Raw genomic sequence first — 57,671 nt, 5'->3', positions numbered from 1 at the left:
CAGGATCAGGTTGGAGGTGGCGGGTTGATTGGCGAGCAGGTTGCTCAACAGCATGCGTTCGGCGAAGAAGGCATCGGCCTTGCCTTCGGCGACCAGCTTGAGGCCCGCGGCGGTGTCCGGCACGGTGACCAGGTTGGACACCACGCCCAGCAGTTGCATCTGTTGGCGGATCCAGGCTTCGCTGATGCCGCCAGCGGTGGTGGCGTAGGTCTGGTTGGACAGCCCATGATTGACGGTCGCCCGCCAGGTCGGGCCGGTACGGGCGACCTTGCCATTGAGTACATTGAGCAGCGACTCGGCGGCATCCTGGCGCACCACGGCCGAAAGACCGGCGGTGTAGATCGGGATCGAATAGCTCACCCGTTGTCGGCGCTTCAGGGTGGGCGGGGTCGGCGTACAGAGGATGTCGACCTTGCCCGAGCTGACGGCCAACATCTCATCGTCGATGGTCATCGGTTGGTAACGCACCTGCAACGTCGGCAAACCTAGCTCGCTCTTGAGCTTGTCGGCGACTTTCAGGCAGAGGTCGATTGCATATCCCTGGGCGCTGTCGCCGGCCTGGACACTGAAGGGCGCCAGGTTGGCCAGATACCCCAGGGTCAACGTATTGCTCGCCCGCACGCGCTCAAGGGTACTGGCGCTGGCGATAACCGGCGCCATCGCCAGCAGGCAGGCGAAGAGCAGGTGGGTGGCTCTGGTGCGTTGTGGCTTCATCGTCGGGCGCCCCGCAGTCGGCTGTCTGTGCGATCTGGAAATCAGTGCTAGGGATTGGTTCCGGTCCCGGTCCCGGTGCCGACCTCGGCGGGTGCAGGGATGTCGACAAACCGCTTGGAGAGAAAGCCGTAGAGCAGGTAGCCGAATGCCAGGACCATCAGGCCGCCGAACACCGCATCCTTGCCGCAGGCGTACAGGGCGTACAACGAATAGGCCACGGCGATCAGCAACAGCACGGTGTTGCGCGTGTAGATCGCCGCGCTGACGCGGGCTTTGTACATCATCACCAGCAGCCCGGTGGCGGCTGTCACGTAGGGGATCAGGTTGGTCACCGCCGCCAGGCTGACCAGCTTGGCGAACTGGGCGCTGGCGTTGGGGGAGATGGTCGACAGCGCCATCAAGGTCTGCAACACGCCGCACACCAGCATGCCGATGATGGGGGCATCCTGGGCACTGACCTTGCTGAAAAATTTCGGGAACATCCCTTGGTCAGCGGTCATCTTTGCCGTTTGCGCCAGGGTGAACTGCCACCCCAGCAGCGAACCGACACAGGCCATCACGGCCAGCGCCATGACGATGTTGCCCACCACGGGGTTGAACATATGGGCATAGACCAGCGCGAAGGGCGCGGTCGAGTTGGCCAGTTCAGCGTTGGGGATCATCCCCTGGATCACCGTCGTCGACAGCACATAGACCACGGCCGCACCGAGGGTACCGAACAGGCAGGCCAGGGGCACGTTGCGCTTGGGATTCTCCACCGCATCGCTGGCCTGGGCCGCCGACTCCATGCCCAGAAACGCCCACAGGGTCAGGGGAATGGCTTTGCTGATGGCATCGGAGATCGGCAGGTTATTGGGGTTCCAGGCGGCAATCAGCACTTCGGGTTTGAACCAGAACCAGCCAATGATGCTCAACCCCGCCACCGGGACAATCACCCCCCACACGGTCAGCGCACCGATCTTGCCGGTGATGCGCGGGCCCCCGAAGTTGGCCACCGTGGTCAACCAGAGCAGGCCGACCGTACCGACGAACAGGGGAATGGCACCACTGCCCAGCCAAGGCACGAACGAGGTCATGTAGCCCACCGCAGAGATGGCGACGGCCACGTTGGCGATGCCCAGGGAGAGAAAGTACAGGTACGAACAGAGGAAGAAACCCGATTTGGCGTGGGCTTCCTCGGTGTAGGCGGACAACCCGCCGGAACGCATGCAATAGATGCCGCACTGGGAAAAACAGTAGGCGATAGCCATGGAACCGATGGCCGTGACGATCCATGACAGCAACGAGACGGCCCCCAGTTGGGCCATGCTCGTGGGCAGCAGGATGATGCCCGACCCCATCATGTTCACCGTCACCAGTGTGGTGAGCCCGGTGAGGCTCATTTTTTTGCTTGAGTCGGCCATCACCATTCCTCGATTTACCCAACACACAGCGCCGGCAGGTGAGATCAGCGTAGCAGTGGGATCGAGATCGAGCCTGGTTCGACAGCAAGCATTTATTGGGTAAACGCGGTTTTTTAGTCCTGGCGCTGGGCAATCAACAGCAGTGACTGCGGCACCGGGCTCTGTGGGTGCTGCGGTTCCTGCAGGCCGCTCAGCCGGAAGCCGGCCATGTCCAAGGCGTTGAACCAGCTGGACAAGGTGCGCATGTACCACGGCATCGGTTGCCAGTCGCCCTTGAACCCGGCGAAGGTCTCTTGGCGCCAGCCGTCCTGGTACTCGCCCGCTGCCGCCGTCCAGGGGTGCAACGTCTGGATCAGCAGGGCGCCGTCGGGGGCGAGCAGGGCGTGCAGGGCGCTGAGCAGGGGGATGATGTCCTGGTGCAGCAGGGCGAAGTTGGCGCAGATCAGCGGGTACTGATTGCCGATATCGACCCGGGCCTCGACCAGCGCCTCATAACTGGCCAGGTGTACGGGCGCCGAGCCTGCTGCCCGCGCCGCCTCCACCAGGGATTGCGTACCGTCCACGCCGACCGCCTCGATCCCGCGTTTTGTCAGCTCACGCAACAGCCAGCCTTCACCGCAACCCAGATCGAGCACGCGTTCGGGCTGGCGCCCGAGCACTGCCAGCAGTATCGCCTGGTCAGTGACCTGCCGGCGGCTTTCAATGCTGGCGCTGCGCACCGCCTCGATCCAGGAAGAGGCGTTGTGGTGCCAGCTTTGCAGCAGGGCGGATTCGGCATCGGACATCTGGACCTCCAGGCCTTTGGCAGGCAGCGCGAAGAATTTTTCACACTACACTGAAACTGGATCGGGCCCCAGGGGCTGACGTTACCCGTGTTCTGGCCAATCAATTTTGCGCAACGCACAGCAGATCGATTCAACAGTGATAAGGATCAGTGCATGGCCAACACAGACGACGCAAAGTGCGCGCGGGTCCTGGACCCCGTCGAGCGAGTCACCGAAGTGATCTTCGGTCTGCTCATGGCAATGACCTTCACCGGCACCATCAGCGTCGCGACCGGCGGCCAGGAGGAAGAGCGCACGATGATGATCGCCGCGTTGGGCTGCAACCTGGCCTGGGGCCTGGCCGATGCGGTGATGTATCTGCTGCGCAGCCTGATCGAACACAGCCGCAAGCGCACGTTGCTCGCCAGTCTGCGGGGCGGGTCGGATCCGGCCGCCGGGCGGGCGCTGATCGCGCAGGCGTTACCCGGGCGCCTGGTGGCTGCGGCCGGTACCGAGGAGCTGGAGGCATTGCGGCAACGGTTGATCCGCCACGCTGCGACGGTGGTGCAACCGCGCCTGGGCTGGGATGACTTCAAGGGCGCTGTCGGGGTTTTCCTGCTGGTGGTGTTGTCGACATTTCCCCTCGTGGTGCCGTTCCTGCTGCTCGATCAGACGGCGCTGGCGGTTCGTCTGTCCAACCTGATTGGATTGCTGGTGCTGTTCATTGCCGGTTGGGTGCTGGCCAAGTATGCCGGTGGCAAACCCTGGCAAGGCGCGTTGACCACGGCCACCACCGGCGCTGCGCTGATCGCCGCGATTATCGCCCTCGGCGGCTGAGCGCCGCGCGGCGCGCCTGGGTACCTGCGTGATAGCCAATCTTGTTCCCTGTTGATTTTTCCATTCGCTCTACAGTAGAAGGCCCCCGCCCATGAGCCAGACGGATCCCTTGCCTCCCGCCCCGGAACCTGGGCGTATCGCCCATCGCCAGTCCAGCGACAGCCAGCCCGGCTGGGCCCGCTGGCTGCCTGGCCTGCAAACGCTGCGGCATTACCAGCTCGCCTGGTTGCGCCACGACATCGTCGCCGGGCTGGTGCTGACCACCATGCTGGTGCCCGTGGGCATCGCCTATGCGGTGGCGTCCGGCGTGCCCGGTATCTATGGACTCTACGCGACCATCATTCCGCTGCTGGCCTATGCCTTGTTCGGCCCCAGCCGGATCCTGGTGCTGGGGCCGGACTCCTCCCTGGCGGCGGTGATCCTCGCGGTGGTGCTGCCACTGTCCGGTGGCGATCCGCAACGGGCCATCGCCCTGGCGGGAATGATGGCGCTCGTCTCGGGAACCGTGTGCATCCTGGCGGGCATCGCGCGCCTGGGGTTCATCACCGAGCTGCTGTCCAAACCGATTCGGTATGGCTACATGAACGGGATCGCGGTGACCGTACTGATCAGCCAGTTGCCCAAGCTGTTCGGGTTTTCCATCGACTCCGATGGCCCACTGCGCAACCTGTGGTCGATCACCAGCGGGGTGCTGGACGGCAGGAGCAACTGGACCACCTTCGCCGTGGGCGCTGCCACCCTGGCCGTGATTCTGCTGCTCAAGGGCAACAAACGTGTGCCGGGCATCCTGATCGCGGTGGCCGGTGCGACGATCGCCGTGGGGCTGCTGGACCTTGGTGCGCGGGCCGGGGTGGCGGTACTGGGCTCGTTGCCGCAAGGGTTGCCGGCATTCGCGCTGCCGTGGATCACCCGTGACGATATCGTCCCGGTGCTGATCGGCGGTTGTGCCGTGGCCCTGGTGTCATTCGCCGACACCAGCGTGCTGTCACGGGTCTATGCGGCGCGGACCCGCACCTATGTCGACCCGAACCAGGAAATGGCGGGGCTGGGTTTCGCCAACCTGGCCGCCGGGTTTTTCCAGGGCTTTCCCATCAGTAGCAGCTCTTCGCGGACCCCGGTGGCCGAAGCCGCTGGAGCCAAGACCCAACTCACCGGGGTGGTCGGTGCGCTGGCGGTGGCGGGGCTGCTGATGGTGGCGCCGAACCTGTTGCAAGACCTGCCCAGCAGCGCCCTGGCCGCCGTGGTGATTGCGTCCGCCATCGGCCTGATCGAGGTCAGCGACCTGCGCCGGATCTACCGAATCCAGCGCTGGGAGTTCTGGTTGTCGATCGTCTGCACCATCGGCGTTGCCGTACTGGGGGCGATCGAAGGCATTGGCCTGGCGATCGTGATCGCCATTATCGAATTCCTCTGGGATGCCTGGCGGCCTTATTCCGCGGTGCTCGGGCAGGCTGCCGGGGTCAAGGGTTACCACGACATCCAGCGTTACCCTGACGCGAGCCTGATCCCGGGGCTGGTGTTGTTTCGCTGGGATGCGCCGTTGTTTTTTGCCAATGGCGAACTGTTCAACGACCGCGTGCTGGAAGCCGTGGCCGCCTCCCCAACGCCGGTGCGCTGGCTGGTGGTGGCGGCGGAGCCGGTGACCAGTGTCGATGTGACCTCCGCCGACATGCTGGCCGAACTGCACGAAACCCTGCAGGCGGCGGGGATCACGTTGTGCATGGCCGAGATGAAGGACCCGGTCAAGGACAAGCTCAAGCGTTTCGGTCTGTTCGACCGGCTCGGTGAAACGGCGTTTTTTGCAACCATCGACGATGCCGTCGACAGCTACCTGGCGCTCGCGCCGTTGGATCAACGCTGAGCACTTGGCTGGCGCTCATGGCTACATGCGGTGCATGCGAGGCTGGATCTGTTGGCGGGGCACAATCGCGGAACCCGATCGATTGTTGCCCCCCTCCTGGGCGGCCGGGTTCTGTGCGGCGGCGGGGTCGGTGCTGCTCTGGTCGTGGCAGGACGCGCCGCTGAGACAGATGGCGGCAGCGAGCAGGACAATCGGGCTCAAGGACTTGAACATGGTCATCTCCGACGTTTGGCGGCCAGGCAAGGGGAGCCGGCGCCCCGTTCCTTGAGCGTAGCCGATTGCATCGCAGGTCAGCCCCGGGTCGACCAAGGGCCGGGGCAGCGCTAGGGCTTTGCCCGTGTCTGCAGTTACCATTGGCTTTTTTCAACGCAGCAGACACCGGCCTGGTGCAGCTATTCGAGTGGATCGAACGTGATGGAGCGACGGCAGTTCAGCGGTGGCATGAAGGGCAAGAACCTTCGCTACCTGAAGGAAACCCCCAATGCCACGCCGCCCACGGTGCGTACCGGGTTTGTCCTGCTCGAACACTTCTCCTTGCCGGCATTCACCCAGGCGCTGGATACCCTGATCACGGCCAACCTGCTGCGCCCCGGGTTGTTCACGACCCGCACGTTCGGCCTGGGTGAGGCTGAGGTCATCAGTGACCTGGGGCTGGTCATTCGCCCGGATGCCCGTCTCGATGCGGGCGCGATCAACGACCTGGACCTGCTGGTGGTTTGTGGCGGCTACCGTACCGAGCTCAAGGTCAGCGATGAGTTCATCGGCCTGCTCAAGACCGCCGCCGAGCGGGGCGCCCACCTCGCCGGTCTGTGGAATGGTGCATGGTTCCTGGGCAAGGCGGGCCTGCTGGATGGCTATCGTTGCGCGATTCACCCCGAACACCGTCCCGCCCTCACGGAAATTGCCCGGGCCACCCACGTCAGCAGTGAGCCCTACGTGATCGATCGCGACCGGCTCACTGCGTCCAGCCCTTCGGGGGCCTTCCACATGGCACTGGACTGGATCAAGGGCCTGCACGACAAAGCCCTGGTCGAGGGTATCGAGGACATCCTGGCGTTCGAGGAGTCGCGCTACCGGCGCATCAAGCCGACGGAAAACGTCTGCCTCAGCGCGCCCTTGCGCGAGGTGGTGAAACTGATGGATGCCAACCTCGAAGAGCCGCTGGAGCTCGAGCAACTGGCGGTCTATGCCGGGCGTTCGCGGCGCCAGCTCGAACGCTTGTTCAAGGAGCAATTGGGCACCACGCCGCAGCGTTACTACCTGGAACTGCGCATTACCGAAGCCCGTCGTCTGCTGCAGCACACCGAACTGTCCCAGGTGGACGTGCTGGTGGCCTGCGGGTTTGTCTCGCCGAGCCATTTCAGCAAGTGCTACAGCGCCTACTTCGGGTATCGTCCGTCCAAGGAAAAGCGCCTGGTCAAGTAAGGTGCAAAGTTTGAGCGGCAGTTAAAACACGATGCCCAGTTTTGCCCCGTATTCATTCCTGATCTGCTTGTCGTACTGACTGAAGTCAAACTGACCCTCAGGGTCATAGTTGAAACGGTTGTAATACAGGCTGGCGACAATCGGTAAACTGCCTTGCGAGTTGAACAGCACACTTAATTCGACATAAGGGTCGGTGCTGCTCTGCAAGTTCAGGGTCTGATTGGAAATACCCTGGACATCCAGTTGCGCATCGCCCTCCAGGGATCTTCGCGCGCCGGCTTCAAGGCGCAGGGCGGCAGTATCGAACTGATGGTTATAGCCAATCGCAACTTTGGCGAAGGGGGTGCGGTTGGTCAGTTCAATATCGTATTTGTTGTAGCCCGGATCAAAACGATTCCATTTGTAGCCAGCGCCCACCAGCATGTCGAGAAAGTTGCTGGCATCCAGTGCCAGCCGCCAGCCCAGATCCAGGTCCGCTTGCAGGTCTTTGACCCGCTGCCCCTGATTTTCCGAGTACTGGCCACTGATCTCGGCCTGAAACACCAGGCCGGCATGGCCGGTCAACTTGTTGCCGTAGTTGAGGAACACTCCGCCTTCGGGCATGCGCTCGATGTCGTTGCTCGGCCCTTTGAATTCCAGTTCGCTGTAGCTACCCAGCAGGCCCACTGCAATCACCGGCTCGGTATTGACGGCGGCCGTTGAAGTAGGCGCCGAAGTTACTGAGACAAGTGCGCAGGCAACAGCCAGTAAATTTATTGTTTTCATAAGAACTCCAGCAGCGCGCCGCAGGTCCGTTATGGATTGCTCTTATGACGAATGTAGTTGTTTTGCAGATGGCCATTTATGGTGGGGGAGAGGCGGGCGACGAATGGAGGGTTATAGATGGATCCAAGTTGGTGAAGTGTGCGTATTCATTGGGTTTGGTAGTTTTAATTATTTTTCATGACGCTGAATTGTTGGGCGTGTTGTTGCGGATGATTGTCGTTAGTTGAACTTTAAATTGGCGTCAAAAGTTAAAATGGCATGTTTTCAAGTAACGTTTTTGAACACTTTGTTTATCAGGTCGAATACATTGCTTTTTACTGCACTGTTCAACTCGACCCAGGCCAGTCCGGTGGTGGCACGGTAATCGCCCAATTCCAGGGGGCGGGACAGCACATTGGCCGGCAGCGCGCGGCCGGCATTGGTGGGTAACAGGCCGACGCCGAGTCCGGCGGAAACCAGGGCCAGCATGGTGGTGAACTCGCCCAGCTCGGCGCGGATCTGCAACCGGATGCCGTGGCTGGCCAGGGCTTGCATCAGGCCATCGTAAAAACCGGGGGCGTAGCGTCTGGCAAGGATGTACACCGGCACCTCGGCCAGCGATGCCGGCGTCAGGCTGGCGCATGCGGCCAGGGGGTGGTCGCTGGGGAAGGCCAGCATCATGTTCTCGCGCACCACTTCCAGGGTCTGGATGCCGGGAGTGACCGCGGGCAAGCGCATCAGGCCAAAGTCCAGTTGGCCGCTTTTCAGGGCCATGGCTTGCTCCGGTCCCGACATGTCCTTGAGCTCCAGTTCGATCCGCGGGAATTGCTCATGCAGCGAGCGCACCAGGGTGGGCAGCAGTTGCGGCAGTACCGAGGAAACGAAACCCAGGCGCACACGACCGATTTCCCCACGCCCCGAAGCCTTCGCCACATCCACGGCGTGGGCCGCTTGATGCAGGGTCGCCAGCGCTTCCGGAAGGAAGATCGCGCCGACCTCGGTCAGCGCCACCGAATGCCGGTTGCGCTCGAACAGGCGCACCCCGAGTTCATCCTCGAGCAATTTGATCTGCATGCTCAAGGCCGGCTGCACGATGGACAGGCGTTGCGCGGCGCGGCCGAAATGCAGCTCCTGGGCCAGGGTCACGAATGAGCGCAACAGCTTGATTTCCATGCAGGGACTCCGGGGCAGCGGGGGCAAGAGCCGTCGATCATAGAATTTGATCACCAGATCAGCAATCACCATTGGACGCTGTGAGTGGGCTGCGGTGAACTGCCGCCAAGGCCATTCAACAACAAAGGGCCATTGACGGAGAACTGTATGGGATTCACCAGTGATAGCTTTCGACTGGACGGGCGCAGGGCGCTGATCACCGGTTCGGGCAAGGGCATCGGCCTGGAATTGGCCCGGGGTCTGGGCGCCGCGGGCGCCAGGGTGGTGATCAATGATCGCAATGCTGACAAGGCGCGCAGGGTGGCCAGCCAACTGCAAGAGGAGGGCATCGACGCCGATTTTGCCGTGTTTGACGTCACCGACCGCGCTCAACTACTGGAGGCGATCAACCACCTCGAAGCAACCCGTGGGGCCATCGATATTCTGGTCAACAACGCCGGGATCCAGCGCCGTGCCCCCCTGGAGGATTTCGACCCCAACGACTGGCACGCACTGATGCGGGTCAACCTGGACGGGGTGTTCCATGTCTCCCAGGCCGTCGCCCGGCACATGATTGCCCGTGGTCGCGGCAAGATCATCAACATCTGCTCGGTGCAGAGCGAGCTGGCGCGGCCGACCATCGCGCCCTACGCCGCCTCCAAGGGCGCGGTGAAAATGCTCACCAAGGGCATGTGCGCCGAGTGGGCACGCCACGGCATCCAGGCCAATGGCCTGGCCCCTGGGTATTTCGCCACCGAGATGAACCGCGCGCTGGTGGACAACCAGGAGTTCTCCCAGTGGCTGTGCAAACGCACACCGGCCGGGCGTTGGGGCCGGGTCGAGGAGTTGTGTGGCGCGGCGGTCTTCCTCGCCTCGCCGGCTTCGGACTTCATCAATGGCCAGACGCTGTTCGTCGATGGCGGCTTGACCAGCGTGGTCTGAACCGAACACCCGTCGTTATAAAAACAACAACAGGGGACACCCATGAGTGCACTCAAAGAGTCGTTACTGCCGCTGACCGATGACAACCGTCGGCAGACCAAGGTCCAGGGCTTTGCCAGCAAACGCTGGTGGTACCTGATTCCGCTGATTTTCATCACCTACAGCCTGGCCTACCTGGACCGCGCCAACTATGGCTTTGCCAGTGCGGCCGGGATCGAGCAGGACCTGGGGATTACCAAGAGCACCTCGTCCTTGATCGGTGCCTTGTTCTTTCTCGGCTACTTTTTCTTCCAGGTGCCGGGGGCGATCTACGCGCAGAAGTACAGCGTGCGCAAACTGGTGTTCTGGAGCCTGACCCTCTGGGGCTTCTGCGCCATGGCCACGGGGCTGGTGACCAATATCCCGATGCTGATGGTCATCCGGGTCTCGCTGGGCATCGTCGAAGCGGCAGTGATGCCGGCGATGCTGATCTTCATCAGCAACTGGTTCACCCGCAAGGAGCGCTCGCGGGCCAACACCTTCCTGGTGCTGGGCAACCCGGTGACGGTGCTGTGGATGTCGGTGGTCTCGGGCTACCTGATCCATGCCTGGGGCTGGCGTGAGATGTTCGTCATCGAAGGCGCGCCTGCCGTGTTGTGGGCGTTTGTCTGGTGGCGTCTGGCGCGGGACAAGCCTGAGCAGGTCGACTGGCTGAGCCGTCAGGAAAAAGACCAGTTGGCGGCGACCCTGGCCGAAGAACAGAAAGGCATGCAAGTGGTGCGCAACTACCGCCAGGCCTTCACCAGCCCCATCGTGATTCAGCTGTGCTGCGTCCATGCGCTGTGGAGCATCGGGGTCTATGGCTTCATCATGTGGCTGCCGACCATTATCAAGCAGGCGGCTGCGGCGGACATCGTCACGGTTGGCTGGTTGAGTGCGGTGCCTTACGTCGCAGCGGTCGGCACCATGCTGGCGGTGTCCTGGGCCTCGGACAAATCCCAGCAACGCAAGCATTTCGTCTGGCCGCTGCTGGCCCTGGGGGCGTTGGCGTTCTTTTGCTCCTACCTGCTGGGCTCCAGTCATTTCTGGTGGTCGTTCGCCTTGTTGACCCTCGCCGGTGCTGCACTGTACGCCCCGTACGGTCCGTTCTTCGCGCTGATCCCGGAGATCCTGCCGGCCAACGTGTTCGGTGGCGCTATCGGTCTGATCAATGCCTGCGGCGCGCTGGGGGCCTTTATCGGCTCATGGATTGTTGGCTACCTGATCGGCCTGACCGGCAACCCTGGCGCGGCCTACATTTTCATGACAGCCGGGGTGCTGTCGTCGGCCCTGTTGATGGCCTGGGTGAAGGTCAAACTGTAGTGGTCTACTAACCCCGGACACCCATTTAGGCGAGAATGCTCGGCCTGTTGAGTGGTAAGGGCGGGCGAGGCGGCCTACCGGCCGGCCTGCTTTTGCCTGGTGTATGAATTTCCCTTGTGGGAGCCGGCCTGCCGGCGATGGTCGTTAACGATATCGCGTGCATTCAGGGGGCACGCAATGTTTTTTAGGCCATCGCGAGCAGGCCGCAAGCGGGCACCCGCTCCTGAAAAAGCCCTTACACCGCGGCCGCTGCGAGGCGACCCCGGCGCAGCCAGCCGATCAGGACGGCGGCGATCAGCAGGAAGCCCAGGTAGCCGAACAGCGGATACACCTGGCCCACCAGGCTGATGAAGCCCACCAGGCTGCCGACAAAAGCCAGGACACCGGCCACGGCCGAGCCGATGCGGAATGTGCGGGTGCCGGCCGGCAGCAGGCGGGCCGAGAAGGAGTAGAGCGTGCCGACGGCGGTGTTGAGGATCATGCAAAAGATGATCAGCGCCATCAAAAGCCCCAGTACCGGGGAGATCTCGGTGGCGATCGACAGCATCGGCATCGGCAGGTCCGCCACGCTGTCCAGGCGCGACAGCAGGCCCAGGCTCATCACCAGCATCAGCAAGCCGAGCGCCGCGCCGCCCAGGATACCGCCCCAGATCGCCTGCTTTTCGGTTTTTGCCGCGCCGCCCATGATCGCCAGGATCGGCACCCCGGCCACAATGTTGTACGACACATAGAGCAATGCCCCCAACAACCAATGGCTGGCACCGGCCTGTTGCTGGCTGGCCAACTGGTCGAGCTGGGCGAATTCCAGGTCGCGGCTGGCTGCGCCATACAGGGCCACCGCCACGGCGGTGAGAATCAGAAAGGGCGTCGCCGCCCCGATCATGCCGATCACCTTATGCACGTCCAGGCACACCACCGCGACCACGATCAGGGTCACCAGGACGCTGCCGAGCACCGCCGGAATGCCGAATTGCTGCTCCAGCAACGCCCCCCCGCCTGCCAGCATGACCACGGTCACGGCAAACATGAAGAAGGTGATCATCAGATCGACAAAGGTCCCCAGGTAGCGGCCGCACAAGGCGTACACCACGTCCTTGTGGGACGTCGCCTGCAAGCGACTGCCCATGCCGGCCAGCGCCATGCCGAGGAAGGTGAACAGCGCGGCGCTGACCACCGCACCGAGCAGGCCCCAGACGCCGAAGTCGACGAACATCAGCAACAGCTCCCGGCCCGAGGCAAACCCCGCGCCGACGATGACGCCGACAAATGCACCGGCGATTTTCAGACTTTCTTTCATGACCAATTCCCTCGATCTATTGTTGTTATTGGCTGCGCAGAGCCTCTGCGGGGTATTGCACTGATGCTTGGCCGGGGTGGCTCAGTCGGTTGTGCCGACCCAGGCCTGGACTTCGATTTCCACGTCGACCCCCAGCGCCAGGCCCGCACTGACCGTGGAGCGCACCGGGAAGCCGTTGCTGAAGTGACGCTGGTAGACCTGGTTGAAACCGGCGAAATGCTGCATGTCCGAGAGCCAGACCGTGGCCTTGACCACCTGGTCGAAGCCCGCGCCGCATTCGGCCAGGGTTTCGCCGATACGGGTCATCACGGCGGCGGTTTGGGTGGCGATATCGCCGTGCACCACTTCACCTTCGGCGGTCATCGGGATCTGCCCGGAAAGGAACAGGAAGTCGCCGACCCGAATCGCCTTGGAAAAGGGGTAGGGCAGGGTGCTGGGGTAGCGCTGGAGAGTGTTGGGCATGGCATGGAACCTCGGTGGTGGGGTAAGTGTTTAACGCAAGCGCGCCGGCGCCAGGCGAAGGGGGTCGACGCCTTGCTGGTGCAGGTGCTCGGGCAAGGGGTGATCCAGCAGCAGGGCGCAGGCCAGTTGCGAGACCGCGGCGGCGGACTGGATGCCATAGCCGCCCTGGGCCGCCAGCCAGAAAAAGCCTGCGCACTGATCGTCCCAGCCGACCACCAGGTCGCCGTCGGCCACGAATGAGCGCAAGCCGGCCCAGCTGTGGCGCGGCCGACGAATCTGCAAAGAGGTGGCGGCTTCGATGTGATAGATCCCGGTGGCGATATCCAGCTCTTCGGGCATCACGTCCTGGGCGTGTACGGGGTCGGCGTTGGCCGGTGAGCCCAGCAACTGGCCGGCGTCGGGCTTGAAGTAGAAGCTCTCGTCGATGCCGATCACGGCGGGCCAGCGGGAGAAGTCGGTGCCTGCGGGGCCGTCGAAGGTAAAGGCGCTGCGCCGGCACGGCTGCAGGCCGATCGGGGCCACGTCGCACAGCTGCGCCACCTGGTCGGCCCAGGCGCCAGCGGCGTTGACCAGGGTTCGCGCCCTGAACTGACGGCCGTCGGCCAGGGTCAGGGCCCAGGCATCGCCTTCCCGGTGAGCGGTACGCAGTTCGGCATCACACATCAGCTCACCGCCGGCGCGGCGCATGGCCCGCAGAAAACCCTGGTGCAAGGCATGCACATCGAGGTCACGGGCATCAGTTTCAAGGATCGCCCCGCCGATGGCCTCGGCCCGCAGGCACGGCACCAGGGCCAGGGCTTGCTCGGCATCGATCAACGACACGTTGGCTGCGCAACGGCGCAGGCTGGCATAGGTTTGCTCGAGCAGGGGCTGTTGGTCCGGGCTGGCGATGTACAGGCAGCCCCGGGGTTCCAGCAGCGGATGTTCGGTGAACCCGGCTGGCGGTTGTTCGTAGAACGCCCGGCTGGCACGGGTCAACGCCTGGATCTGCGGGGTTCCGTAGGCTTCCATGAACATCGCGGCGGAGCGGCCGGTGGCGTGATAGCCGGGCTGCGACTCACGTTCCAGGACCAGGACGCTGGCCTGTCCCGCCAGGCGATAGGCCAGGGAGGCCCCTGCAATACCGCCGCCGATGATGACGAAATCGAAACACTCGCTGTCGTGCATGCCCAGGGACCTCCGTGGTGGGTGGGGAGAAAAGACGACGCCCGCACTGGCTGGATAAATTCTCACATAAGAGAAATGTAAGATATGAGAATTTATCAGTCAAGCCATGGCCTTGAGGTAATATCGCGCCACGCATCCGGCCCGGGTCCCCAGGGCCAGAAAATTGGTATGACAGAGAGACTGCATGAGTTCCAGCCGCCCACCGCTCGCCTCCAATGCCCAGGCCCATCCGCTGATTGACCGAGCCCAGGTTGGCGCACGTCTGCGGGCGATCCGCAAACACCAGAAGTTGACCCTCAAGCAATTGTCCGAGCGTTCAGGCGTGGCCTTGTCGACCCTGTCGAAAATGGAGTTGGCCCAAGTCTCGGTGAGCTACGAAAAACTCGCCGCCGCAGCGCGCGCCCTGAGCGTCGACATCGCCCAGTTGTTCAGCCCGGCCAAGGACCGCACGGACCTGGTGCAACCGACGGTGGTCAGCACGGCCATCGACAGTGCCGCGGGCTACAGCACCGGCAACTACGACTACCACCCGATGGCCGGCGATTTTCCCGGGCGTAGCATGACGCCGATGTACGCGCGCATCTTTGCCCGGGAGCTGACCCAGTTCGACGACTACATCCGCCACCCCGGGCAAGAGTTTGCCTTGGTGCTCAGCGGGCGGGTGCGCATTCAGTTTGAAACCGGCGAGTCCATCAGCATCGGCTGCCGCGAAACCGCCTACTTCAACAGTGCGATTGGCCATATCTACCTGGCGCAAAGCGATGACGGGGCGGATGCCGAAGTGATGGTGGTGATGTCCGAGCGCTGAGTCTGCCCTCGCGGTTACCGATTTCCCAAGTCCCGGCCTTGAAATGCCGGCGCCACAGCACTCGCAGCCACCACCGCGTCGGCGTCCTGCGGAGTGCTGATCCTGATCATTTCAGAAGCGCTCATCCATCAGGGCCGGCAGGGTAATGTCCTTAACGTAGCTGGCAGCGGACAGGCTCAGCACCATGCGCACCACCTGCACCACGTCGTGGACCGGAATCAAATGGCCCTCGCCACGCTGCTCGGCCAACTCGCGGGGTGTGCTGAGCGGGTCGTCGGTGTTCAGGTAGCCCAGGTTCAGGCAGGTGACCGCCAGGCGTTGCTGACGGTAGCCTTCACGCAGTGCATCGGCGATTCCGTGCAGGGCAAACTTGGAGGCGCCGAAGGTCACTTCCGGACGGCCGCTTTGCGCCAGGCCGGAGGTCGAGCCGGTGAGGATGATCCGCGGGTTAGGGCTTTTCAGCAGCTGCGGCAGCAGGCGCTTGATCAGCAGGATGGGCGCGGTGATGTTGCAGCTGACGATGGCTTGCAGGTGCTCGTCGTCATCGGCGAGGAAGTTGTAGCTCGGATCAAACGCGCGCTCTTCCCAGATGCCCAGGTTGTAGATCAAGGTGTCGAGGCCCTCGGCAGCCACCGCCTGCTCGATGACCCGGGCGGCCTCGGCCGGTTCGCCGAGGTTGGCTTCGAGCCAGCGCACCTGCACGCCAGCGAGGGGCTGCAGGTTTTCTGGGCGGCTACGGGAGACCCCGATCAGCGTGTCCCCAGGCTCCCCCAGGCCCTCAATCATGGCTTTGCCCAATCCTTTGCTAGCACCGACCACCAGGGTTTTCATCGATTGTCTCCTTGACCCGACTGACAGAATGGAGCGCGGATGCAAACAGAGGAGAGGGATATTGGCAAATGGCCGGGTGTTTCCAGATATGACCAGATGGTGGCCTGACCGTGGGAGATTGCCCGTCCGTAGCAGCTGTGGTGTAGGTGAGATTCAGGCTGGGCTTCTCCCCGGCATCTCAATGCCATGCTGGTGCACCCGGCGGTACAGGGTTGCCCGGGAGATGCCGAGGGCCTGGGCCGTGGCGCTGGGTTTCCAGCGGTGACGGATCAGGGCGTCGATCAGGGCCTGGCGTTGCGGGCTGGCCTCCAGTTCCCGGGGATCCTCGGGCGCCGGGCCGGGCAGGCCCTGGCTGTGCAGGGGTTCGGGCAAATGGCCGGGCTGGATCAACGGCCCTTCGCACACCGCGCAGGCGTAACGCAGCACGTGGCGCAACTGCCGGACATTGCCTGGCCAGCGGTAGCCGAGCAGGCACTCCAGGGCGGCGCTGCCCAGTTGCAGCGTGGTATCGCAGTGGCTCGACTCTTCAGCGAGGATCCGGTTGATCAAGGCCAGGCGGTCACTGCGTTCGCGCAGCGGTGGCAACTGGAAGCGCGCACCCCCCAGGCGAAAGTACAGGTCCTCGCGGAATTCGCCGGCGGCCACCAGGCTTTCCAGGTCGCGGTGGCTGGCGCAGATCACCTGCAGGTCCACTGCCTTGCGCCGTGAAGCGCCCAGGGGGGCCACTTCACCCTCGGCCAGCACCCGCAGCAGGCGGGTCTGCAGAGCCAGCGGCATGTCGCCGATCTCGTCGAGAAACAGCGTACCGCCGTCGGCCTGTTGCAGCAGGCCGGGCATGCCCTTGTGCGAGGCCCCGGTAAAGGCTCCGGCGACGTAACCGAACAGCTCACTCTCGATCAGGCTTTCCGGGATGGCCGCACAGTTGATCGCGACGAAGGGCTGCTCCCGGCGTTGGCTGGCCTGGTGCAATTGGCGGGCGAAGACTTCCTTGCCCGAGCCGGTTTCGCCCTGGATCAGCACCGGCAGGTTGCGGTCCTTGACCCGTACCGCCAGGCGCAGGCTCTCGGCCAGGCGCGGGTCCAGTTCGGCCGGGCTCAACACCAGGCGCTGGCGGCTGTGGTTGCTGCGCCGGGGCGCGCTCAGGCGCCCGTGCAAAGCCTGGGTGCCTGCGTGGTGGTGCAGCAGACACAGCGATTCGTCGCGGGCGGCCTGCAGCAGGGCTTGATCGAACACCTGGCCGACGTGTTCCGGCAGCCGGCCGAAGCTGTGCAGCAGCCACTGGCGCGCCGCCGGGTTGAGCGCTTGCAGGCGGCCGTCGTCGTCCCAGGCCAGCAGGTAATCGGGCTGGCTGTCGACGTACCCCGGGCTGCGGTGCGCGCGCAGCACCCAATAGCCCTGGACGCTGTTCATGAAGAACGCCTGTTCGATTTCCCGTGCGCTCTGCACCACCATCTGCCGGATCAGGTGCTGGGAACGACGCTCGTCCGGCGAGCGCACGGCCGAGACATCGAGCACCCCGAGCAATTCACCCTGAGGGTCGAAGACCGGTGCCGCAGAGCAGGTGAGGCCGATAAAGGCCGCCCGAAAGTGGTCGCGTTTGTGCACCGTCACCGGGGTGCGGGCGGTGAGTACCGCGGCGACGCCGCAGGTGCCTTCTTCGCCTTCCGACCAGCAGGTGCCCAGGTACAGGCCGGCCTTCTGGCAATCGTTGCGGATCGTGCTTTCGACCCGGTAGTCGATGGTCTGACCCTGGGCATCGGTGAGCAGCACGCAGTAGTCGGCATCCCGCACGCGGCCGTGGAGGCGGGCGACTTCTTCGCTGGCGATGCGCAAGAACAGCTCTGAGCGCTCGCGGCACTCCTGCAGCACGTTGTGCGAGAGGATCCGTGGCCCCTGCAGCGAGCCGGGGTCCAGATGGTGTTGCTCCATGGAGCGGCGCCAGGAGTCGAGGATCAGGTCGGGCACAGGCAACTGCGGCAAATGGGCAGCGTTCTTCAAGACCCGGCTGACGCAATCCACGTGCGCCTTCGAGTGTACGGAAAGCATTGAGGCCTCCGGTTCCAGCTTCTTGTCGTTGTGCGGCCATTAAGCGCCGATCGATGCCCGCAGACAAGCGCCAGGGGGCGCACGGCCGTGCGTGAGACGCGACGTCTCACGGTCTCGGCGCCGGCCCGTGCAACCTGACATCCGACGTCTCAACCGGGCCGGGTCCGACGCTGCGAATCGAATGGCGCAACGGCTCTGCAACGGGCTTTTGCGGCGGTTATTGGAGAACTGGCACCGGCCTTGCTCTAGCCCTGGCAAGCCTGACAACAATAATTCGAGGTGCCTTATGTCCTGCCATTGCGGCTTGCCGCCTGAGCTGTCCCGGAGCGCTCCATGAGCCGCCCGCCGCTGACCGTGGGGATCATCGCCAACCCGGCGTCCGGTCGCGACGTGCGCCGCTTGACGGCCAACGCCGGGCTGTTTTCCAGCACTGACAAGGTGTCGGTGATCCAGCGTCTGCTCGCCGCCTTTGGGGCCACCGGCGTTGAGCGGGTGCTGCTGCCCACTGACATGATCGGCATCGCCGCCGCCGTCCAGAAGAACAGCCACAGCCGTCAAGCGCGTGAGAGCCACTGGCCGGCCCTGGAATTTCTCGACATCACCTTGCGCCAGAGCGTCGCCGACACCCGCCAGGCCGCGCGCCTGATGGCCGAGCGCGGCGTGAGCCTGATCGCCGTGCTCGGTGGCGACGGCACCCACAAGGCGGTCGCCGGCGAGATCGGCGACATCCCGATGCTGACCCTGTCCACCGGCACCAACAACGCTTTCCCGGAACTGCGCGAAGCCACCAGCGCCGGCCTGGCCGGTGGCTTGTATGCCAGCGGACGGATTCCCGCGGCCATCGCCCTGCGCCGCAACAAGCGGCTGGTGGTGCGCGAGCCGAGCCGTGGCCTGTGCGAGATCGCCCTGGTGGATGTCGCGGTGTCCTCGTTGCCCTTCGTCGGTGCCCGGGCCATCAGCCGTGCCGCGGACCTGGCGCAAGTTTTCGTGACGTTCGCCGAGCCGCAATCGATCGGCCTGTCGGCCCTCTGCGGGCTGTGGTTGCCAGTGTCGCGGCAGGCGCCGGGCGGGGCCTGGATGCGCCTGGATGGCCAATCCCCCGAGGCCCTGCTGGTGCCGCTGGCGCCCGGGCTGCTGCAAGGTTGCGGCGTGCTGGCGGCCGGCAGTCTGGAACCCGGCGTCGCCCATGGCCTGGCGCTGACCAGCGGGACCCTGGCCCTGGACGGCGAGCGCGAGATCGAATTCAACGTCCACGACCGACCCACCGTCACCCTCGATGCCGGCGGCCCGCTGAGCATCGATGTGCAGGCGGCCCTGGCCTATGTCGCGCAAGAGCGCCTGCTGGCCATCGGTCGCGATCATCCGCAACACCCCGTGAACCTTCAGTCCCAAGACACTCCTGGAGAATAAAAATGTCGACACCGCTGACTGCTGAAAAATTGCTGCATGCCTACCAGGTGATGCGCACCATCCGCGCCTTTGAAGAGCGCCTGCACGTGGAGTTCGCCACTGGCGAGATTCCCGGTTTTGTCCACCTTTACGCTGGCGAGGAAGCGTCGGCCGCCGGGGTCATGGCCCATCTGGGCGATGACGATTGCATTGCCTCCAACCACCGTGGCCACGGCCACTGCATCGCCAAGGGCGTAGATGTGTACGGGATGATGGCCGAGATCTACGGCAAGAAAACCGGGGTCTGCCAGGGCAAGGGCGGCTCCATGCACATCGCCGACTTCGAGAAGGGCATGCTCGGGGCCAACGGTATTGTCGGGGCAGGCGCACCGCTGGTGGTCGGCGCGGCCCTGGCCGCCAGGCTCAAGGGCACCGACAGCGTTGCGGTGGTGTTCTTCGGCGACGGCGGCTCCAACGAAGGGGCGGTGTTCGAAGCAATGAACATGGCTTCGGTGTGGAACCTGCCGTGCCTGTTCATTGCCGAGAACAACGGCTACGCCGAGGCCACGGCCTCCAACTGGTCGGTGGCCTGCGACCACATCGCCGACCGCGCCGCCGGTTTCGGCATGCCCGGGGTCACGGTGGATGGCTTTGACTTTTTTGCCGTTCACGAAGCCGCCGGTGCCGCCGTAGAGCGGGCCCGGGCCGGGGAGGGGCCGTCGCTGATCGAGGTCAAGCTGACCCGCTACTACGGTCACTTCGAAGGCGATGCCCAGACCTATCGGGCCCCGGACGAGGTCAAGCATTTCCGTGAGCACAACGACTGCCTGATGCAGTTTCGCGAGCGCACCACCCGCGCCGGTCTGCTGGAGGCCAGCCAAATGGACCGTATCGACCAGGAGGTCGAGTCGTTGATCGAGAACGCCGTGCGCAAGGCCAAGTCCGACCCCAAGCCGAGCGCGGCCGACCTGCTCACCGACGTCTACGTCTCCTATCCCTGAACGCCCCCTATAACAAGAATCGAGACCTTCATCATGGCGAGAAAAATCAGTTATCAGCAGGCAATCAACGAAGCCCTGGCCCAGGAAATGCGCCGCGATCCCAGCGTGTTCATCATGGGTGAAGACGTCGCCGGCGGTGCCGGCGCCCCCGGTGAAAACGATGCCTGGGGCGGCGTGCTGGGTGTGACCAAGGGCCTCTATCACCAGTTTCCCGGGCGGGTGCTCGACACCCCGTTATCGGAGTTGGGGTACGTCGGCGCGGCGGTGGGGGCGGCGACCTGTGGCGTGCGCCCGGTGTGCGAATTGATGTTCGTCGACTTCGCCGGTTGCTGCCTGGACCAGATCCTCAACCAGGCCGCCAAGTTTCGCTACATGTTCGGTGGCAAGGCCGCCACGCCGCTGGTGATTCGCACCATGGTCGGCGCCGGGCTGCGCGCCGCTGCCCAGCACTCGCAAATGCTCACCTCCCTGTGGACCCACATCCCGGGCCTGAAAGTGGTCTGCCCCTCGTCCCCCTACGACGCCAAGGGCTTGCTGATCCAGGCGATCCGCGACAACGACCCGGTGATTTTCTGCGAGCACAAATTGCTCTACAGCATGCAGGGCGACGTGCCGGAAGAGCTCTACACCATCGCGTTTGGCGAGGCCAACTTTCTGCGCGAGGGCAAGGACGTGACCCTGGTGTCCTACGGACGCACCGTCAACACCGCGATGGACGCGGCCCGCAGCCTGGCTGGGCGGGGTATCGACTGCGAGGTGATCGACCTGCGCACCACCAGCCCGCTGGACGAAGACAGCATCCTTGAAAGCGTTGAGAAGACCGGGCGCCTGGTAGTGATCGACGAAGCCAACCCGCGCTGCTCGATGGCCACCGATATCTCGGCGCTGGTGGCGCAGAAGGCCTTTGGCGCACTCAAGGCACCGATTGAAATGGTCACCGCGCCGCACACCCCGGTGCCGTTCTCCGATGCCCTGGAAGACCTCTACATCCCTGACGCGGCGAAGATCGAGAACGCCGTGCTCAAGCTGATCGAGTGGAGCAAGCGTTCATGAGCCAGATCCATACCCTGACCATGCCCAAGTGGGGCCTGTCGATGACCGAAGGCCGGGTGGATGCCTGGCTCAAGGAGCCGGGGCAAGTCATCAACAAGGGCGACGAAGTGCTGGACGTGGAGACTGACAAGATCTCCAGCAGCGTCGAAGCGCCGTTCTGCGGCGTGCTGCGCCGCCAGATCGCCCGGCAGGACGAAACCCTGGCCGTCGGGGCCTTGCTCGGCATCGTGGTCGAGGGCGACGCCAGCGAAGCCGAGATCGACGCCGTGGTCGAGCAGTTCCAGGCGGCGTTCGTGCCAGGTGCCGGCGCCGAGGAAGACCTGGGGCCTAAACCGCAGAAGGTCGAGCTCGATGGCCGGGTGATCCGCTACTTCGAGCGCGGCGCAGGCGGCATCCCGCTGGTGCTGGTGCACGGCTTTGGCGGCGACCTGAACAACTGGCTGTTCAACCACCCGGTCCTGGCGGCGGAGCGCCGGGTGATCGCCCTGGACCTGCCCGGCCATGGCGAGTCGAGCAAGCCACTGCAACGTGGTGATCTGGATGAGTTGAGCGGCGTGCTGCTGGCCCTGCTGGATCACCTGGATATTGCCCAGGCGCACCTGGCGGGGCATTCCATGGGCGGCGCGGTGTCCTTGAATACGGCGCGCCTGGCGCCCCAGCGGGTGCGTTCCCTGAGCCTGATCGGCAGCGCCGGCCTGGGCCCGGAGATCAACGGCGACTACCTGCAGGGCTTCATCGACGCGGGCAACCGCAATGCCCTCAAGGCGCCGCTGGTGCAGCTGTTCTCCAACGCCGAGCTGGTCAACCGGCAGATGCTCGAAGACATGCTCAAGTACAAGCGCCTGGAAGGGGTCGACGATGCCCTGCGGCAACTGGCGGCGACGCTGTTTCCCGCGGGCCGGCAGCAGGTCGACCTGCGCGCCGTGGTGCAGGACGCCCGGCACCCGGTGCTGGTGATCTGGGGCAGCGACGACGCGATCATCCCGGCGGCCCATAGCCAAGGCCTGGCAGCCCAGGTCGAGATCCTGCCGGGCCAGGCGCACATGGTGCAGATGGAGGCGGCGGAGCAGGTCAACCGCCTGCTCCTGGACTTCGTGCAGAGCCACTGAACGCGCTCCCGGTGACCGGCGACGGTCACCGGCGGCCTTTGTTTTCAAGGAGATTTCAACATGAGCCTGATCAATACCCCGCCCCGCAGCATGCGCGCCGCCGTCTGGCATGGCCGCCACGATATCCGGGTCGAAGACGTACCGCTGCCCGTGGCACCCCCCGCCGGTTGGGTGCAGATCCGTGTCCAGTGGTGCGGTATCTGTGGTTCCGACCTGCATGAGTATGTGGCCGGGCCGGTGTTCATTCCGGTGGACGCACCGCACCCGCTGACCGGGATCAAGGGCCAGTGCATCCTCGGTCACGAGTTCTGTGGCGAGATCGTCGAAATCGGCGCCGGGGTCCAGGGCTTCAGCGTCGGCGAGCCAGTGGCCGCCGACGCCTGCCAGCACTGCGGCACCTGTTATTACTGCACCCACGGGCTGTACAACATCTGCGAGAACCTGGCCTTCACCGGCCTGATGAACAACGGTGCCTTTGCCGAGCTGGTCAACGTGCCGGCCAATCTGCTGTACAAACTGCCGGCCAATTTTCCCGCCGAAGCCGGGGCGCTGATCGAGCCCCTGGCGGTGGGCATGCACGCGGTGAAAAAGGCCGGCAGCCTGCTGGGGCAGAACGTGGTGGTGGTCGGTGCCGGGACCATTGGCTTGTGCACCATCATGTGCGCCAAGGCCGCCGGCGCGGCACAGGTGATCGCCCTGGAAATGTCCGGCGCACGCAAGGCCAAGGCGCTGGAGGTGGGCGCCAGTCATGTGCTGGACCCCAAGGAGTGTGATGCCCTGGCCGAGGTCCGGCGCCTGACCGGGGGCCTGGGGGCCGATGTCAGCTTCGAATGCATCGGCAACAAGCACACGGCCAAGCTGGCCATCGACCTGATCCGCAAGGCGGGCAAGTGTGTGTTGGTGGGCATCTTCGAGGAGCCCAGCGAGTTCAACTTTTTCGAGCTGGTGGCCACCGAGAAGCAGGTGCTTGGCGCGCTGGCCTACAACGGTGAATTCGCCGACGTGATCGCCTTCATCGCCGACGGCCGCCTGGACATCACGCCGCTGGTGACCGGGCGCATCCAGCTGGAGCAGATCGTCGGCCAGGGCTTCGAGGAACTGGTCAATAACAAGGAGCACAACGTCAAGATCATCGTGTCACCCAGCCGTATCTGAAGCTACCTGCTTCGAGCGGTGGGCCAGGCTGATTCCGCCGCAGGCCTGCCGGCTACCGTTATCAGCACCCTGGCCTGGCTCGGGGCGATAGGGGGTGTTCTGGGGGGGGGGTGGTGGGGCTGGGCGATGCATGGCTTGATCCATGCCCGGGGACGGGTGAAGCGCGGGTGAGGGTTGATGCGCCGCTGTGGGAGCTGCCGTTGGGCGGCTCCCACAAGGCTGACAATCAGTCGTGTTTGTTTTTGTGCTTGTTCTTGTTTTTGTGCTTATGGCTGTTGCCGCCGGAGCTGTGATGATCGTCGTCATCGGCCAGGTTGTTGCCGACTGCGCCGCCCGCGGCACCGCCCAGGCCGGCGCCGATGGTCGAGCCGGTGGAGCCGCCCAGTTGGTTGCCGATCACCGAACCCCCGGCTGCGCCCAGACCGCCGCCAATCGCGGCTTCATTCTTGTTGCCTTTGGGGGCGGCGATGGCGCCACCCGCAGCACCGCCAACACCCGCGCCGATCGCCGCGCCAGTGCTGCCGCCGATCTGTTGGCCGAGGACATTACCCAGCGCACCCCCCAGCCCGCCGCCGACGGCTGCAGTGCCATCTCCAGCCGCCATGGCGCCTTGGGTGATCAGAATGCCTAGAGCAAGGGTAGACAGGGTCAATCGCATGATGGGGGTCTTCCGTGTGTTCACGCTGTGGGGAAACTTGAACTGTAGAGGGCGCGGCGTCGATTAAGTTCGATCCGCGCCCATTCAGGCCTCAGTTGTCATACCCCAGGTTCGGTGCCAGCCAACGCTCACTCACGCTCAATTCCTGGCCTTTGCGGGCGGTGTAGCTCTGCACCTGATCCTTGTCGATCTTGCCAACGGCGAAGTACTGCGCCTGCGGGTGGGCGAAGTACCAGCCGCTGACCGCTGCCGCCGGGAACATCGCATAGTGCTCGGTGAGGAACACACCGCTGCGGCCAGCCTTGAGTTCCGAGGCTTGCGGGTCGAGCAGCTTGAACAGGGTCGACTTCTCGGTGTGATCCGGGCAGGCCGGGTAGCCGGGGGCCGGGCGGATGCCGCTGTACTGCTCCTTGATCAGCGCTTCGTTGTCCAGCACTTCGTCCTTGGCGTAACCCCAGTGTTCCTTGCGCACCTGTTGGTGCAGCCACTCGGCGCAGGCCTCGGCCAGGCGGTCGGCCAGGGCCTTGACCATGATCGAGTTGTAGTCGTCGCCCGCGTCCTGGTAGGCCTTGGCCACTTCCTCGGCGCCGATCCCGGCGGTGGTGATGAAGCCGCCGACGTAGTCGGTGACGCCGCTGTCCTTGGGCGCAACGAAGTCGGCCAGGGAGAAGTTCGGCTTGCCATCGGTCTTGATGATCTGCTGGCGCAGGTGGTGTAGACGGGCAATCGGCTTGCCGTCGTCGCCGTAGACTTCCAGGTCGTCATCGTGCACCTGATTGGCCGGCCAGAAGCCGAACACCGCGCGGGCACTGATCAGCTTTTCGTCGATCAGTTTGGCGAGCATTTCCTGGGCGTCGGCATACAGCGCGGTGGCGGCTTCACCCACCACTTCATCCTGCAGGATGCGCGGGAACTTGCCGGCCAGGTCCCAGGAGATGAAGAACGGCGTCCAGTCGATGTACTCGGCCAAAACCTTCAGGTCAATGTTGTCCAGGACCTTGGCACCCGTGAAGGTCGGTTTCACGGGCTCGTAGCTGCTCCAGTCGAACTGCGGCTTCTTGGCAATCGCCGCCGGGTAGCTCAGGCGCTCGGTGCGGGCGCTACGGTTGGCAGTACGCTCGCGGACCTCGATGTATTCCTCGCGGGTTTTGGCGACGAAACCGGCCTTCAATTCCTTGGACAGCAACTGCGTGGCCACGCCCACCGCACGGGAGGCATCGGTGACATAGACCACCGCGTCGTTGCTGTACTTGGGTTCGATCTTCACCGCCGTGTGGGCCTTGGAGGTGGTCGCGCCACCGATCATCAGCGGCAGGTGGAAGTCCTGGCGCTGCATCTCGCGGGCGACGTGGACCATCTCGTCCAGCGACGGGGTGATCAGGCCGGACAGGCCGATGATGTCGCACTTCTGCTCCTTGGCCACCTGCAGGATTTTCTCCGCCGGGACCATCACGCCGAGGTCGACGATGTCATAGCCGTTGCACCCCAGGACCACGCCAACGATGTTCTTGCCGATGTCGTGCACGTCGCCTTTCACGGTGGCCATGAGGATCTTGCCCTTGGCCTCCGGTTTGTCGCCTTTTTCCAGTTCGATGAACGGGATCAGGTGGGCCACGGCCTGCTTCATGACCCGGGCGGATTTCACCACCTGGGGCAGGAACATTTTGCCGGCGCCAAACAGGTCGCCGACGATGTTCATGCCGGACATCAGCGGGCCTTCGATGACCTCGATCGGCCGGGCGAAGGATTGGCGCGACTCTTCGGTGTCTTCGACGATGTGGGTGGTGATGCCCTTGACCAGTGCGTGCTCCAGGCGCTTGTTCACGGCCCAGTTGCGCCATTCTTCGGTCTCGGCTTCCTTGACGCTGCCATCGCCCTTGTACTTGTCGGCGATGGCGAGGAGGGCGTCGGTGCCGTTGGGGGTGCGGTTGAGCACCACGTCTTCCACGGCATCGCGCAGCTCGCTCGGGATCTGGTCGTAGATCTCCAGTTGGCCGGCGTTGACGATGCCCATGGTCAGGCCGTTGCGGATTGCGTAGAGCAGGAACACTGAGTGGATCGCCTCACGCACCGGGTTGTTGCCACGGAACGAGAACGACACGTTGGACACCCCGCCCGACGTCAGGGCGTAGGGCAGTTCGTCACGGATGTAGGCGCAGGCGTTGATGAAGTCGACCGCGTAGTTGTTGTGCTCCTCGATGCCAGTGGCGACGGCAAAGATGTTCGGGTCGAAGATGATGTCTTCCGGCGGGAAGTCCACTTCGTTGACCAGGATGTCGTAGGAGCGTTTGCAGATTTCTTTCTTGCGCGCCTCGGTGTCGGCCTGGCCCGCTTCGTCAAAGGCCATTACCACCACGGCGGCGCCGTAGCGCTTGCACAGTTTGGCGTGGTGGATGAACTGCTCGACGCCTTCCTTCATGCTGATGGAGTTGACGATGCCCTTGCCCTGGATGCACTTGAGGCCGGCTTCGATCACTTCCCACTTCGAGGAGTCGATCATGATCGGCACGCGGGAGATGTCCGGCTCGCCGGCAATCAGATTGAGGAAGGTGACCATGGCCTTCTTCGAATCGAGCATGCCCTCGTCCATGTTGATGTCGATCACCTGGGCGCCGGCTTCCACCTGCTGCAGGGCGACTTCGAGGGCTTCGGTGTAGTTGTCTTCGCGAATCAGGCGGGCGAACTTGGCGGAACCGGTGATGTTGGTCCGCTCGCCGACGTTGACGAACAGCGAGTTGCGATCGATGGTGAACGGTTCCAGGCCTGACAGCCGGCACGCCTTGGCAATCTCCGGAATCTGCCGTGGGGCATAGCCGGCAACGGCCTTGGCGATGGCCTCGATGTGCCCCGGCGTGGTGCCGCAGCAGCCACCGACAATATTGAGGAAGCCGCTCTGGGCGAATTCTTCGATGACCCGGGCGGTTTCCTCCGGCAGTTCGTCGTACTCGCCGAACTCGTTGGGCAGGCCGGCGTTGGGGTGGGCCGAAACGTGGGTATTGGCCTTGTTCGACAGCTCTTCGAGGTAGGGACGCAGTTCACTGGCACCCAGGGCGCAGTTCAGGCCGACGGAAATCGGCCTGGCGTGGGCAATCGAGTTCCAGAAGGCTTCGGTGGTCTGGCCCGACAGGGTACGACCGGAGGCATCGGTGATGGTCCCGGAAATCATGATCGGCAGTTCGAAACCCAGCTCCTCGAACACGCCCTGCACGGCGAAAATCGCGGCCTTGGCGTTGAGGGTGTCGAAAATGGTCTCGATCAGGATCAGGTCGGCACCGCCCTCGATCAGGCCCTTGGCGGCCTCGGTGTAGTTCTCCACCAGTTCGTCGAAGGTCACGTTGCGGTAGCCCGGGTTGTTGACGTCCGGCGACAGCGAGCAGGTGCGGCTGGTCGGCCCGATCACACCCGCGACGAAGCGCGGCTTGTCCGGGGTTTCCAGGGTTTTGGCGTCGGCCACCTTGCGTGCCAGGCGTGCACCTTCTACGTTCAGTTCGTAGGCCAGGCCCTGCATGCCGTAGTCGGCCAGGGACACCTGGGTGGCGTTGAAGGTGTTGGTTTCCAGAATGTCGGCGCCGGCATCCAGGTAGGCCTTCTCGATCGAGCCGATCACATCCGGGCGAGTCAGGACCAGCAGGTCGTTGTTGCCCTTGACGTCGCTTGGCCAGTCGGCGAAGCGTTTACCGCGGTAATCCTGTTCCTCGAGCTTGTAGCTCTGGATCATCGTGCCCATGCCGCCATCGAGAATCAGGATACGTTCTTTGAGGGCTTGCTTGAGAACGTGGAGGCGAGCACTGCGATCGGACATGGGGACTACCTGGTCAGGCGATTACGAAGGGCCGGAATCATAACAAACCTGTGCGCTATTGGGGCATGAGGAGGTTTTGCATGAATATCGCTCATGTTGAAGCCAGGGCCGGACCGGTAGAATCGCGACGTTTTTTCATGATCGGGACCAGGGACATGTCGTATCGCGTTTTCATCAGCCTTTTTGCGCTGCTCATCAGCAGCGCCGCCACCGCCCAGGGACCGGCGCCGGCGATTTCCTATACCCGCGATATTCAACCGATCTTCACCGAAAAGTGCGTGGCCTGCCACGCCTGTTATGACTCCCCCTGCCAGCTCAACCTGGGCAGCGGCGAGGGTGCTTCTCGCGGGGCGAACAAATCCCCGGTCTACGACGGTCAACGCAGTCAGGCCGAAGCGCCGACGCGGCTGTTTTATGACGCCCTCGGCAAGCGTGCCTGGCAGCAAAAAGGCTTCTATTCGGTACTCGACGCCCAGGGCAGCCAGGCCGCGCTGATGGCGCGCATGCTCGAACTGGGCCATCAAACCCCGTTGCAACCCAACGCCAAGCTGCCGGAAGAGATCGTCCTGGGCCTGAACCGGGCCAACATGTGTCCGCAACCGGGGGAGTTCGACGCCTATGCTCAGCAGCACCCCAAGGAGGGCATGCCGCTGGCGGTGACCGGACTGACCACGGCGCAGTACCAGACCCTACAGCGCTGGCTGGCGTCCGGGGCACCCATCGACGAACAGGGCCTGGCGCCCAGCGCCCGGGAAGCGCTGCAGATCGTGCAGTGGGAAAACCTGCTCAACGCCCCCGGCGCCCGGGAAAGCCTGGTGGCGCGCTGGCTGTATGAGCACCTGTTCCTGGCCCACCTGTATTTCAAGGAGGGCGAGCAGGGCCACTTCTTCCAGTGGGTGCGTTCGCGCACGCCCACCGGCCAGCCCATCGACCTGATCAACAGCCGGCGGCCCAACGATGACCCGGGAACCCAGGTGTACTACCGCCTGTGGCCGGTGCAAGGGGTGATCGTGCACAAGACCCACATCACCTATCCCTTGAGCCCGGCGAAAATGGCCCGGATCAAGAGCCTGTTCTACAGCGGCAACTGGCAGGTCGACGCCTTGCCCGGCTACGGTCCGGAGCGCCGGGCCAACCCGTTCCAGACTTTCCAGGCGATTCCTGCCCAGGCGCGCTATCAATTCATGCTCGATAACGCCGAATACTTCGTGCGCACCTTCATCCGTGGGCCGGTGTGCCGCGGACAGATCGCCACCGACGTGATCCGCGACCACTTCTGGGCCTTGTTCCAGGCGCCGGAACACGACCTGTACATCGTCGACCCGAATTACCGCGGCCAGGCCACGCCGTTGCTGGCGATGCCCGGGCAGAACGACGACGTCGGCAGTGTGCTGAGCCTGTGGCACGCCTATCGCGACAAGCGCAATGAGTACGAAACCCTGCGCCAGGACGCCTACGCCGATGCTCCGGCACCGAGTTGGTCGTCCTTGTGGGCGGGTAACGACAACGCCTTGCTGAGCATCTTTCGCCACTTCGACAGTGCCTCGGTGACCAAGGGCCTGATCGGTGACGTCCCGCAGACGGTGTGGCTGTTCGACTTCCCGTTGCTGGAGCGCACCTATTACCAGTTGGCGGTGAACTTCGACGTGTTCGGCAACGTGTCGCACCAGGCCCAGACGCGGCTGTATTTCGACCTGATCAGAAATGGCGCCGAACAGAACTTCCTGCGCTTGATGCCCGCCGACGCCCGCGACGGTTATCTCGACGACTGGTATCAGAACGGCGGCAAGTTCAAGATGTGGATGGATTACGCCAGCATCGACAACGACACGCCGACCGCGCTCAAGCTGGCGCCCAACGACCCCAAGCGCGACTTCGTCCAGCAGTTGCTGGCTCGCTATGGCGACCTCAATGCCCGGCCGGACCCGATCAACCGCTGCAGTGGCGCCTACTGCTCCCGGCCGAACATCGATCCGGCCCTGCAGAATGCCGAGCAGGCCCTCAGTCGCCTGACGTCACGCCCGGCGGCAGGGTTGAAGGTGATCGAGCAGATGCCGGAAGCGACCATGCTGCGCATCGAAACCGCCAATGGCAAACGTGAGGTCTACAGCCTGGTGCGCAACCGCGCCCACAGCAACGTGGCGTTCATGCTCGGCGAGTCGCTGCGCTATCAGCCTGGACTGGACACCATGACCCTGTACCCGGGGGTGCTCAGCAGCTATCCGAACTTCATGTTCAACATCCCGGCCGACGAAGTGCCGGAATTCGTCGAAGACATGGAGAACGCCAAGGATGCCGAGCGTTTCGAGCGAATCGTCGGGCGCTGGGGCATTCGCCGCAGTCACCCGCAGTTCTGGGTGTACTTCCACGATTTGAGCCAGTACCTCCATGAGACCGACCCGGTGGAAGAGGGCGTGCTGGACATGAACCGCTACGAGAACCTTTGACCCCTACCTGGCGTGGCGCCCGCAAACCGGCGCCACGGCAGGTGTTTTCGACAGGGCTTTATCCCGACAAAAATACTGGGACTTTGTCCGGCGCCATGATTGGCGTAAACTGCGCCCAAGCCTGCGAGGAATTTCCATGACCGCCATTACCATTACCGACGCCGCCCACGATTATCTGGCTGATCTGCTCTCCAAGCAGAACACCCCGGGGATCGGCATTCGGGTCTTTATCACCCAGCCTGGCACCCAGTACGCCGAAACCTGCATTGCCTACTGCAAGCCGGGCGAAGAAAAACCTGAAGACACTGCGCTGGGGCTCAAAAGCTTCACCGCCTACATCGATTCGTTCAGCGAGGCCTTCCTCGACGACGCCGTGGTCGACTACGCCACCGACCGCATGGGCGGGCAACTGACCATCAAGGCGCCGAACGCCAAAGTGCCAATGGTCAACGCCGACAGCCCGATCAACGAGCGCATCAACTATTACCTGCAAACCGAAATCAACCCAGGGCTGGCCAGCCACGGCGGTCAGGTCAGCCTGATCGACGTCGTGGACGACGGCATTGCCGTGTTGAAGTTCGGTGGCGGCTGCCAGGGCTGCGGCCAGGCGGACGTGACCTTGCGCGAAGGCATCGAGCGCACCCTGCTGGAGCGCGTTCCTGAGCTCAAGGGCGTGCGCGACGTGACCGACCACACGCAGAAAGAAAACGCCTACTACTAATAAGGTGTTCGCTGCGACATGAAAAAACGGCGCCCGTGAGCGCCGTTTTTTTATGGTCAGTCCTTGTGGAACCTGTAGCAGCTGCCGAGCCCTCAGGGCCGGTACAGGTGCGCATGCCCGGCCCGGTACAGTGACGACTCACTGAAGGAGTCCGCCGCCAGCACCCGGCCCACCAGGATCAGCGCCGTGCGCCGAAAACCTTTGGCCTGGACCTTGTCGACGATGTCGTCGAGGGTGCCCAGGACCCAGTCCTGATCCGGCCAACTGGCCTTGTGCACCACGGCAATCGGGCAGTCGGCGCCGTAGTGGGGCAGCAGTTCGGCGACGATTTTCGCCAGGTGGTTGACCCCCAGGTGAATCGCCATGGTCGTGCCATGCCGGGCCAGGCTGGCGAACTCCTCGCCGGCCGGCATCGTGGTTTTATCGGCGTAGCGGGTCAGGATCACGCTTTGCGCGATGTCCGGCAGGGTCAGTTCGACCCCCAGCAACGCCGCACAGGCCGCCGTGGCCGTGACGCCGGGGATGATGTCGAAGGGGATGCCCAGCGCGCGCAGATGGCGGATCTGCTCGCCGATCGCCCCATACAGACTCGGATCGCCGGAATGCACCCGTGCCACGTCTTCGCCCCGGGCGTGGGCCTGGCTGATCAACTCGATGATCTGTTCCAGGTGCAGTTCGGCACTGTTGACCACCTGGTGCGCCCGGTGGCCCTGGAGCACGGCTTCAGGCACCAATGAGCCGGCGTAGATGATCACCGGGCAGCTGTGAATCAGCCGTTGGCCCTTGACGGTGATCAGTTCCGGGTCACCGGGACCCGCGCCGATGAAGTAGACGGTCATGGCCGGCTCCTGTGAAAAAAAGGACAAGGCAAGGCTTCAGATGAACGTTGCTCATGATCGAAGGGGTGGATTATCGGGATTTTACAGCGCGCAGGCCAATGCAAAGGTGGCCTGGGCGTATTTCTGCCGGGAAATCAGCAGGGTTGCCGGGGCCTGGGCCAACTGTTCGGCCAGGGCCAGGGCAGCGCTTTCGGCCACGCCATAACAGCCGGTGCGTTCGAAGGCGATCTGCGACTGGTGGCTGAGGCGGGCTTGATACTGGGCCAATTGTTCGCTGCTGAAGTACATCAGTGGCAGCGCCAGTTGGGCGGCCAGTTCGAGCAGTCCAGGCTCCTCGCGCTTGAGGTCGATGCTGGCCAGGGCCTTGATCGAGTGCAGCTCGATCTGGTGCGCTTGCAGGGCCTGATCGAGTAACGCGCGCAGCGTGCTCGCCGGGCAGCCACGCTGGCAGCCCAGGCCGACCACCAGGGTCGGCGCTGCGCGGGGGTCACTCATGCCGGGAACTGGCCCGCGCTTTTACGGCGGAACAACCAGGCGCTGAGCACGCCCAGGGCCAGCCAGAAAGCCACGTTGGTCAGTTGCGACGCGATCTTGAACTGCGTTTCCAGCGCTTGCGGCGCCAGCATCGAATGCACGGCCGGTTGGGGGGCGCCGATCACATGGGGTACCACCAGGATGGCAACGCCCAGCAGCTTGAGCAGCCAGTTGCGGCCGAACGCGATCAGGGCAATCCCGGCGGCGGTCGAGGCTGCCGTGCCGATCCACCACATTTGCCGTTGGCCCAGGTCGGCCGCGGCGGTGCCCGGCAACTCGGGTGGCAGGCCGAGGGTCGGTGCCAGGACGAAGGTGGCATAACCGGCCAGGCCCCAGAGCAGGCCCTGGGACGTGCGGGTCGGCGCGCGCAGGGTGTAGAGGCCCGCCAGCATCAGGGCAAAGCCGACGGCCACCACCAGGTTGCCGCCCGTGGTCGACAGCACACGCTGCCAGCCGTCTTCCGGTTCCCAGGCTTCGCCGTCATGGCTGTGGGCCGCGGTACCGGCGGCGTGTTCATGGACCTCAACCGCCGCAGGTGCGGATTGTTCGTAAGTCTCGGCCTGCAGAATCAACGGGGAGACCCAGAAACTCTGCAGCAGCGTCAGCAGCAGGGCGGCAAGCAGCCCACTGAAACCTGCGGTTTGTGCAATACGCTTGATCATCTGGGCAGGTCTCAGTGGCACGGGAAGGCGGCGCTGTGGCGGGTATCGTGGGCGGCGTTGTGCACGGCCTCGATATGGGAGAACCCGGCGAAGTACACCAGGCACACACCCAGGATCGATGCGCCGATGGCGGCAACGAGGCGTTGGCCCAGTGTGGTGGTGCTGGCGGTGGCGTGGCGGGTGCTGGTGATGGTCGACATGGCGCTTGCCTCTGGTCAGTCAGGGGTGAGTCGTGCGCATGCAAACCTCCGCGAGCCGGGCACGCAGAAACTTGAACAGCGCCCGCCCACCGCGGGTTTGTTGGCTATGTGTTGCGGGCCGGTCTCCGGGCTCACGAGGGGCGGGCTATGGCCACGCCTGCAAGAATCGCCTTCCCATGCCGTACAGCTGGCACAGTGGATCTGACTCTTCGCTCGCTTACCGTTGCGGGGGCAGCACCGGACTGACATGGCTTTGCAGTAAAGCACATGATTCACCGGTTTCCCGTTTCACCCTGTGAAGGGCACCCGTAACAAGGTGTGTAGGAGAGCATGGCCGGGGGATGGGCGTCAATTGGCATGGGTTCTCAATTGGGGCCCATGCGCCTGCATCGCGGGCAAGCCCGCTCCCACCAGTACTCCTGTGGGAGCGGGCTTGCCCGCGATGGGCTCGACTAGACATTGACCCGCCCCGATGCGATGCGTAGCCTTGCGCGTTCGAGGTTCTTTGGCGCGTGCGCCGAAGCTAAGAAGGGAACGCGGTCAATGCCGCGGCTGCCCCCGCAACTGTGAACGGTGCTGTTTCTGCCAGGCCACTGCACGCTTGATCTCAAGCGGCGGGAAGGCGCAGGAGCCGCCAGTCGAAAGACCGGCCCACCGTCAGCCAGGAGACCTGCCTCGTACCAGATTCTCACTACAACCGGGCGGGGTGATCCGGTGGCGAACGCTTTCCGCACGCCAGCGCGTTGCGGCTTCTCGTCCCGTATGCCCGCCACCTTGCCAAAGGGCATCCGATGAAAACACTGGCCAAACTCCCTGTCACCATCGTTACCGGCTTCCTCGGCTCGGGCAAAACCACCTTGCTGCGGCACATGCTCGACAACGCCCAGGGTCGTCGCATTGCGGTGATCGTCAACGAGTTCGGCGAGCTGGGCATCGACGGCGACATCCTCAAGCAGTGCACCATCGGTTGCACCGAAGAAGAAGCCACTGGCCGGGTCTATGAACTGGCCAACGGTTGCCTGTGCTGCACCGTCCAGGAAGAGTTCTTCCCGGTGATGCGTGAACTGGTGGCCCGTCGCGGCGACCTCGACCACATTCTCATCGAAACCTCCGGCCTGGCCTTGCCCAAGCCGCTGGTCCAGGCCTTCCAGTGGCCGGAAATCCGCAGCGCCTGCACGGTCGACGCCGTGATCACCGTGGTCGACAGCCCGGCCGTGGCCGCTGGCACCTTCGCCGCCTTCCCGGACCAGGTCGACGCCCAGCGCAAACTCGATCCGAACCTGGACCACGAATCGCCGCTGCATGAGCTGTTCGCCGACCAACTGGCCAGCGCCGACCTGGTCATCCTCAACAAGGCCGACCTGATCAGCCCTGAAGACCTGGCCCGGGTCCGCCTGGAAGTTGCCGAGGAGCTGCCGCCGGCGGTCAAGATCATCGAAGCCAGCAGCGGGCGCTTGCCGCTCGACGTGCTGATTGGCCTGGGGGCCGGTTCCGAAGAGCACATCGACAGCCGTCACAGCCATCACGACCATCACCACGACGGCGACGACCATGACGACCATGATCACGACGCCTTCGATTCGATCTCCATCGAGCTGCCGCAAGCCGACGAAAGCCTGCTGCTCGATGCCTTGACCCAACTGGTGGTCCAGCACGGCATCCTGCGGGTCAAGGGTTTCGCCGCGATCCCGAACAAGCCGATGCGCTTGCTGATCCAGGGCGTGGGCACGCGTTTCGACAAGCATTTCGACCGTCAGTGGGGCGCGGACGAAGCACGCACCACGCGCCTGGTGCTGATCGGCCAGGCGCTGGACGCCGCTGTGCTCGAAGCGCAATTGCGCGCCGCGCTCAGCGTCTGACCCATGCACCTGCTCAGGACCCAGCCCGGCGGTTTTGTTGCCGACGACAATATTGCCGACCTCGGGCAAACCCCCGCCGACCTGGTGATCCTGTGCAGCGGCGATTCCAGCCTGGCGCTGCTGGCCGAAGTGGCCCAGCAACTGCCGGATGACTACCCCAGCCTGCGGCTGGCCAACCCGATGCAGGTGCAGAATCACGCGTCGGTCGACCTGTACGTCGACCAGGTGCTGCGCCATGCCAAAGTCATCCTGATTTCCCTGCACGGTGGCATCGGCTATTGGCGCTACGGCGTCGAGCGCCTGGTGGAACTGTCCCGGCGCGGGGTGCAACTGATCCTGGTACCGGGCGATGACCGCCCCGATCCGGAACTGAGCGACCTGAGTACGGTGGCGGTGCAGGACCGGGAGCGGCTGTGGCACTTCCTGCGCCAGGGCGGCAAGCGCAATGCCCTGGACCTGTACCGCTGCCTGGCCAGTCGCTGGCTTGGCCGCGACTACCCGTGGGCCGAACCGCAAACCCTGCCGCGTACCGCGATCTATCACCCGCGGCACAGCCAGCCCGACCTGGCCACCTGGCAAGCCGACTGGCAGGCCGGGCAACCGGTGGCGGCGGTGCTGTTCTACCGTTCCCATTTGCAGGCGGCCAACACCGCCTTCATCGATATTTTCTGCCAGCGCTTGCAGGCGGCGGGGCTCAACCCGCTGCCGATTGCCGTGGCCAGCCTGAAAGAGCCCGGCTGCCTGGCGGTGGTCGAGGACTGGCTGGATCACGTCCAGGCCTCAGTGATTCTCAACACCACCGGCTTTGCCCAATCCAGCCCGGATGCGCCGCATCTGCGGCCGTTTCGCCGCAACATCCCGGTGATCCAGGCGATCTGCGCCCAGGACAACGAGCCCGGCTGGCGCGCCAGCGAGCAGGGCCTGGGGCCGCGGGATCTGGCGATGCACATCGCCTTGCCGGAACTGGACGGGCGCATCATCAGCCGGCCCATCAGCTTCAAGGACTTGGCCTGGCGCAGCGAGCGCAGCCAGTGCGACGTAGTCTGCTACCGGGCGCAACCGGAGCGCATGGATTTTGTCGCCGAACTGGCGCGCCGCTGGAGCGAGCTGGCGCGGGTGGCCAATGGGCAAAAGCGCGTGGCGTTGATTCTCGCCAACTACCCGACCCGCGACGGCCGTATCGGCAATGGCGTTGGCCTGGACACCCCGGCCGCGGCCTTGAACATCCTGCGGGCGCTGCAGGCCGAAGGTTATCCGCTGCCGGACGAACTGCCGGACAGCGGCACCGAGCTGATTCGCCAACTGCTCGGCGGGGTCAGCAACGACCTGGACAGCATCGACCAGCGCCCCTGCCAGCAAAGTCTGGCGCTGGACGACTACCAGGCCCAGTTCGACGCCTTGCCCGCCGCCAATCGCGCGGCGGTGCTGGCGCGTTGGGGCGCGCCGCAGGAGGACCCGATGTTCCGCGGCGGGCGCCTGATGATCGCCGGGCTGCGCTTTGGCCTGACCTTCGTCGGCATCCAGCCGGCGCGGGGTTATCAGGTCGACCTGAGCGCGGTGTATCACGACCCGGACCTGGTGCCGCCCCACGGTTACCTGGCGTTCTATTTCTGGCTGCGCCAGGTCTACGGTGCCCATGCGCTGATTCACGTGGGCAAGCACGGCAACCTCGAATGGCTGCCGGGCAAGGGCGTCGGCCTGTCTGAGAGTTGCTGGCCGGATGCGCTGCTGGGGCCGCTGCCGAATATCTATCCGTTTATCGTCAATGACCCGGGAGAGGGCGCCCAGGCCAAGCGCCGGACCCAGGCGGTGATCATCGACCATTTGATGCCGCCGCTGACCCGCGCCGAAACCTACGGCCCGCTGCGCAACCTCGAGTTGCTGGCGGACGAGTACTACGAAGCCCAATTGCTCGACCCACGGCGCGCCCGTGAACTGCAGCGGGAGATTCTCGAACTGGTGCGCGAAACCCACATCGATCGGGAACTGCAGACTGGACGGCAAACTCGACAGCCAGACCGATGCGGCGATCTGGTTGCCGCGCCTGGACACCTACCTGTGCGACCTCAAGGAGTCGCAGATCCGCGATGGCCTGCATGTGTTCGGCGAGTCACCCAGCGGGCGCCTGCGCATCGACACCTTGCTCGCGCTGTTGCGCATCCCCCGGGGCGACGGGCGGGGCGCGCAGTCGAGCTTGCTGCGGGCCTTGGCCAAGGCGTTCGGCCTGGGTTTTGATCCGCTGGATTGTGAATTGTCGGCACCGTGGAGCGGCCCCAAGCCGGACGAGTTGCAGCGCCTCGGCGAGGACGCCTGGCGCACCGCCGGCGATACCCGCGAGCGCCTTGAGCTGTTTGCCGCGCACCTGATCGAGCAGGCAGTGAGCCCGCTTGCGGCCCAGTCGTTGCCCTGTGGGAGCGAGCCTGCGTACGAAGCGATTGCCCCCACCGACCTGCTCCCACAGGACGCATGCTGGGCTGAAGTCAGCGCGATCATCGGCCACCTGCGCGAAGTCGTCGCCCCCCGCCTGGATGCCTGTGGCCCGGCGGAAATGCGAGGCTTGCTCGACGCCCTGGCGGGTCGGTTTGTCCCGGCCGGTCCGAGCGGCGCGCCGAGCCGTGGACGTCTCGACGTGCTGCCCACTGGCCGTAACTTCTATTCGGTGGACGTGCGCAACCTGCCGACCACCACCGCCTGGCGCATTGGTTTCCAGTCGGCCAACCTGATCCTCGAACGCCACCTGCAGGACCACGGCGATCACTTGCGCCAGCTCGGCCTGTCGGTATGGGGCACGGCCACCATGCGCACCGGCGGCGACGACATCGCCCAGTCCATGGCATTGATGGGCGTGCGTCCGGTCTGGGCCACGGGCAGCCAGCGGGTCGACGACTTTGAGATCCTGCCGCTGAGCCTGCTGGACCGCCCGCGAGTGGACGTGACCTTGCGCGTATCCGGGTTCTTCCGCGATGCCTTCGCCAACCTGATTCGCCTGTTCGATGCCGCAGTGCAAGCCGTGGCCGCGCTGGACGAGCCCGATGACATGAACCCGCTGGCGGCCAAGGTCCGCGAGGAGCGGCAAGCCTTGCAGCACGCGGGGCTCGATAGCGACGCGGCGGCTCGCCAGGCCGGCTGGCGGATCTTCGGGGCCAAGCCGGGTGCCTATGGGGCGGGTGTGCAGGGCGCCATCGATGGGCGCCTGTGGCAAAGCCGCGACGATCTGGCCGAGGTCTACCTGAATTGGGGTGGCTACGCCTACGGTGGCGCCGACGAGGGCACCGCCGCGCGCAGCCAGTTCGCCCAGCGCCTGAGCCAGGTCCAGGCGGTGCTGCAGAATCAGGATAACCGCGAGCACGACTTGCTCGACTCCAACGACTATTACCAGTTCCAGGGCGGCATGCTGGCCGCCGTGGAAAGCCTCAGCGGCTCCGCGGCAGCCAGCTACCATGGCGATCACAGCCAGCCGGACCGGCCAATCATCCGCACCCTCAAGGAAGAGTTGAACCGGGTCATCCGTTCCCGCGCCGCCAACCCGAAGTGGATCGAAGGGGTCAAGCGCCATGGCTACAAAGGTGCCTTCGAACTGGCGGCGACCGTGGACAACCTGTTTGCCTTCGACGCCACCACCCAGTTGATCGACGATCACCAGTACGCTCTGCTGGCCGACGCCTACCTGCTTGACCCCTCGACCCGCGAGTTCGTGCGCCAGCATAATCCCCATGCGCTGCGCGACATGACCGAACGCCTGCTCGAAGCGCAACAGCGCGGGCTATGGCAAGCGCCTGGCGAGTACCGTGAGGCACTGGAACATTTGCTGCTGGATATCGAAGAAGATTCCTGAACCCTTGTGCATCCGCCTTCGCTGGCAAGCCAGCGAAAGCGATGTGACAGACAACCGTTGTAGCCGAGACCCGAGATGACCGACACCCCCCATTTCCCGCTGTCCGCCGTGGTCGGCGCCGACGCCCTCAAGCTGGCGCTGTGCCTGACTGCCATCGACCCGAAAATCGGCGGCGTGCTGATCGAGGGGCCGCGCGGCATGGCCAAGTCGACCCTGGCCCGTGGCCTGGCCGACCTGTTGGCCAGCGGTCAGTTCGTCACCTTGCCCCTGGGCGCAACCGAAGAACGGCTGGTCGGCACCCTGGACCTGGATGCGGCATTGAGCGAGGGCCGCGCGCAGTTTTCCCCGGGGGTCCTGGCCAAGGCCGATGGTGGGGTGCTGTACGTCGATGAAGTCAATCTGCTGCCCGATCACCTGGTGGACCTGCTGCTCGACGTGGCAGCCAGCGGCACCAACCTGATCGAGCGTGACGGCATTTCCCACCGTCATCCGGCGCGTTTTGTGCTGATCGGCACCATGAACCCGGAAGAGGGCGAACTGCGCCCGCAACTGCTGGACCGCTTTGGCTTGAATGTCGCCCTCAGCGGCCACACCGCGCCGCTGGAGCGCGGGCAGATCATCCGCCGTCGCCTGGATTTCGACAGCGACCCGCAGGCTTTCTGTGCGCAGTGGGAAACCAGCCAGTTGGCCCTGCGTGAGCGTTGCCAGCAGGGGCGCCGGCTGCTGAGTGAGATAGCCCTCGACGATCAGGCGCTGGCACAGATTACCGAACGCTGTTTCGCCGCCGGGGTCGATGGCCTGCGCGCCGACCTGGTGTGGCTGCGCGCCGCCCGTGCCCATGCGGCGTGGCGAGGGGCAACGGCGATCGAGGACAGCGATATCGAAGCGGTCGCCGAATTTGCCCTGCGCCATCGCCGTCGCCAGGCAACGCCGCCTGCCTCGGACCCACAACCGGCGCCCCCGGCGTCTGCCCCTCAATCACCGAACGCCGACGCGGGCCAGGGCCAGTGGGGTGAAATGCCGGCCCAGGCGCTGCCCACCGGTGTTCGCCGTGAAGTGCCGAGCTGGCCAAAAAAGCCCTAGGCATTCGCCCGCGCTGTGATGCGGGGGCGGATGCCAGGCCCCGGGCGGGGCGCTTGAAGAATGGTCGGCAGGGGCCGCGCCGCAACGCCGGCAGCGGATCGGTGGATTGGCCGGGGACGCTGCTCAAGGGCCGGCCACGCAGCCGCGACGCGCTGCTGTTCCATTTGCGCAGCCGAGCGCCCCACGAACTGTGGCTGGTGATAGTCGATGCCTCGGCCTCGACCCGCCGGCATCAGGCGCTGGCCGATGCCAAGGGCCTGTTGGCGCAGCTGTTCGACGACGCCTACCGGCAGCGCGCGCGCCTGGCGTTGCTTGCCGTCAGCGGGTTGGCTCCCAGTTGGCAGGTCCAGGGTTTGAAGGCTTCCGGCGGTCTGCGGGATTGGCTTGAGGGGTTGGGGGCCGGTGGCGGTACGCCGTTGCTGGCGGCCCTTGGCGAGGCGGGGCGGTGGTTGGGGCGGCGGCAAAAACGCTTTCCGGAGGAAGTTCAGCGTGTGTTGTTGGTGACTGATGGTCGTCTCAAGGCTTGGTCGAACCTGCCTGTGTTCGATTGTCCGAGTGTGTTGGTGGATATTGAGCGTGGCCCGATTCGATTGGGTCGGGCTCGGGATCTGGCTCGGGAGTTGGGGGCTGGGTATCGGCATATTGATGATCTTGGGGCGGGGTGACGGGAGGGGGATATCCGTTGCCGCGGTGAGGGCTGCTTAGGGCTCCGCCCTGACGGTGGGTCACTTGGAAGCCCCAAGTAACCAAGGGCTCTTTCCCCTGACGTACGGCCCCTCGCTTAGGCTAGGGGTACCTTCGCTACGGTATCCATCCGGGGGCATCGCCTCCGGTTTGCTTCGCTGCACCTCCTCTCGATGCATGCGGCTTCGCCGCACGACGCTACGCGCCTCCCCCGGATAGACACCTTCGCTCAGCTTGCCGATGGGCGGGTGGATCAAGATCAAGAGCCAGAGCACGGCGGCCTCCCGGCCGGCCTGGCTTTTCCTGGTGTACGAATTTCCCTTGTGGGAGAGCTATCGTTGCTTGCCCTGAGTGAGCGGCACTGATTGGCCTACGGTATCTGGCCGGCGAAGGTGCTGAAGAGCACATCGTGATCCAGGCAATAGGTGTGAGCGTTGACGGCTCTTGCGCGCAGACGGAAAACCTCCTGACGTGCTTCCACCTTTGTGAGGGCATCTCTGCCCAGCGACTGCCCCTAAAAGGAACACTTGTACGTCGGTGAGGCATCCTCTCAAGTGCTGGATGTAGGGCCGGTCTGTGGCTTGCGTAGGATCGGTCCTGATCAGCCTTGGAGGGCTGGTTTTGCTATGTGGGATGGAACTAGGGTTCGAGGTTTTAAGACAGGCTGAAAACGCCATGGAGCCCGCCTCGTGCCCACCCAAATGACCAGATTTTTCGACCACAGCCGGCACAAGCTACAGGTCGAGGGGGGCGAGGCGCCGCTTGACGTGCTCGCTTTCGAAGGCGAAGAGCAACTCAGCCAGCCGTTCAGCTACCGCATCGAATTCACCAGCAGTGCCGCTGAAATCGAGGCCGCGCAGATGCTCGGCCAGCGTGCGCAGTTGAGCCTGTACGCCTTGGCGTCGAACGTGCCGGTGTTCAGCTTCAGCGCCCCCGACGTGGTCCTGCCCCTGCGTGCTTTGCGCGGTGTGGTCACAGCTTTTCGACGCCTGTCCGGCTCGGCGGATGAAGCACGCTATGAGCTGACCCTGCAACCGCGCCTGGCGTTGCTGGCGCGGGGCAAACAGTTCCGCATCTACCAGCACCAATCAGTGCCGCAGATCGTCGAGAGCATCCTGCGCAGCCGCCACGGCTTCGAAGGCCAGGACTTCTTTTTCGACCTGCTGCGCGAGTACCCCAAGCGCGAGCAGGTGATGCAGTTCGGTGAAAGCGACCTGGCCTTTATCTCGCGGCTGCTGGCCGAGGTCGGGATCTGGTACCGCGTTACCAACGACGAGCGCCTGGGCATCGACGTGCTGGAGTTGCATGACGCCCAGCGTCACTATCAGTTCGACGTCGAACTGCCCTATCGACCGACCTCCGGCCTGAGCAGCAGCGCCCAGGACGCCGTCTGGCAACTGGAGACTCGTCACCAGGTGGTGGAGCAACACGTTCACTTTCGCGCCTACGACCCACGCCAGGCCAACGCGTGGCTCAAGGGCGACGTGGACCAGAGCCGCGGGGCGAGCAGCACCTACGGCGAGGCCTATCTGTACGCCGAACCGTATACCCAGTTGGGCGACGCCCTCGACCAGGACGAAGAGCTGCAAAGCGAAAGCGGCTTTTTCTACGCCCGCCTGCGCCACGAGCGTTACCTCAACGACCAGACGCAACTCAGCGGCATCAGCAGCAGCGCGACCCTGGCCCCGGGCCAGGTCCTGAACATTTCCGGCGGTGCACCCAAGGCCTTTGCCCCTGGCGCGCTGATCACTCAGCTGAGCCTTAGCGCCGCCCGCGACCGCAGCCTGGAGGTCCGTTTTCAGGCCATTCCCTACTCGGACAGCGTGTGCTTCCGCCCGCCGGTGCCGAGCAAACCGCAGATCGCCGGCACCGTCCCTGCGCGGGTCACCAGCAACCGGGCCAACGACCCCTACGGCCACATCGACCTCGAAGGGCGCTACAAGGTCAACCTGCTGTTCGACCGCGACAGTTGGAAACCCGGCGAAGAAAGCCTGTGGCTACGCCTGGCCCGCCCGTACGCCGGCGACACCCACGGCCTTCACCTGCCGCTGATCGCCGGCACCGAAGTGGCCATCGCCTTTGAACAAGGCGACCCGGACCGCCCTTACATCGCCCACGCCCTGCACGACAGCCAGCACCCCGACCCCGTGACCCTGCACAACTACAAACGCAACGTGCTGCGCACCCCGGCCAACAACAAATTGCGCATGGACGACAGCCGTGGCGAGGAGCACATCAAACTCAGCACCGAACACAGCGGCAAGAGCCAGTTGAACCTGGGGCATCTGGTCGACGCTCAGCGTCAGCCACGGGGTCAGGGCGCGGAGCTGCGCACCGATGGGCACGGGGTTATTCGTGCCGGCAGCGGCGTCTTCATCAGCGCTGATGCACAGCCCAAAGCCCAGGGACCGATGCTGGACATGAGCGCCGCGTTGGGCCGGTTGCAACAGGCCGGCGACCAACTGGAAAACGTGTCGGCCGATGCCCAGGCCGCCAATGCCGATCCCGCGGATGTAAAGGCGCAAATATCGTCGATCCGCGAGCAGATCGACCAACTCAAGTCCTCGGTCATATTGCTCAGCGCTCCCCAAGGCGTTGCCCTCACCAGTGGCCAGCACCTGCAGTTGGCCGCGCAAAACAACTTGATGCTCAGCGCCGGCGCGCAAGCGGACATCAGTGTGGCCAAGCGTCTGTTCATGGGGGTGGGGCAGGGGTTGAGCCTGTTTGTGCGCAAGCTGGGGATCAAGCTGATCGCCAACCAGGGCCCGGTGAGTGTCCAGGCACAGAACGACAGGTTGCAGCTGATGGCCCGCCACGGCCTGGAGATCACCAGCACCGAGGACGAAATCCGCATCACGGCGAAGAAAAAAATCACCCTCAATGCCGGGGGCAGCTACATCACCCTTGATCAGAACTGCATCGAGTCCGGGACGCTGGGGGACTACAACATCAAGTCGCCGTATTTCGACTATCTGGGGCCAGCCAGCCTGACCGCTTCGCATCCGCAATACCCACAGAGCCTGACCAAACAACCGTTGCGGCTCAGCGTGGCGCAAACCCCCAACGCTTCCCATCGTGGCTGGGCAGGCATGCCCTACACGCTCTATGCCGACGGCGCAGTGCTCAAACAGGGCGTGCTGGACGAGTCCGGGCACGTGTTGATCGATCATCAGGTCGTGACCCGGCAGTACCGAATGGAGTTGGCCAACGGCGTGAACTACCAGATCCCGGTGCCCACCGACTACCGCAATGCAGAGCAGGCGCATCTGGCCAACGGCGGTATGCACAATCACCACTCACAAGCCAGCCACGAGGTCAGCCAACCCAACTCCCACACGGATCACCGAGCCCTGTACGCCGCGGTGATGAGACCAATCAGTGACGAGGAAGGGAAAACCTCATGACTGAACCCGACATTGTTTCCCCCGTCGCCCTGCAACACACCCAACAGGTGACCTGTACCTCTCCTTGGTACGTGCAGGACACCGAATACCCACCTGCGATGGCCACCTATCAACCGCTGATCAACGGTGAAGAGGCTTTCAGGGCCGTGCACCTGGCCATTGCCAATGCCACAAAAACCATTGACATCATCTGTTGGGGTTTTCAGCCGTCGATGTACTTTATCCGCGATGGCAGCGCTCCGAGCATTGGCGAACTGCTGATGGCCAAAGCACAAAAAGGGGTCGAGGTTCGGGTGTTGGGGTGGGAGGCGCCGTTTAATCTTGCTGGGGCGACGACGGGCGAATCAAACCTGCCTGGCAAAGGTCAGATCCGTATTGGGGATCGGGCGCTGCAACCTTCCACCGATGACCAATATGCCGACGATCGGCGATGGTTTTCCCGATGTGCATTCGCCGATCACCTGGCGCCTGCGATTCGGCCAGCTCGCAACATTCCGGTATTTGTCAGTCGCGGTTTCAGTGTGCATGAGCGGGCTGAAATTACCTATCAGGCCAAATACAAAAGCCTCGACCCGCAGCTCAGCCTCGACACGTTAGGCGCGATGGCCATCGGCCCGACCCACCATCAGAAAACCGTCCTGGTCGACTATGAACAGACGGACATTGCCGTTGGCTTTGTCATGGGCCACAACATGCTCGACGAGTACTGGGACACTGATGACCACACAGCGCTGAACCGTGCTGAAGGCACCAAACCTGCACCCAATCGCGGCCCCCGTGGCGATACTCCACGCCAGGATATTTCCAGCCAGGTCAGCGGGCCCATTCTGGAACACCTGCACCATAACTTCGCCACCGCCTGGCGCAAGGAGACCGGAGAGGACCTGCTCGCTTCACGCCAGGCCATGCAGGTGGGGCCGCAATTGCAATGCACCCCAGACACCACCCGACAAATCGCGCAGATCGTGCGCACCCAACCGCAAGACCCAAAAAAGCGCGACATCGAAAAGCTCTACCTGAAGGCTGTCAACAACGCGACCCAGTTCATCTATATCGAGAACCAGTACTTTCGCTGGCCACCGTTGGCCGAGGCCATCAAAAAAGCGGCGGCTGACCAAACCCGCGCGGGACGCGATCCGGGCTTGCATGGCAACTTGCACCTGTTTGTGATCACCAATGCCAGCAAAGATGGCGTAGGCCCAGGTTCCTTGAACACGCAGCGCATGCTCGAAAGCCTCGGGCGCGGCGAGACCATTCCTGAAATCACCAAGTTACAGCGCATTGAACAGGCCAAAGCCCAAGTAGACGCCCAGGCACCGACCCTGGCTGAACTCCTCGAACAACAGGCCTTGCTCACACTGACCAGTCTGACTGACGCGCTGGGCGGCGGCGAGATGAGCGATAAAGCCCGTGAAGCGCAACGGGATGCCGCCAGAAACAACGAGTTTCGACAGATCTGGCTCAAGGAGCAGATTGCGGCGATCGAGAGCAGTACGCTCGTTCCGTCTGCGCGTCCGGGCCTGAAAATTCACGTGTGCTCGCTGGTCGCGCCTGATTCCCCGGCCGGAAAACCGTGGATGCCGGTGTACATCCATTCCAAACTGATGATCGTCAATGACGTGTTCACCACCCACGGCTCGGCCAACATCAACACCCGCAGCATGCAGGTGGACAGTGAGCTGAACATTGCCCATGAGTGGATGAGTGTGACCCAGGCGATGCGGCGACGGTTGTGGAGTCTGCATACGGATAAGAGGGGGGCGCAGGATGATCCGGAGGAGGCGTTCAAGGCTTGGGAGGACATCATCACGGACAACAAAGATCGCCAATCGAAAAAATTGACGCCCGACACTCCGCTCGTCGAGTTTTATTACGGCGAAAAAAAAGTGACGGACCTTGACTGATGCGCCGGTTCCTATTGCTAGCAAGTCTGCTGCTGGCCGCCTGTGATAGCGGCAGCACCCCTAATCACCCGACCCAGGATACTTCCGTGAACCCGCTGACCGAAATCAAAGCGAAGCTGGCCTTTACCTGTGTACATGAGCAGATCCTTGTGCCGTCCGCCGAGACCGATGAGCTATTCCAGTACGCCCGTTGGTTGCAGAAGAACAACCTGCTCAAGCAGGACAAAAGCGTCGACGCCGAGATAGAACGGCTGTACCGCATTGCGGCCGAGAATGCCCATTACAAAGCCAATATCAACCTGCAAAACGGCACTATGCGCGGTCAATTCACGCTCCGTGGCGCGGATCACCTGCGTCTGAGTCAGCAACTGATCGACGCGAACGTGGCGACGGGGTACTACTTTATTGGCCTCTTCCTGAAGAGCGGTTCGGCGGGGTTGAAGCAGGATACGGCCATGTCGTTGCGTTACTTTCGTAAGGCGGCTGATCAGGGAAGTGCTCAAGCCCAGTACGCTGTGGGGGATATACTGGCGCCGATTGACATCGCGCCTGATGTTGCCCGGCAGATGCGCCGCTGTGCGGCTGAACAGGATCATGGCGATGCAGCTATTGCTTTGGGTGTCGATCTTAAAAACGAGGGCCGGTATCAGGAAGCGCTTGAGGTCTTCCAGATGGGTGTTGTAGCAGGTCACGAGAGCGCCGCTGGTAGGTTAGAAGAAGCCTTTCGCGGTCATCCCTCATCCGATAGGTTGTACTACCTTGGTCAACAGGAAGACATTGAACGTGCTGAGCGTTATAAAACCATCTGGCGGATCCTCGCAAATTACTCCTACGCAGACCCCAAAGTCCCCGAAATAAACGAAATCCTCCCCTTACCCCCAGCCAAACTCCCCGCCTGGGACGGCAAGTTGCAGTGGCTCGAAGCCCGCCTGGTCAATGTCCCACCGAAAAAACCCAGCGAGGTGCTGATTCGACAGTTGGCCAAGGCCAAGCTCCTTGAGCCGGCGACCGGCAGGGCCATGCCCGGCTCCTCCGCGTTCATCAAGGTCGGTTTTCCCGCACCAACCTGCTCCAGCGGCCAGGCTTGCCCGCAGACCGGCTACTGGCAGGCGGTGCGCCTGAGTCGCCAGGCGGGCTTGGGGCTGAAAGACGGCGCCATCCGCCGCTTCGAAGAGAACGAGATCATGCCGACCCTGAGGGTTCAGAGTCACCAGCCGCGCTTTTTGCTTGCCGACAGAATCACGGTCAATGAGGAAAACATCGAATGGCAGCTGTTGGGGTAAGGCATGAGAAACATCATTGACGTGTTCGCCTTCCAAGGTGTGCCCAATATCAACAGGAGAGTGGTCCGGGGCATGCATCTGAGCCTGTTGCTGACAAGCCTGTTCCTGGCCGCCTGCGATACCGGCAGCGCCCCAACTCATCCGAATCGGGATACTTCCCTAAACCCGCTGACCGAGATCAAAGCCAAGCTGGCCTTTACCTGCGCTCACGAGCAAATCCCTGCGCCGTCCGCCGAGACCGATGAGCTATTCCAGTACGCCCGTTGGTTGCAGAAGAACAACCTGCTCAAGCAGGACAAAAGCGTCGACGCCGAGATAGAACGGCTGTACCGCATTGCGGCCGAGAATGGCCATTACAAAGCCAATATCAACCTGCAAAACGGCACTATGCGCGGTCAATTCACGCTCCGTGGCGCGGATCACCTGCGTCTGAGTCAGCAACTGATCGACGCGAACGTGGCGACGGGGTACTACTTTATTGGCCTCTTCCTGAAGAGCGGTTCGGCTGGGCTGAAGCAGGACACGGCCATGTCGTTGCGATATTTGCGCAAGGCGGCTGATCAGGGCAGTGCTCAAGCCCAGTACGATGTGGGGGACAAGCTGGCACCTAGCGACATTGCGCCGGACGTAGCCCGGCAGATGCGCCGCTGTGCGGCTGAACAGGGCAATGGCAAGGCAGCTGTTGCCTTGGGTATCGACCTAAAGTACGAGGGTCGGTATGAAGAGGCGCTTGAGGTCTTCCAGATGGGTGTTGTAGGAGGTAACGAGAGCGCTGCTAGTCGCTTGGGAAAAGCATTTCGAGCGCCTCTCCTCACCAATAAGGCGCATTACCTCGCCCAACAGGAAGACCTTGAGCGAGCTGAGCGTTATAAAAAAATCTGGAGTTTACTAGCGGACTACTCCTATGCTGACCCAAAAGTCCCCGAAATCAACGAAATCCTCCCCCTACCTCCAGCCAACCTCCCCGCCTGGGACGGCAAGTTGCAGTGGCTCGAAGCCCGCCTGGCCAATGTCCCACCGAAAAAACCCAGCGAGGTGCTGATCCGGCAGTTGGCCAAGGCCAAGCTCCTTGAACCGGCGACCGGCAGGGCCATGCCCGGTTCCCCCGCGTTCATCAAGATCGGTTTTCCCGCACCGACTTGCTCCAGCGGCCAGGCTTGCCCGCAGACCGGCTACTGGCAGGCGGTGCGCCTGAGTCGCCAGGCGGGCTTGGGGCTGAAAGACGGCGCCATCCGCCGCTTCGAAGAGAACGAGATCATGCCGACGTTGAGGGTTCAAAGTAACCAACCGCGCTTTTTGCTTGCCGACAGAATCACGGTCAATGAGGAAAACATCGAATGGCAGCTGTTGGGGTAAGGCATGAGAAACATCATTGACGTGTTCACCTTCCAAGGTGTGCCCAATATCAACAGGAGAGTGGTCCGGGGCATGCATCTGAGCCTGTTGCTGACAAGCCTGCTGCTGGCCGCCTGCGATACCGGCAGCGCCCCAACTCATCCGAATCGGGATACTTCCCTAAACCCGCTGACCGAGATCAAAGCCAAGCTGGCCTTTACCTGCGCTCACGAGCAAATCCCTGCGCCGTCCGCCGAGACCGATGAGCTATTTCAGTACGCCCGCTGGCTACAGAAAAACAACCTGCTCAAGCAGGATCAGGCAGTCGATCTGGAGATCGCGCGGCTGTACCGTATTGCGGCCGAAAACGGCCATTACAAGGCCAATATCAATCTGCAAAATGGCGCGATGCGCGGCCATTTCATGCTCCGTGGCGCGGACCATCTGCGTCTGAGTCAGCAACTGATCGACGCGAACGTGGCGACGGGGTACTACTTTATTGGCCTCTTCCTGAAGAGCGGTTCGGCGGGGTTGAAGCAGGATACGGCCATGTCGTTGCGTTACTTTCGTAAGGCGGCTGATCAGGGAAGTGCTCAAGCACAGTACGATGTGGGGGACATACTGGCGCCGATTGACATCGCGCCGGACGCTGCCCGGAAGATGCGCCGCTGTGCGGCCGAGCAGGGTCATGGCAAGGCTGCTAGGGCGCTAGGAGTTGACCTTTCGACAGATGGACAGTATCAGGAGGCACTTGAGGCATTCCAGATGGGTGTTGTAGCTGGTGACGAGGGCGCTGCTGGCTGGTTGGAAGACGCATTTCGAGGCTCTCCTACAACCGACAAATCGGATTACCTCGCCCAACAGCAAGACCTTGAACGCGCTGAGCGTTATGAAAAAATCTGGAGTCTGCTAGCGGACTACTCCTATGCCGACCCGAAAGTCCCCGAAGTCAATGAAATCCTCCCCCTACCTCCAGCCAAGCTACCGGCCTGGAACGGCAAGTTGCAATGGCTGGAAACCCGCCTGGCCAATGTCCCACCGAAAAGGCCCAGCGAGGTGCTGATCCGGCAGTTGGCCAAGGCCAAGCTCCTTGAGCCGGCGACCGGCAGGGCCATGCCCGGTTCCCCCGCGTTCATCAAGATCGGTTTTCCCGCACCGACTTGCTCCAGCGGCCAGGCTTGCCCGCAGACCGGCTACTGGCAGGCGGTGCGCCTGAGTCGCCAGGCGGACTTGGGGCTGAAAGACGGCGCCATCCGCCGCTTCGAAGAGAACGAGATCATGCCGACCCTTAGGGTTCAGAGTCACCAGCCGCGCTTTTTGCTTGCCGACAGAATCACGGTCAATGAGGAAAACATCGAATGGCAGCTGTTGGGGTAAGGCATGAGAAACATCATTGACGTGTTCGCCTTCCAAGGTGTGCCCAATATCAACAGGAGAGTGGTCCGGGGCATGCATCTGAGCCTGTTGCTGACAAGCCTGCTGCTGGCCGCCTGCGATACCGGCAGCGCCCCAACTCATCCGAATCGGGATACTTCCCTAAACCCGCTGACCGAGATCAAAGCCAAGCTGGCCTTTACCTGCGCTCACGAGCAAATCCCTGCGCCGTCCGCCGAGACCGATGAGCTATTTCAGTACGCCCGCTGGCTACAGAAAAACAACCTGCTCAAGCAGGACAAGTCGCTCGATCTGGAGATCGCGCGGCTGTACCGTATTGCGGCCGAAACGGCCATTACAAGGCCAATATCAATCTGCAAAATGGCAGCATGCGCGGCCATTTCATGCTTGGGGGCGGGGACCACCTGCGCCTGAGTCAGCAACTGATCGATGCGAACGTAGCGACGGGCACTACTTTATCGGTCTCCTCCTGAAAAGCGGAACAGCTGGGCTAAAGCAGGACACGGCCATGTCGTTGCGATATTTGCGCAAGGCGGCTGAGCAGGCTCATGGCAAGGCAGCTATTGCTTTGGGTATCGACTTTAAAAACGAGGGCCGGTTTCAAGAAGCGCTTGAGATCCTCCAGATGGGATTTGTAGGAGGTAACGAGTGCTGCTAGTCGCTTGGGAAAAGCATTTCGAGCGCCTCTCCTCACCAATAAGGCGCCTGCCGGCGATGGACGTTAACGATATCGCGTGCATTCAGGGTGTGTGCGGTGTTCTCCAGGCCATCGCGAGCAGGCTCGCTCCTACAAATCCTGCGTACACCACCCAGGCCAACACCAGCCTCGGGTACGCCGCAGACCCTATGGGAGTTCAAGCCGGCTCCCACAGGTTTCTTGACTGGCATCGTGAACACGCTCGTGATTTCACGCAGCAAAGGTGTAACGGTCCTTGCCGCTGTGTTTGGCCTGGTACAGCGCTTCGTCGGCTTTTCTCAATGCCTGGCTCAATGAGTCGCTGGCGGCCACCTGGGTCAGGCCGATGCTGATGGTCACCGGGTATTCGCTGGGATCCTCGCGCACTGTCTGGCACAGGCGTGCGGCCAGGTCTTCGACGTCGTCACGGTGGACCCCGGACAAGTAGATCGCAAATTCCTCCCCCCCAGTCGTGCGTACGCGTATTCGGCCATGACCGCCTTGATGTTGGCCGCGATGCGTTTGAGCACCAGGTCGCCAATGTCGTGCCCGTAGGTGTCATTGACCTTCTTGAAATTGTCGATATCGACCATCGCCAGGTAATGCTCGTGCTCACGCGGGTGCGCTTGCAGTTGCCGGGTGGCGGTGGTCATGAACGCGCGGCGATTGGGGATTTCGGTCAGCGTGTCGAGGTAGGCCTGGTCCAGCAGCAGCTTCGACATGATGTAGGCGTAGAGCCTGGCTTGGCGCAGTTTCACAAAGCTGTAGAGGGTCAGGGCGCTGAGGAATACCGAGTAGCAGGCGGTTATCGTGCCCTTGAGGTCCAGCAGTTCTATATCGGTGCCGTAGAAGGGGTTGAGCACCAGCCAGGTGATCAGCAGCGCGCCGTAGAACGAGCCGTGGCTCAGCGGCAGCACCGAGGCGCTGTAGAGAATGCTGGAGGCGGCCAGTACCAGCCAGGCCGGTTGCAAGTTCGCGGGCAAGGCGTCGATGACCATGCGGATACTCAGGGTCATCAGTAGCACGAACAGCACATTGAGGCGGTGAAAGTGCAGGGCTTTGCGGGTGAACGCCAGGAGGGTCGCAATGATCGAAAGGGCCCCCAGGAACAGTGGCGAGAGGTAGGTAAAGCGCAGCCCGCCCATGAAGCTGACGATCAGGTCGAAGACCAGCCAGATCACGATGCTGGCGATGTAGATCAACAGGCAGAAACGCTGTTGCCGCTCGAAGTGATACTGCGCAAATTCCCGTTGCAAGGCTGCCGGGGCAGCTTTTTTCAGCACTTCATCTTCAATGGTCTTGAACATCGTTCGCCTTGTTTTCCCTGGAATACCCGGACGCACATGGATGTCGGCTGAAGCTTGAATAGAAGCAGGCCGGCGCGGTGTTGTCCAACGGCGTGAGGCGGATGCGAGTGTTGCCTTGGTCGCGGCGGGTGAACAAATACCCTGGGATTCTCCCGGCGCGCTGTGGCACACTTTTCGCCGTTGGTTCCGCTATTGCATAGCGTGTTCCGCTATAGCGGAATTGGCCGTTACTTCTCACACAGGAGATCCACCATGAGCATCACTCGTTATGGCACCGGCAGCACCGCCGGCGGCGGTCAGCCGCGTCCTTTCGCCCGGGCCGTTGAAGCCGACGGCTGGCTGCATGTGTCGGGGCAGGTGCCGGCGGTGGATGGCGAAATCATTGTCGGCGGGATCGTCGAGCAGACCCACCAGACCCTGCGCAACCTGGTGGCGATCCTCGAAGAAGCCGGTTACGGCCTCGAAGACGTGGTGCGCACCGGCGTCTGGCTGGCGGACCCACGGGATTTCTGGAGCTTCAACAAAGTCTTCTCCGAGTACTTCAGTCCTGAACATGCGCCGGCCCGGGCCTGTGTGCAAGCGAACATGATGGTCGACTGCAAGGTCGAGATCGATTGCGTCGCCTACAAGAAAAAAGCCTGAAGCCGGGGAGGCCGCAACCATGAGCGACGACCCTATCAAGCGTCGGGCCCGAGGGCTGGACCGGGCGTTCGATATCCTCGACTTCCTCAAGGAAATCGGCGAGCCGCTGCGTCCCAACGATATCGCCAACGGCATCGGCAGCCCGAAGTCCACGGTCTACGAGCTGGTGGCGGCCCTGCTGGAGCGGCGGATCCTGCAGCCGGTGGGCAAGGACGGGCATGTGTACCTGGGGCGCCAGCTGTACTTTCTGGGGCAGGCGCACTTGCGTCATTTCGACCTCACCCGCGAAGCCGGGCAGGCCCTGCAGGAGATCGTCAGCCAGACTGGCGAAACCGCGCAGATGTGCCTGCTCAACGGGCGCAAATACACGGTGGCGCTGATGCAGGAGGGCCAGCGGCATTTCCGTATTTCCTCGGACATCGGCGAGAACGCGCCGATCCCCTGGACCGCGTCCGGGCGCCTGCTGCTGGCGCACCTGAGTGACCAGCAGATTGTCGAGCTGATTGCCGCCGAGGACTTCATCCTGCCTGACGGCCAGGCGCTGCCGGTGCCACGTTTCCTGGCCGAGATCCGCCAGGCCGGGATCGATGGGTTCTTCTCCTTCGACAGCGTGGCCGACACCTTCACCCATTGTTTCGCCGCCCCGGTCAAAGACCCGGACGGCGTGGCCATTGCCACCTTGTGCATCGTCGCTCCAAGGGCCGATGCCAGGGACCACTACGACGCCTACCGCCGGGTGCTGATCGACAGCGCCAACCGCATGGCCCGGCGCCTCAACGAATAACCCTGGCCGCTGCCGGCCGTGCAAGGAGTGAAAGCATGTCTTTTACGTTGAACATCGCTGCCGTGGAAAAAGGCGCTGCGCCGGTGGGCGCGCACCTGGTGCGGGACGTCAGCCTGCCGGCGTTGGTGCTGCACCGCGCAGCGCTTGAGCACAACATCAGCTGGATGCAGCAGTTCGTTTCTGCCAGCGGCGCGCAACTGGCGCCCCACGGCAAAACCAGCATGACCCCGGCCCTGTTTCGCCGGCAACTGGCGGCCGGTGCCTGGGGCATTACCCTGGCCACCGCCGTGCAGACCCGAGCCGCCTACGCCCACGGCGTGCGTCGGGTATTGATGGCCAACCAGTTGGTCGGCGCACCGAACATGGCGCTGATTGCCGACCTGTTGGTCGACCCGGACTTTGATTTCCACTGCATGGTCGATCACCCGGACAACGTCGCCGACCTCGGTGCGTTTTTTGCCACGCGTGGGCAGCGCTTGAACGTGATGATCGAGTACGGCGTGGTCGGTGGTCGTTGTGGTTGCCGCAGCGAAGCCGAAGTCCTGGCGCTGGCGGCGGCGATCGAGGCCCATCCGGGCCTGGCCTTGACCGGTATCGAAGGCTACGAAGGGGTGATCCACGGTGAGCAGGCGGTCAGTGGCATCCGTGAGTTTGCCGCCTCCCTGGTGCGTCTGGCCGTGCAGTTGCAAGACAGCGGCGCGTTCGCCCTGGAGCGGCCGATCGTCACAGCATCGGGGTCGGCCTGGTACGACCTGATCGCCGAATCCTTTGCGGCGCAGAACGCGGCGGGGCGTTTTCTCAGCGTGTTGCGCCCGGGCAGTTATGTGGCCCACGACCATGGCATCTACAAGGAGGCGCAATGCTGCGTGCTGGGTCGCCGTAGCGACCTGCACGAAGGCCTGCGCCCGGCGCTGGAAGTCTGGGCCCATGTGCAGTCGTTGCCGGAACCGGGCTTTGCGGTGATTGCCCTGGGCAAGCGCGACGTGGCCTACGACGCCGGATTGCCGGTGCCGTTGCGCCGCTACCCGGCCGGTGTAGTCCCGGCGGTGGGCGATGACGTGGCGGCGTGCAAGGTCACGGCGGTGATGGACCAGCATGCCTTCATGACGGTGGCGCCGGGCATCGAGCTGCGGGTAGGCGACATCATTTCGTTCGGCACCTCCCACCCGTGCCTGACGTTCGATAAGTGGCGCAACGGCTTGTTGGTGGATGAGCAGTTGCAGGTGATTGAAAGCATGCCGACCTGTTTCTAGGCCGCTCCCACAGGCGAACCACCCGGGAATCTATGCTGATGAATACGCGTGGCCCCAATCCCCCAGGTGCCGGGCGCATTGATTCCCAGGAGCTGAAGCCAGGGCTCAGTCGCGGTAGAACACCTGCACCAGGTGATAACCGAACTTGCTCTTGATCGGCCCGTGGACCACGCGCAACGGCTTTTTGAAAATCACCGCATCGATGGCGCCGACCATTTGCCCGGGCCGGACTTCGCCGAGGTCGCCGCCGCGCTTGCCGGACGGGCAGGTGGAGTACTTCTTGGCCAGCACATCGAACGCCTCGCCCTTGGCGATACGTTGCTTGAGCTGTTCGGCCTCATCGGCAGTTTTCACCAGAATATGGCGGGCTTGAGCTTTCATTCGGACAGTTACCCTGGAACGGTGGTGGCGGCGGGGCGCGATTATGCCTGATATCCGCCTGCGGGGCGGATCATCTGGCGAATCTTGCCGGCCAGTTGTTCGAGGGTAAACGGCTTGGCCAGCAGGTCCATGCCCTCGTCGAGAAACCCTTGGCGTTCGGCGGCCTGTTGCGCGTAGCCGGTCATGAACAGCACTTTCAGCTCGGGGCGATGCTGGCGGGCGATCTCCGCCAGTTGCCGGCCATTCATCCCGGGCAGGCCGACGTCGGTCACCAGCAGATCGATGCGCAACTCCGATTCCAGCAAGCGCAGCGCGGTGTTGGCGTCTTCGGCGGCGTGGGTGCTGTAGCCCAGTTCCGTGAGCACGTTTTGCACCAACAGGCGCACCGCCGGGTCATCTTCCACCAGCAGCACCGACTCACCGGCGACCGCGAAGGTACTGCCCAGGTTCGGCGTGGGGGCCGCCGCCTGCGCCGGGCTGTGCAGGCGCGGCAGGTACAGACGCACGCAGGTGCCCTGGCCGGCCTCGCTGCTGAGCGTGGCGTGGCCGCCGGATTGCTGGGCAAAACCGTAGATCATCGACAAGCCCAGGCCAGTGCCCTGGCCAATGGGCTTGGTGGTGAAGAAGGGGTCGAAGGCCTTGGCCAGCACGCGTGGGCTCATGCCCGAACCGTTGTCGCGTACGCCGAGCATGACGTAGTCGCCGGCCTTGACCGGCTCCAGGGTGCTGATGTCGTTGCCGTCCAGGTAGCTGTTGGCGGTTTCGATCAGCAATTCGCCGCCGTCGGGCATGGCATCGCGGGCGTTGATCACCAGGTTGAGCAGGGCATTTTCCAACTGCCCGGCATCGGTGTTGACCGGCCACACGCCGGGGGCCAGATCGAATTTCAGCTCGATGTGTTCGCCCTTGGTGCGGCGGATCAACTCTTCGAGCGAACGCACCAGGTTGTTGGGGTCCAGCGGTTGGCGATCCAGCGATTGCCGGCGGGAGAAGGCCAGCAGGCGGTGGGTCAGGGCGGCTGCGCGATTGGCCGAAGCCACGGCCGCCTCGGCAAAGCGCCCGATGTCCTCGGTACGGCCCTCGCCGATGTAGCGCTGGATCAGGTCCAGGCTGCCGATGATGCCGGTCAGCATGTTGTTGAAGTCATGGGCGATGCCGCCGGTGAGCTGTCCCACGGCTTCCATTTTCTGCGCATGGCGCAACGCATCCTCGGCCCGTTCACGCTCGAACATTTCGTTCTGCAGGCGCTGGTTGACCTCCGCCAGGGCCTGGGTGCGCGCGGCCACCCGTTCCTCCAGGGTTTCATTGAGATTACGCAGGGCTTGCTCGGTCTGTTTGCGTTCGGTCAGGTCGAGGGCGGCACCGAGAAAGCGGATCGGCCGGCCGTGGTGATCCTTGTAGCAGCGGCCCCGGGCAAACACCCAGCGCACCTCGCCATTGGCTTGCAGCAGGCGGTATTCCTCGGCGTATTCGTCGGCGTGGGTGATGCAGTGCTTGATGCTGCGCGTGACCATGGCCCGGTCTTGCGGGTGCACGCCGTGCAGGTACTCGCTGATGGGCAACTGGCCGGCGCGGCTCGGGTCGACGCCGTGCAACTGGGCGAAATGGGCGTCGGCGAGAAACCGGTCGTTGCCGATATCCCAGTCCCAGGTGCCGACCGACTCGGTGGCGGCCAGGGCCAGTTGCAGGCGCTGCTCGCTGTCTTGCTGGGCCTTGAGGCTGGCGTCCGAGCGTTGCTTGAGCTCCAGGGCGATGCGCCGGCGTTCGTTGGTTTCGATGGCGGTGACCAGGATCCCGGCGACTTGCCCATGCTCGTCGCGTATCGGGCTGTAGGTCAGGTCCAGCCAGAATTCCTGTTCCTGGCCTTCGCGTTGCAGGCTGAACCGTTGCTCGCTGTAGGAGCGCACCTGGCCCTGCAGCACCGCGCGGTAGATCGGCGTGGTGAAATCCTCGAGCTCCGGCCACGTCAGGTGCGTGGGCTGGCCGAACGCCTTGGGGTGTTTGTTGCCGGCCAGCAGGGCGAAGCCGTCGTTGTAGATCTGCGCCAGTTGCGGGCCCCAGAGCAGGAGCATGGGCATCGGCGAGTGAATCACGATGTCCACCGCGGTGCGCAGGCTCTGCGGCCACTGACTGGCAGGCCCCAGCGGGCTTTGTGTCCAGTCGAGGCGGGCAATCAGGGCCTGGGCGTCGCCGCCGTTGGGGGAGTGATTCATCGCGGGTTCCTGCGTCCTGTCATCGGGCATGTCGAGGATGTAGACGCCTGGCGGCCGGAAAAGTCTCGCCGCTGCCCGATTTCATCGCCCAGCCTGCGTTACTCCTGCAGTTCCGGGCGCTGGCGAAACTGTTCCAGGGCCTCGGGATTGGCCAGGGCGTCGGTGTTTTTCACCGGCCGGCCGTGCACCACATTGCGCACTGCCAGCTCGACCACCTTACCGCTGATGGTGCGCGGGATGTCGCTGACCGCGAGGATTTTCGCCGGCAC

45 protein-coding genes, 3 pseudogenes and 2 riboswitches (2 of these 50 cut by a window edge) are annotated in these 57,671 nt (G+C 63.6%); of the genes and pseudogenes, 27 read left to right on the top strand and 21 right to left on the bottom strand.

Annotated features, from left to right (window positions below; genetic code table 11):
* The 3 genes from Q1W70_RS26855 to Q1W70_RS26845 all read right to left on the bottom strand — a co-directional run.
* Positions 1–714, bottom strand: the 5' portion of a protein-coding gene (locus Q1W70_RS26855; protein ID WP_265537533.1) for an amino acid ABC transporter substrate-binding protein. Its footprint begins 192 nt before the window's first position; 714 of the gene's 906 nt are visible here — the first part of the coding sequence; the start codon lies at positions 712–714; the stop codon falls past the left edge of the window.
* Positions 715–761: 47 nt separating this feature from the next.
* Entirely contained in the window at positions 762–2,117 is a 1,356-nt protein-coding gene (potE, locus tag Q1W70_RS26850) for a putrescine-ornithine antiporter (RefSeq protein ID WP_265537534.1), read from the bottom strand.
* Between the two features lie 113 nt (positions 2,118–2,230).
* Complete coding sequence (locus tag Q1W70_RS26845) at positions 2,231–2,902, bottom strand: class I SAM-dependent methyltransferase (protein WP_185819061.1); 672 nt, start codon at positions 2,900–2,902, stop codon at positions 2,231–2,233.
* 153 nt (positions 2,903–3,055) lie between these two features.
* Between Q1W70_RS26845 and Q1W70_RS26840 the strand changes: the two genes are divergently transcribed.
* Positions 3,056–3,718 carry a hypothetical protein gene (locus Q1W70_RS26840; RefSeq protein ID WP_302098426.1) on the top strand — a complete coding sequence of 221 codons (663 nt, stop codon included), beginning with the start codon at positions 3,056–3,058 and terminating at the stop codon, positions 3,716–3,718.
* A 91-nt stretch (positions 3,719–3,809) separates the two neighbouring features.
* Positions 3,810–5,579, top strand: a complete 1,770-nt coding sequence (locus Q1W70_RS26835; RefSeq protein ID WP_166592794.1) for a SulP family inorganic anion transporter — start codon at positions 3,810–3,812, stop codon at positions 5,577–5,579.
* Positions 5,580–5,600: 21 nt separating this feature from the next.
* On the opposite strand, the gene Q1W70_RS26830 is transcribed toward Q1W70_RS26835, so the two are convergent.
* On the bottom strand, positions 5,601–5,792 hold the full coding sequence (locus tag Q1W70_RS26830) for a hypothetical protein (protein ID WP_166592795.1): 192 nt from the start codon (positions 5,790–5,792) through the stop codon (positions 5,601–5,603).
* A 201-nt stretch (positions 5,793–5,993) separates the two neighbouring features.
* On the opposite strand from Q1W70_RS26830, the gene Q1W70_RS26825 reads away from it, so the two are divergent.
* A complete protein-coding gene (locus Q1W70_RS26825) occupies positions 5,994–7,004 on the top strand; it encodes a GlxA family transcriptional regulator (protein WP_166592796.1) in 1,011 nt (336 codons plus the stop codon).
* Positions 7,005–7,025: 21 nt separating this feature from the next.
* Here Q1W70_RS26825 and Q1W70_RS26820 read toward each other — a convergent pair whose 3' ends face one another.
* On the bottom strand, positions 7,026–7,769 hold the full coding sequence (locus Q1W70_RS26820) for a hypothetical protein (protein WP_302098425.1): 744 nt from the start codon (positions 7,767–7,769) through the stop codon (positions 7,026–7,028).
* A 44-nt stretch (positions 7,770–7,813) separates the two neighbouring features.
* On the opposite strand from Q1W70_RS26820, the gene Q1W70_RS26815 reads away from it, so the two are divergent.
* Positions 7,814–7,996, top strand: a complete 183-nt coding sequence (locus Q1W70_RS26815; protein ID WP_166592798.1) for a hypothetical protein — start codon at positions 7,814–7,816, stop codon at positions 7,994–7,996.
* A 37-nt stretch (positions 7,997–8,033) separates the two neighbouring features.
* Here the strand turns inward: Q1W70_RS26815 and Q1W70_RS26810 are convergent, their stop codons facing one another.
* Positions 8,034–8,921, bottom strand: a complete 888-nt coding sequence (locus Q1W70_RS26810) for a LysR family transcriptional regulator (protein ID WP_166592799.1) — start codon at positions 8,919–8,921, stop codon at positions 8,034–8,036.
* Positions 8,922–9,068: 147 nt separating this feature from the next.
* Between Q1W70_RS26810 and Q1W70_RS26805 the strand changes: the two genes are divergently transcribed.
* The gene (locus Q1W70_RS26805; RefSeq protein ID WP_185819065.1) at positions 9,069–9,842 is read left to right on the top strand and encodes a glucose 1-dehydrogenase; all 774 of its coding nucleotides are present in this window, start codon (positions 9,069–9,071) and stop codon (positions 9,840–9,842) included.
* Positions 9,843–9,884: 42 nt separating this feature from the next.
* Positions 9,885–11,183 (top strand): MFS transporter, encoded by a 1,299-nt coding sequence (locus Q1W70_RS26800; RefSeq protein ID WP_302098424.1) that lies wholly within the window; start codon positions 9,885–9,887, stop codon positions 11,181–11,183.
* Positions 11,184–11,418: 235 nt separating this feature from the next.
* Here the strand turns inward: Q1W70_RS26800 and Q1W70_RS26795 are convergent, their stop codons facing one another.
* The 3 genes from Q1W70_RS26795 to Q1W70_RS26785 all read right to left on the bottom strand — a co-directional run bounded on the left by Q1W70_RS26795 (position 11,419) and on the right by Q1W70_RS26785 (position 14,109).
* Positions 11,419–12,480 (bottom strand): YkvI family membrane protein, encoded by a 1,062-nt coding sequence (locus Q1W70_RS26795; protein WP_166592802.1) that lies wholly within the window; start codon positions 12,478–12,480, stop codon positions 11,419–11,421.
* Positions 12,481–12,561: 81 nt separating this feature from the next.
* Positions 12,562–12,942: a RidA family protein gene (locus Q1W70_RS26790; protein WP_302098423.1), complete on the bottom strand. Its 381-nt coding sequence runs from the start codon at positions 12,940–12,942 to the stop codon at positions 12,562–12,564.
* A gap of 30 nt (positions 12,943–12,972) precedes the next feature.
* Positions 12,973–14,109 (bottom strand): NAD(P)/FAD-dependent oxidoreductase, encoded by a 1,137-nt coding sequence (locus Q1W70_RS26785; protein WP_166592804.1) that lies wholly within the window; start codon positions 14,107–14,109, stop codon positions 12,973–12,975.
* A 184-nt stretch (positions 14,110–14,293) separates the two neighbouring features.
* On the opposite strand from Q1W70_RS26785, the gene Q1W70_RS26780 reads away from it, so the two are divergent.
* Entirely contained in the window at positions 14,294–14,917 is a 624-nt protein-coding gene (locus Q1W70_RS26780) for a helix-turn-helix domain-containing protein (protein WP_166592805.1), read from the top strand.
* Positions 14,918–15,028: 111 nt separating this feature from the next.
* Here Q1W70_RS26780 and Q1W70_RS26775 read toward each other — a convergent pair whose 3' ends face one another.
* Positions 15,029–15,748, bottom strand: a complete 720-nt coding sequence (locus Q1W70_RS26775) for an SDR family NAD(P)-dependent oxidoreductase (protein WP_166592806.1) — start codon at positions 15,746–15,748, stop codon at positions 15,029–15,031.
* Positions 15,749–15,901: 153 nt separating this feature from the next.
* The gene (locus Q1W70_RS26770) at positions 15,902–17,794 is read right to left on the bottom strand and encodes a sigma-54-dependent Fis family transcriptional regulator (RefSeq protein WP_182344288.1); all 1,893 of its coding nucleotides are present in this window, start codon (positions 17,792–17,794) and stop codon (positions 15,902–15,904) included.
* 333 nt (positions 17,795–18,127) lie between these two features.
* Here Q1W70_RS26770 and Q1W70_RS26765 point away from each other — a divergent pair, with 333 nt between their 5' ends.
* The 5 genes from Q1W70_RS26765 to Q1W70_RS26745 all read left to right on the top strand — a co-directional run bounded on the left by Q1W70_RS26765 (position 18,128) and on the right by Q1W70_RS26745 (position 23,501).
* Entirely contained in the window at positions 18,128–19,204 is a 1,077-nt protein-coding gene (locus Q1W70_RS26765; protein WP_166592808.1) for an ATP-NAD kinase family protein, read from the top strand.
* A 2-nt stretch (positions 19,205–19,206) separates the two neighbouring features.
* Entirely contained in the window at positions 19,207–20,184 is a 978-nt protein-coding gene (locus Q1W70_RS26760) for a thiamine pyrophosphate-dependent dehydrogenase E1 component subunit alpha (protein WP_185819070.1), read from the top strand.
* A 33-nt stretch (positions 20,185–20,217) separates the two neighbouring features.
* Positions 20,218–21,237, top strand: a complete 1,020-nt coding sequence (locus Q1W70_RS26755; RefSeq protein ID WP_166592809.1) for an alpha-ketoacid dehydrogenase subunit beta — start codon at positions 20,218–20,220, stop codon at positions 21,235–21,237.
* Positions 21,234–22,346: an acetoin dehydrogenase dihydrolipoyllysine-residue acetyltransferase subunit gene (locus Q1W70_RS26750; RefSeq protein ID WP_166592810.1), complete on the top strand. Its 1,113-nt coding sequence runs from the start codon at positions 21,234–21,236 to the stop codon at positions 22,344–22,346. The genes Q1W70_RS26755 and Q1W70_RS26750 overlap by 4 nt, the downstream gene beginning before the upstream one ends.
* 90 nt (positions 22,347–22,436) lie before the next feature.
* The gene (locus Q1W70_RS26745; protein ID WP_232534628.1) at positions 22,437–23,501 is read left to right on the top strand and encodes a 2,3-butanediol dehydrogenase; all 1,065 of its coding nucleotides are present in this window, start codon (positions 22,437–22,439) and stop codon (positions 23,499–23,501) included.
* Between the two features lie 226 nt (positions 23,502–23,727).
* Here Q1W70_RS26745 and Q1W70_RS26740 read toward each other — a convergent pair whose 3' ends face one another.
* Both Q1W70_RS26740 and metH read right to left on the bottom strand, forming a co-directional pair.
* Positions 23,728–24,159 (bottom strand): glycine zipper domain-containing protein, encoded by a 432-nt coding sequence (locus tag Q1W70_RS26740; RefSeq protein ID WP_166593028.1) that lies wholly within the window; start codon positions 24,157–24,159, stop codon positions 23,728–23,730.
* Positions 24,160–24,250: 91 nt separating this feature from the next.
* Positions 24,251–27,961 (bottom strand): methionine synthase, encoded by a 3,711-nt coding sequence (gene metH, locus Q1W70_RS26735; RefSeq protein ID WP_166593029.1) that lies wholly within the window; start codon positions 27,959–27,961, stop codon positions 24,251–24,253.
* A 155-nt stretch (positions 27,962–28,116) separates the two neighbouring features.
* On the opposite strand from metH, the gene Q1W70_RS26730 reads away from it, so the two are divergent.
* Together Q1W70_RS26730 and nfuA are read left to right on the top strand one after the other, a co-directional pair.
* On the top strand, positions 28,117–30,408 hold the full coding sequence (locus Q1W70_RS26730; RefSeq protein ID WP_185819072.1) for a fatty acid cis/trans isomerase: 2,292 nt from the start codon (positions 28,117–28,119) through the stop codon (positions 30,406–30,408).
* A 136-nt stretch (positions 30,409–30,544) separates the two neighbouring features.
* Complete coding sequence (gene nfuA / locus Q1W70_RS26725) at positions 30,545–31,129, top strand: Fe-S biogenesis protein NfuA (protein ID WP_045057579.1); 585 nt, start codon at positions 30,545–30,547, stop codon at positions 31,127–31,129.
* Between the two features lie 92 nt (positions 31,130–31,221).
* On the opposite strand, the gene cobM is transcribed toward nfuA, so the two are convergent.
* The 4 genes from cobM to Q1W70_RS26705 all read right to left on the bottom strand — a co-directional run bounded on the left by cobM (position 31,222) and on the right by Q1W70_RS26705 (position 33,364).
* Entirely contained in the window at positions 31,222–31,968 is a 747-nt protein-coding gene (cobM, locus tag Q1W70_RS26720; RefSeq protein ID WP_185819073.1) for a precorrin-4 C(11)-methyltransferase, read from the bottom strand.
* Positions 31,969–32,049: 81 nt separating this feature from the next.
* Entirely contained in the window at positions 32,050–32,463 is a 414-nt protein-coding gene (locus tag Q1W70_RS26715) for a cobalamin biosynthesis protein (protein ID WP_166593032.1), read from the bottom strand.
* Positions 32,460–33,164, bottom strand: a complete 705-nt coding sequence (locus tag Q1W70_RS26710) for a CbtA family protein (protein ID WP_166593033.1) — start codon at positions 33,162–33,164, stop codon at positions 32,460–32,462. The genes Q1W70_RS26715 and Q1W70_RS26710 overlap by 4 nt, the downstream gene beginning before the upstream one ends.
* Positions 33,165–33,175: 11 nt before the next feature.
* On the bottom strand, positions 33,176–33,364 hold the full coding sequence (locus tag Q1W70_RS26705) for a CbtB domain-containing protein (protein WP_095170170.1): 189 nt from the start codon (positions 33,362–33,364) through the stop codon (positions 33,176–33,178).
* A gap of 99 nt (positions 33,365–33,463) precedes the next feature.
* Positions 33,464–33,689, bottom strand: a riboswitch (cobalamin riboswitch).
* A 156-nt stretch (positions 33,690–33,845) separates the two neighbouring features.
* Positions 33,846–34,056: riboswitch (cobalamin riboswitch) on the top strand.
* 99 nt (positions 34,057–34,155) lie between these two features.
* Here Q1W70_RS26705 and cobW point away from each other — a divergent pair.
* The 10 genes and pseudogenes from cobW to Q1W70_RS26655 all read left to right on the top strand — a co-directional run.
* Positions 34,156–35,223, top strand: coding sequence for a cobalamin biosynthesis protein CobW (gene cobW, locus Q1W70_RS26700; protein ID WP_182344296.1), 1,068 nt, complete (start codon positions 34,156–34,158; stop codon positions 35,221–35,223).
* 3 nt (positions 35,224–35,226) lie between these two features.
* A pseudogene (gene cobN, locus Q1W70_RS26695) lies at positions 35,227–39,058 on the top strand (cobaltochelatase subunit CobN).
* Positions 39,059–39,133: 75 nt separating this feature from the next.
* A complete protein-coding gene (locus Q1W70_RS26690; protein ID WP_182344300.1) occupies positions 39,134–40,141 on the top strand; it encodes a magnesium chelatase ATPase subunit I in 1,008 nt (335 codons plus the stop codon).
* Between the two features lie 53 nt (positions 40,142–40,194).
* Positions 40,195–40,806 carry a vWA domain-containing protein gene (locus Q1W70_RS26685; RefSeq protein WP_302098422.1) on the top strand — a complete coding sequence of 204 codons (612 nt, stop codon included), beginning with the start codon at positions 40,195–40,197 and terminating at the stop codon, positions 40,804–40,806.
* 720 nt (positions 40,807–41,526) lie between these two features.
* Entirely contained in the window at positions 41,527–44,229 is a 2,703-nt protein-coding gene (locus Q1W70_RS26680) for a type VI secretion system Vgr family protein (RefSeq protein ID WP_302098421.1), read from the top strand.
* Complete coding sequence (locus Q1W70_RS26675) at positions 44,226–46,133, top strand: phosphatidylserine/phosphatidylglycerophosphate/cardiolipin synthase family protein (RefSeq protein ID WP_302098420.1); 1,908 nt, start codon at positions 44,226–44,228, stop codon at positions 46,131–46,133. Before Q1W70_RS26680 ends, Q1W70_RS26675 begins: the two co-directional genes overlap by 4 nt.
* On the top strand, positions 46,133–47,416 hold the full coding sequence (locus Q1W70_RS26670; protein WP_302098419.1) for an SEL1-like repeat protein: 1,284 nt from the start codon (positions 46,133–46,135) through the stop codon (positions 47,414–47,416). Before Q1W70_RS26675 ends, Q1W70_RS26670 begins: the two co-directional genes overlap by 1 nt.
* A 72-nt stretch (positions 47,417–47,488) precedes the next feature.
* On the top strand, positions 47,489–48,772 hold the full coding sequence (locus Q1W70_RS26665) for an SEL1-like repeat protein (protein ID WP_302098916.1): 1,284 nt from the start codon (positions 47,489–47,491) through the stop codon (positions 48,770–48,772).
* A gap of 3 nt (positions 48,773–48,775) precedes the next feature.
* Positions 48,776–50,128 carry an SEL1-like repeat protein gene (locus Q1W70_RS26660; RefSeq protein ID WP_436799871.1) on the top strand — a complete coding sequence of 451 codons (1,353 nt, stop codon included), beginning with the start codon at positions 48,776–48,778 and terminating at the stop codon, positions 50,126–50,128.
* A 72-nt stretch (positions 50,129–50,200) separates the two neighbouring features.
* Positions 50,201–50,847, top strand: a pseudogene (locus tag Q1W70_RS26655) (SEL1-like repeat protein); the annotation flags it as partial.
* Positions 50,848–51,053: 206 nt separating this feature from the next.
* Here Q1W70_RS26655 and Q1W70_RS26650 read toward each other — a convergent pair.
* Positions 51,054–52,129, bottom strand: a pseudogene (locus Q1W70_RS26650) (GGDEF domain-containing protein).
* 252 nt (positions 52,130–52,381) lie between these two features.
* Here Q1W70_RS26650 and Q1W70_RS26645 point away from each other — a divergent pair.
* Genes Q1W70_RS26645 through Q1W70_RS26635 form a run of 3 tightly spaced genes read left to right on the top strand, consistent with a single transcriptional unit; the run spans position 52,382 to position 54,808 of the window.
* Positions 52,382–52,771, top strand: coding sequence for a RidA family protein (locus Q1W70_RS26645; RefSeq protein WP_095170372.1), 390 nt, complete (start codon positions 52,382–52,384; stop codon positions 52,769–52,771).
* Positions 52,772–52,790: 19 nt separating this feature from the next.
* The gene (locus tag Q1W70_RS26640; protein WP_166589510.1) at positions 52,791–53,555 is read left to right on the top strand and encodes an IclR family transcriptional regulator; all 765 of its coding nucleotides are present in this window, start codon (positions 52,791–52,793) and stop codon (positions 53,553–53,555) included.
* 35 nt (positions 53,556–53,590) lie between these two features.
* Positions 53,591–54,808, top strand: coding sequence for an amino acid deaminase (locus tag Q1W70_RS26635; protein WP_166589509.1), 1,218 nt, complete (start codon positions 53,591–53,593; stop codon positions 54,806–54,808).
* A gap of 105 nt (positions 54,809–54,913) precedes the next feature.
* On the opposite strand, the gene Q1W70_RS26630 is transcribed toward Q1W70_RS26635, so the two are convergent.
* The 3 genes from Q1W70_RS26630 to Q1W70_RS26620 form a co-directional block, all read right to left on the bottom strand.
* Positions 54,914–55,189, bottom strand: coding sequence for a peptidylprolyl isomerase (locus Q1W70_RS26630; protein WP_095170376.1), 276 nt, complete (start codon positions 55,187–55,189; stop codon positions 54,914–54,916).
* A 41-nt stretch (positions 55,190–55,230) separates the two neighbouring features.
* Positions 55,231–57,402, bottom strand: coding sequence for a response regulator (locus tag Q1W70_RS26625; RefSeq protein WP_185818676.1), 2,172 nt, complete (start codon positions 57,400–57,402; stop codon positions 55,231–55,233).
* A gap of 98 nt (positions 57,403–57,500) precedes the next feature.
* On the bottom strand, positions 57,501–57,671 hold the final stretch of the coding sequence (locus tag Q1W70_RS26620) for an acetoacetate--CoA ligase (protein WP_302098418.1). It continues 1,785 nt past the right edge of the window; only the last 171 of its 1,956 coding nucleotides appear in the window; its start codon lies off the right edge, out of view; the stop codon is at positions 57,501–57,503.

It is taken from the genome of Pseudomonas kielensis (assembly GCF_030505375.1).
In the GTDB taxonomy this organism is placed as follows: Bacteria; Pseudomonadota; Gammaproteobacteria; order Pseudomonadales; family Pseudomonadaceae; genus Aquipseudomonas; species Aquipseudomonas kielensis.
The sequence above is the reverse complement of the archived record's forward strand: the minus strand, read 5'-3'. Positions and strand labels throughout refer to the sequence as shown.

Coding starts and splice junctions, on each gene's coding strand:
- potE (WP_265537534.1), bottom strand. CDS start 2,117: ATGGCCGACTCAAGCAAAAAAATGAGCCTCACCGGGCTCACCACACTG.
- Q1W70_RS26845 (WP_185819061.1), bottom strand. CDS start 2,902: ATGTCCGATGCCGAATCCGCCCTGCTGCAAAGCTGGCACCACAACGCC.
- Q1W70_RS26840 (WP_302098426.1), top strand. CDS start 3,056: ATGGCCAACACAGACGACGCAAAGTGCGCGCGGGTCCTGGACCCCGTC.
- Q1W70_RS26835 (WP_166592794.1), top strand. CDS start 3,810: ATGAGCCAGACGGATCCCTTGCCTCCCGCCCCGGAACCTGGGCGTATC.
- Q1W70_RS26830 (WP_166592795.1), bottom strand. CDS start 5,792: ATGTTCAAGTCCTTGAGCCCGATTGTCCTGCTCGCTGCCGCCATCTGT.
- Q1W70_RS26825 (WP_166592796.1), top strand. CDS start 5,994: ATGGAGCGACGGCAGTTCAGCGGTGGCATGAAGGGCAAGAACCTTCGC.
- Q1W70_RS26820 (WP_302098425.1), bottom strand. CDS start 7,769: ATGAAAACAATAAATTTACTGGCTGTTGCCTGCGCACTTGTCTCAGTA.
- Q1W70_RS26815 (WP_166592798.1), top strand. CDS start 7,814: ATGACGAATGTAGTTGTTTTGCAGATGGCCATTTATGGTGGGGGAGAG.
- Q1W70_RS26810 (WP_166592799.1), bottom strand. CDS start 8,921: ATGGAAATCAAGCTGTTGCGCTCATTCGTGACCCTGGCCCAGGAGCTG.
- Q1W70_RS26805 (WP_185819065.1), top strand. CDS start 9,069: ATGGGATTCACCAGTGATAGCTTTCGACTGGACGGGCGCAGGGCGCTG.
- Q1W70_RS26800 (WP_302098424.1), top strand. CDS start 9,885: ATGAGTGCACTCAAAGAGTCGTTACTGCCGCTGACCGATGACAACCGT.
- Q1W70_RS26795 (WP_166592802.1), bottom strand. CDS start 12,480: ATGAAAGAAAGTCTGAAAATCGCCGGTGCATTTGTCGGCGTCATCGTC.
- Q1W70_RS26790 (WP_302098423.1), bottom strand. CDS start 12,942: ATGCCCAACACTCTCCAGCGCTACCCCAGCACCCTGCCCTACCCCTTT.
- Q1W70_RS26785 (WP_166592804.1), bottom strand. CDS start 14,109: ATGCACGACAGCGAGTGTTTCGATTTCGTCATCATCGGCGGCGGTATT.
- Q1W70_RS26780 (WP_166592805.1), top strand. CDS start 14,294: ATGAGTTCCAGCCGCCCACCGCTCGCCTCCAATGCCCAGGCCCATCCG.
- Q1W70_RS26775 (WP_166592806.1), bottom strand. CDS start 15,748: ATGAAAACCCTGGTGGTCGGTGCTAGCAAAGGATTGGGCAAAGCCATG.
- Q1W70_RS26770 (WP_182344288.1), bottom strand. CDS start 17,794: ATGCTTTCCGTACACTCGAAGGCGCACGTGGATTGCGTCAGCCGGGTC.
- Q1W70_RS26765 (WP_166592808.1), top strand. CDS start 18,128: ATGAGCCGCCCGCCGCTGACCGTGGGGATCATCGCCAACCCGGCGTCC.
- Q1W70_RS26760 (WP_185819070.1), top strand. CDS start 19,207: ATGTCGACACCGCTGACTGCTGAAAAATTGCTGCATGCCTACCAGGTG.
- Q1W70_RS26755 (WP_166592809.1), top strand. CDS start 20,218: ATGGCGAGAAAAATCAGTTATCAGCAGGCAATCAACGAAGCCCTGGCC.
- Q1W70_RS26750 (WP_166592810.1), top strand. CDS start 21,234: ATGAGCCAGATCCATACCCTGACCATGCCCAAGTGGGGCCTGTCGATG.
- Q1W70_RS26745 (WP_232534628.1), top strand. CDS start 22,437: ATGCGCGCCGCCGTCTGGCATGGCCGCCACGATATCCGGGTCGAAGAC.
- Q1W70_RS26740 (WP_166593028.1), bottom strand. CDS start 24,159: ATGCGATTGACCCTGTCTACCCTTGCTCTAGGCATTCTGATCACCCAA.
- metH (WP_166593029.1), bottom strand. CDS start 27,961: ATGTCCGATCGCAGTGCTCGCCTCCACGTTCTCAAGCAAGCCCTCAAA.
- Q1W70_RS26730 (WP_185819072.1), top strand. CDS start 28,117: ATGTCGTATCGCGTTTTCATCAGCCTTTTTGCGCTGCTCATCAGCAGC.
- nfuA (WP_045057579.1), top strand. CDS start 30,545: ATGACCGCCATTACCATTACCGACGCCGCCCACGATTATCTGGCTGAT.
- cobM (WP_185819073.1), bottom strand. CDS start 31,968: ATGACCGTCTACTTCATCGGCGCGGGTCCCGGTGACCCGGAACTGATC.
- Q1W70_RS26715 (WP_166593032.1), bottom strand. CDS start 32,463: ATGAGTGACCCCCGCGCAGCGCCGACCCTGGTGGTCGGCCTGGGCTGC.
- Q1W70_RS26710 (WP_166593033.1), bottom strand. CDS start 33,164: ATGATCAAGCGTATTGCACAAACCGCAGGTTTCAGTGGGCTGCTTGCC.
- Q1W70_RS26705 (WP_095170170.1), bottom strand. CDS start 33,364: ATGTCGACCATCACCAGCACCCGCCACGCCACCGCCAGCACCACCACA.
- cobW (WP_182344296.1), top strand. CDS start 34,156: ATGAAAACACTGGCCAAACTCCCTGTCACCATCGTTACCGGCTTCCTC.
- Q1W70_RS26690 (WP_182344300.1), top strand. CDS start 39,134: ATGACCGACACCCCCCATTTCCCGCTGTCCGCCGTGGTCGGCGCCGAC.
- Q1W70_RS26680 (WP_302098421.1), top strand. CDS start 41,527: ATGACCAGATTTTTCGACCACAGCCGGCACAAGCTACAGGTCGAGGGG.
- Q1W70_RS26675 (WP_302098420.1), top strand. CDS start 44,226: ATGACTGAACCCGACATTGTTTCCCCCGTCGCCCTGCAACACACCCAA.
- Q1W70_RS26670 (WP_302098419.1), top strand. CDS start 46,133: ATGCGCCGGTTCCTATTGCTAGCAAGTCTGCTGCTGGCCGCCTGTGAT.
- Q1W70_RS26665 (WP_302098916.1), top strand. CDS start 47,489: ATGCATCTGAGCCTGTTGCTGACAAGCCTGTTCCTGGCCGCCTGCGAT.
- Q1W70_RS26660 (WP_436799871.1), top strand. CDS start 48,776: ATGAGAAACATCATTGACGTGTTCACCTTCCAAGGTGTGCCCAATATC.
- Q1W70_RS26645 (WP_095170372.1), top strand. CDS start 52,382: ATGAGCATCACTCGTTATGGCACCGGCAGCACCGCCGGCGGCGGTCAG.
- Q1W70_RS26640 (WP_166589510.1), top strand. CDS start 52,791: ATGAGCGACGACCCTATCAAGCGTCGGGCCCGAGGGCTGGACCGGGCG.
- Q1W70_RS26635 (WP_166589509.1), top strand. CDS start 53,591: ATGTCTTTTACGTTGAACATCGCTGCCGTGGAAAAAGGCGCTGCGCCG.
- Q1W70_RS26630 (WP_095170376.1), bottom strand. CDS start 55,189: ATGAAAGCTCAAGCCCGCCATATTCTGGTGAAAACTGCCGATGAGGCC.
- Q1W70_RS26625 (WP_185818676.1), bottom strand. CDS start 57,402: ATGAATCACTCCCCCAACGGCGGCGACGCCCAGGCCCTGATTGCCCGC.